The sequence below is a fragment of the Fodinibius saliphilus genome (assembly GCF_005869845.1).
Lineage (GTDB): Bacteria > Bacteroidota > Rhodothermia > Balneolales > Balneolaceae > Fodinibius > Fodinibius saliphilus.
This window is the reverse complement of sequence record NZ_VAWF01000001.1, coordinates 288357-346027: the sequence shown is the minus strand read 5'-3', so window position 1 is coordinate 346027 and position 57671 is coordinate 288357. Positions and strand designations below refer to the sequence as shown.

Genomic DNA, 57671 nt, shown 5'->3' with positions numbered 1-57671 from the left:
GAAAATAACTAAAGAACGTTCGGTGCTTGTCGAAGATAAAGAACAACTTGATGGGCTCAGCGAAGATCGCATTGCCGCAGCCAAAGAAGCCGCTACCGAAGGTGGAAATGATGATCAATACCTGCTCACTATTACAAACACCACACGGGTACCTATTCTTAAAAGCCTAAACAATCGCGCCCTACGTCAGCGTGTTTGGGAAGCATCAGCTTATAGAGGTATAGGAGAAGATGGGGGCATCGATAACCGGCCGCTCATTCTCGAACTTGTAGAATTACGGGCCGAAAGAGCTGAACTGCTTGGCTATGAAAATCACGCTGCCTATAAACTGGACCCACAGACAGCTAAAACTCCTGATGCCGCACTTAGTATGTTAACTGACCTTATTCCACCGGTCATCAATAATACTAAGCAAGAAGCCGCCGCCATTGAAAAAATGATGCGTAAAGATGGCATTGAAGGAGAAGTTAAACCTTGGGACTGGAATTATTATGCAGAAAAAGTTCGTCAGGCCGAATACAATATCGACCAATCAAAAGTACGCCCCTATTTTGAGTTAGATACCGTATTAAAAGACGGGGTATTCTTTACGATGAATAAGTTATTCGGTATTAGCTTTGAAGAGCGAAACGATCTGCCGGTCTATCATCCAGATGTTCGGGTATTTAATGTATATGATGAAGATGGTACCCAGATTGGACTGTTTTATGCTGATTATTTTGCCAGAGATTCTAAACGCGGTGGCGCATGGATGAATGCTTTTGTCTCACAATCACACTTATTGGATAAGAAGCCTGTGATTGTCAATGTTATGAACATCCCCAAACCTGCCGAAGGAGAACCTGCACTTATCAGCTTTGACAATGTTACCACAATGTTCCATGAGATGGGACATGCCGTACACGGCTTGCTATCCGATGTCAAGTATCCCTCTCAGGCCGGTACTTCAGTACCCCGAGACTTTGTTGAGTTCCCATCTACTTTTGAAGAAGATTGGGCAATACAGCCAGAGGTGCTTGAAAACTATGCTGTGCACTATAAAACAGGTGAACAGATTCCCCAAGAACTGCTCGATAAAGTGATTGAAGCCAGTAACTTTAACCAGGGATTTGACACTCAAGAATATCTTGCCGCTACTATGCTGGATATGGAGTGGCACCTACTTGGTACCGATGACATACCTTCAGAGGTTCAAGACTTTGAAAAGAAAGCCTTGGCAAAATACAATCTGGACAGCGAAGCGATTCCCCCTCGTTATAAATCGCCTTACTTTGCACATATTTTTTCCGGGGGATATGCTGCCAACTACTACGCTTATATCTGGAGTGGCGTACTGGCTGCTGATGCTTTTGCATACATGCAGCAACAAGGAGGTCTTAAAAAAGAAAATGGCGATAAATTCAGGCGTTATATCCTTTCTCAAGGAGGCAGCGATGAGGCAATGGAACTATATAAGCAATATCGTGGCCAAGAGCCTGAAGTTAAGCACCTATTGAAACGCAGAGGACTAGACACGGATATCTAAATGTTAAAAATATGCTACACCACTTTATGGGTAGCAATTTATTAGTACAATAGGAAAAGGCCTGCAATTTCACTTGCAGGCCTTTTTCTTTTCAACGCTTCTCAGATCTCTAGACCTGGAAGGTCATTAATTTCGTGATAGCTGAATGGTACCTAGCTCATTTGTTTCATCTATCGTTACCTCTACTCCAGAAGTATCACTCGCCTGATAAGTATCGTTCGTAGGATCTACCGATACCGTATACGTACCTTCTTCAAGACCAATAAGCTTAAATGATCCGTCGGATGTATCTGCCTTCGTAGAAGATAAGGTATCAGAATCTGCAATAGCATACACAAATGGATTGGCATCTACTGGTTCTATCGACCCGGCGATGTTACCGGTTTCTGCCTGGTTACTGGCGCTAATAACCGGCTTGAGCAAATATCTTACTCCAGATTTTTCATTACCCCGTTCAACTACAGAACGAGCAGCATCAAAATCTAGCAACAGTGTATAGGTAATATCGGGCTTAATCTCTGCATTGACTGATAATTTTACACCCGTTTGCGGACCACTGGGAATAAATAAGTCATGCGATTTACCATCAACAACAATAGAACTTTGAGCTTGGGTAACAATCAGTCTTATTTGCTCATAGGTGCCGGCTTCCAGTTCTTTAGAACCTAACACTGTAGTAGCACCATTCGTTAGCTCAAGCAAATCATACTTTTGTTGGGGCTCGTTGATTATAACCCAGCCGGTATCGGTATCAGCATTATTAACCTCTACACTTTTTACAAATATATTCACCTCTTCATAGTTGGCCGGTGCATCATGCATTTGTACTTCCAATATACCTGTTTCACTAGAAACCCCTACCCCTGAATCGGATTCTCCACACCCTACTATAAGAATTGAAAGTGCAAATATAACTGCTATTGGAACAAATGATAACTTTTTTGATAACATAGCTTATACCTTTTTAGGAATAATTGATTAACTGTAATGGTTTATTTAACCGTACGACGACCGAGAAGGTGATTCGTTACAAACTTTATACAGGAAAGGAAATACTGCTTAAAAAATGTTATTAAAACAGGGAGGTCAGAAATTAACCCTGCAATTAATTAATTTTTTTTAATATATTATTTTATAATAATTGCATGGTGGCATTGGGATGTATTAGGAAGTATAGTTTTAAAATTTTAGGGAACAAGCATTTTGCTTATCAAACGGTGACGATTTACTCCAAGACGGAATATTTTACTTATCCTTTAGGAATGTAAAATATTCATCTCCTTGCCTAGTTTCTATAGGTATTTTTCAGCAATGCTATCAACTGTTTTAAGTAAAGTTAAAACAACGGGACATTAGAGTATCTAACATTTAGGGTTTTATCGGTGGTTTATTTAAAAAATTACGACTACGAAAGATGGGTATACATGGTCGTTATATTTTCTTTTTCTTCAATGATGTGTATACTAAACTTTACCGCTTCAGGTGAGTCACTTCCTGACTCGACGCACATTAAAACTGTCTCCGAAGTCTTAGTTGATAAAAATAATGACGGAAAGTTAGATCTGCTGGGAAGCAAAGTAACAGTTAGCGGCCGGGCGAGTGTTTCTTCTTCTGTTCTTCATACCAACTCGATGATTATCTATATACAGGACCAATCGAAGGGAATACTAATGTATTCAGATCGATTTCCAGAAGAAGTGCAAAGAGGAGATAGTTTGGTTATTTCCGGAACCCTTAAACTCTATTATGGGAAGGCAGAGATAGTAGCCGATGAGTATCATACAATAGATGTTGCCCCTCGTACGCCCCCTGCTATTTCAGTTGAGAAAACCTATAACAACCCTGAAAATTATCTTGGGATGTTGATACAAGGCAAAGCTGTTATAGTAAGTAAACAACAAGAAGAAGGATGGAAAAAACTAGAAATCGCCCGTACTACTTCTGCCGAAAATACGCTCTCGGTGTATATAGATGACGACCATGAAAACTTCGCAAGTTTTGATTTCGATATGCTCAGTATCGGAGACCCCATTACTGTTCAGGGTATTATGGATAAGTTTGAGCCTCAAGAATCTAGTACTACTTTCTATCAAATTATTCCTCGTACTTCTCGAGATCTACAGTATATAGGCATCCCTCAAAGTTACTGGCAAATTTTCATCTGGGGAGGCGGTATATTAGCAGTTCTGGTTATCATAGCTATTTTGTTCTTGAGAAAGCAGGTGAAATCCAGAACAGCAGAAATATCCAATGCTTTAGAAAACAACCAAGTATTAATGGAAGAGATTCATCACCGGGTAAAAAATAACCTAGCTGTTATTTCCGGTTTATTACAACTCGAATCAATGAACTGGGATGGTAATCCGCAAATACAGGGTGTGCTTAATGAGAGTATGCTTCGAATCAATTCTATTGCCATGATTCATGAGCAACTCTATCAAACCAAAGATTTTGCTAACCTTTCTTTTGATGATTATGTAGAAGAGCTCGTCGAAAATATCTCTGCTACTATTAATACAGAGGGTAAAAATATCTCTTTAAAAATATTTAGCAACGATATCCAACTTAATGTAAACCAAGCAATCCCCTGCTCTCTTATCATTAATGAACTGGTAACCAATGCTTATAAGCACGGTTTTAATGGGCAAGATAAGGGACAACTAAGAATTGAACTGAAGCAAAATGATAAAGATGTCAATATTGTAATTGACGATAATGGCAAAGGTCTGCCCGAAGATTTCGATATCCAAGATACTAGCTCTTTAGGGTTATCTATGGTACAACAGCTTACCACCCAATTAAATGGTGACCTTAGCATCCAAAATGGAACAGGAGCTCGATTTGAAATCCAGTTTAAAATGGAACGGAATTCAGGTTCAGCCAGCAATTACTTTGTATAGTGAATCGTTTAATTTTCTTTGGGCTCATTTCTTAAACAGCACTAACTAGTTCTCTTTCCTCCTTTTGCTTTTGTTTGCCTCCGGGTCTTTTTTGTTGGGTCACCTTTTTATGTCGTCCCCACCAGATCATAAAACCGGTGATGGGCAAACTGCCTACAATCAGGCTACTCAAGAAAACGATTATCTTGCCCACTATACCACCGATAGCCCCAACATGGATATCGTAGTTCATCCGCAGAACCATGTCGGCAAATGAAGCTTTTTCTAGTTTACTATATACCTGTTCAGTTTTTATCTCTTCCAACGTTCGACGGTCAAAATAACGAAAGTCAGAGTTATAATAGGTCCCTTTGGAGAAATTCACATAGGCATAGATGGTGTAATCTTCGGTGGGTGGATAGTGCATCTCAATGATTTCTGCGTTTGGATATTCCCTGTTCATCTGTTGCCATACCACATCAATAGGTTGTTCCGCTTTTATTGCATCCCCTTTCGTACTCTCGTTTTCAGGAAGAACAAACTCCACCTGTTTCTCTCCCCCGGCCATTGTATGCACGCCTTCTGCAAACCAGTTAAACGCCATCACCAAACCTGTTATTGCCACTATCACAGCCACAGCAGAAGCATAAAAACCAAGAATATTGTGCAGGTCATAATTTTTACGTTTCCAACGTGTTCGATCGGACCATGAAAAGCGCGTCTTTTTTCTGGCTATTTTTTTATTGCGGGGCCACCAAAGTATGAGTCCAGAGATAAGAATTACCAAAAATATGAGTGTACTGTACGAGACGATTTTTTTTCCAATTTCTCCCATCCACAAATAAATATGCCCATCCAAAATGATGTGGAAGAACTCATTATGCATATCCATCACTTTTATAACATCTCCCGAATAGGGATTAATATACGCCAATTGGTAAAACTCAGGCTCTGCCTCATAGAATACAACTTCCAGGGCCTCAGTTTTATCTCCATAAATCACGCTATGTACATGTTTGCCAGGATGAATTTCACCGGCAATATCATGAACCCGGGATGGCGGTATAAAAGCCTGCTCTTGAGCTTCTACATACTTATAATCATCATAAAGGGCCGATATCTCTTCCTGGAAACAATAGATTGATCCAGTAATAGCAACAATAAACACCACCAGCCCGGTTGGTAAACCGAGCCAGAGGTGTATTTTGCCGGCAATTTTTTTTATGGGTCGCTTGCCTAAATTGAACATCAATTACTTCTTATTAAGATTATAGATTCCTTTCAATTCTTTACCCAATATTTCGGCACCCTTCGTAGCAGTAGCAGAAGCAATATCTACCTTATAGACATGGGCACTTTCTGCAGTAGTAACACTCATATATACATTGCCATCATCAACATACCACGGACTTCCATAGAACCCTCCGTGCAGTGGTACGCCGGAAACGTCGGTAGCTGTCTTATTTTCTAAGTCTAATACAACAAGCTTATGAATCTCATTACCTGCAGAATATGAACCCCACAGTTGTGAATCATCTACTACTATATTGGCAAGTGCTTTACCATTTCCTACATATTCTAAGAAATTGATCTTACCACCAGTAGCGGCTTCCACATTAAAGAAATAGTTACTGTCAAATTCTGTTTCCCCATCATTGATACGAAGAATACCAGAAGATTTACCCTGTGTTGTAAATCCATTTGCCAAAGAAGCTGAGGAATATCCATACAGGTTTCCACTTTCATCAGAAACCATACCATTAAACAGACCATATACGCCAATTGGGCCCATTCGAGTATCTGTAATATACTTTTCGAACTTAATTTCAGGATATGAATATACTGCTACATAAGCTGTATCTGTTTTAGGTGTGGTAAAGTCACCACGAGCATGAATCTTGTAGAAGGGTACAAACAGCTTGTTGTTACGAACTTTTAGAGCCGTTGGCCATGCTACGAGAGAATCTTTTTTATTCTCCCAAATTCGCATATTCACTTTTTCTTTAATTGAAACAGCATTCACATCGACTTTGTGGAGTACACGATCTGCAAAATCAACGCGGGGAACTTCCATAGCCAGCATAGTTTCACTGTCTCCTTTACCAACCATATCCAGGGTATTCTCGAAAACGAATCGCCCCTTTTCAACAACATTGCCTTCGTTATCAAGCTCATAGGCTATAGCATTATTATCATCATAATACCCTATGCTGAAAAGTGTATTATGATGTGCAGCCATATAACGCCATCCAGTCTGCTCGATCCCAATCCCTTCTGCTGATAAGGAACCTTCCATGAGGTCTTCTGTATTGAAGATATAGTCAGTAGACTCATTTTCTGATCCCTGAGCTGTAAAAGCAATGGTATAGTTAGCGGGTCCATCATTATTATCATCGGTCCCGGTTATGATATCGCAACCTGTTCCCATCGATACTACGAAAATTAGTAGTAGCAGTAATTCTCTATTTAATTTCATTGGTTTGATTTGTATGTGGTAGTTTTAGTTAAAGAGATATCGAAATTTGATTTGAAAAGCTCTTCCCGGCTTTTGGAGGCGAAAATGATCATACGCCTCGGTATCAGTAATATTGGAACACTCCAGACTGATATTATATGTCCTGTTATCAAGTGAGTATCCCAGCTGTATACTTTGTAAATATTGTTGTGGAATAATGTGCTTTTTGCCCGCTGATCCTAAACTGGGCCATTTAAGATAATACTCCTCTACAAAGTGCCCCCTCCAGGTCAGTGACAGCCGATCACGAGCAACTAAAAAATCATCTACCTTTAGCCCAAGGCTCTGGCTGCTCATTAAATATGGGATATTGGGTATTCTGTCACTATAAACATGACTTTTCCGGCCATTTTCATATTTCGAATTGTTGCGTATATCTTGATACGTCAAATTGAAATCGGCAAATAAAAGTCGTTTATACTCATATCGTATTCCCAGCTCAACACCGGAACTAAGCACTTTCCGTTGGTTCACATACCGGCTGGTTAGACCTGTGGCTTCAATGCGTATAAGATCTTCTGCATCTCGCAAGAAGAGATTTGTTTCAACCATGAGGTGATGGTTGCCAAGATAGTGGTCAAACTGTGCTCCCAAGTTAAAATTATTACTATTTTCAGGCGATAACTGGGGATTTGAAAGCAGCAACAAACCATCACCAAAAACTTCATAGCCATCCGGGAAACGATATGTTTTTTCAAAAGAGGCTTTTAGTTGTACGCCCTCCCACGGATGATAAGTGGTAGCCACTCCATAACCAGGCTTAAAAATATCGGTAGTATACTCAGTAATGGTATCGTCCCAGTCGACTCCTACAACACGGGAATTAAAAAAGTAAAGTTTGGAAAAAACCGTAGCCGCCCATCGGTCGTCAAATAAACTTACCTTATAACTGCCAGAAATTATTTGCTTACCAAGGGTATTGGGATCAGCAAAGGCAACAGGACTTGTACTTATTGGATCACTACCTTCGCGGCTTATATAACTCTGGGTATAGTTTAGAACGGCTTCATGCCTTTCATTAAACTGATATCGTAAATTAATATTACTCTGTAAGGCCTCATCGCTATAAGTAAATAAGGTTTTATCCCAGCTCGATTCGGCTATATTCTGGTTGTTCTTTTGCTCATATTCACCCAGCCAGTTATAAGATACGGCACTGGTATCCACCACGCCCGACTTACCATTTAGGTAAGACCCAAAAACTTTGATATTCAACTTACCAAGCTCTTTACGGTAGGTCAGCGATCCCACTTTGGTATTGCCAGTGGTGTGGACACGTCCAAACACCCGATCCATACTTATTCCGTGCTGTACCTCATCATAACTGTCAGCCATTGAAAAACCGACCAGCAATTTATCAGCAAAAGAAAGATCCCTGAAACCCGTTTCCAGCTTGAGCATTCGCGATTTATAGGCATCATGGAAACGCTCCACTTCTTGTTCTTCACCATATGTTCCCGTCTGAGGATCCGGTATCCGTACATCAATGGTGTAATTGTTATCAGAATAGTTATAAAAACCATTTGCCTTCAGTACAAAACCGGTAGCCGAATCTACATACTGTCCATCTAAAGCCAGTTTATGAGTGTTGAATGAACCTGCAGAATATGAGGCATCCAGATAATGCTGGGGCGACTGTTCCGTTACCAAGTTGACTGCTCCCCCCAAAGCATCACCTCCAAGATATACCGGGACTACCCCTTTATAGACCTCTACTCGTTCAATCAGGTTAACCGGAATATTATTGATACCAAAGGTCCGCCCATAATTTTCTATAGGCAGCCCATCCATAAAAAAGCGTACTTGTCTGCCTGATAATCCATTTAGAGATAAATTAAAATCAGACCCCAGCCCCCCTTTTTTACGAATATGTATACCCGGATTGGTATTCAGTACTTCATCCAGGTTGGAGCTCGTATTTTTAAGTGATTTTGCACTGATAGAAGCAATATTAAAAGCCTCTTCCCGCTTTATTTTTGTCTCTGATTTACCTTGTACCACTACCTCATCCAGCTGCAAGGTATCTTCAGATAATGTAATCTCAATATGTCGGCTTTCCCCTGATTGAAGTGTCAACACACGTTGTTCTGAGATGTACCCGATAGCCGAAGCAACAACAGTATATTTACCCGTTATTAAACCACTAATTTTAAATGTACCCTTTTGGTCTGTCGCGTCACCCTTGGTTGTTCCTTTTATTTGTACCGTAATGCCAGTCAACGGCTCACCATTAGGACTTAAAACCTTCCCTAAAATCTGGGATTCTTGCATTTGAGCATGCAATGCAGTTGCCCCGCACCCAAGAATCACACAACAAATTGATATTGCCCTTTTTAAAAACACTAGCTTTCGCTATTTTTGTTTAGATCATTTCTAAATTGAGAGGTGAAGATAAACTTCGCTCCGCCAAAGTTCAACACTTATTTAGACTAAATATAAATTATTGTCAAAGTAATCTAGGCCTGTAGTCAACCCTTTCAAAAAACCAAGAAGCTTTGCAAAACCCAGCTTGTTACCCTGACTTCAGTCCAGGATCTTAGTTTAAACACCAATAACTGTATATGAGAGTCTGATCCACCGGACGGTAAACAGAATGACAAGATGGAAAATTGTTTTGCTAAGCTCTCTAATTAGTTAAGCTCTTGCCTTTCTAACTAAGTGCAAAACGGATGATTATTTAGTAATTTCCCATTTTACGAAATTTCATTAGTACTATCCTCTCTATGGATTACCAACATATTATTGACAATATTTCAAAAGAAATACTCAGCACATCCTCTCGGGGAGAAGTTGCATCTTATATCCCTGAACTCTCGAATGTATCTCCTGATAAATTCGGTATTCACTTAACAACACTATCCGGAAATGATTTTTCTTATGGTGATAACCTAGATCGATTCTCCATACAAAGCATATCAAAAGTTCTCACACTTACCTTAGCTTTTAAACTTAAAGGTACTAGCATGTGGACACGTCTTGGGGTAGAACCTTCGGGCAATCCCTTTAATTCGTTGGTACAATTGGAATATGAAAATGGAATTCCTCGTAATCCGCTTATCAATTCTGGGGCCCTCGTTATTTCGGATATATTGATTACGGAGCTTGAGAATCCCAAGAAAGATTTCTTAGAATTTGTTCGCTCGATTTCGGGGAATAGTTCAATAAGCTACAATCAAAAAATAGCAGAGTCAGAAAACAAACATGGCCATCGAAATGCTGCTTTAGTAAACCTCATGAAGTCGTTTGAAAACATTAATAATAATGTTGATGAAGTTCTCGATTTCTATTACCACCAGTGTTCTTTGGAGATGAACTGTAAGGAATTAGCTCATATTTTTTTACTCTATGCAAACCGAGGCATCTCCCCCTATACGGGAAAAGAACTTATCTCTGCCAGCAAAGCCAAACGTATTAATGCTATAATGCAGACTTGTGGCTTTTATGACCAATCAGGAGACTTTACTTTTAAAGTGGGGCTGCCCGGTAAAAGTGGAGTTGGCGGAGGTATCGGCGCTGTTAACCCGGGAGTTTATAGTATTGCTGTATGGAGCCCCCCACTAAATAAAAAGGGAAATTCTGTTCGAGGTATTAATTTTTTAGAACAACTAACCACAGACACCCAATCTTCTATATTTTAAGCAAATTAGGTATTTATGTGCCTTACTAAATTATAGGCCGCTACAAAAAATTAAATGCAATATTGCTTTCCCGGCAGCCTTATTCTGCTTAGATTTAAATAGCAGACCAAAACCAAACAGGGGGTTGTCATGAGCACAGGTCACATTGTATCAGGCGAACCAATTAATCTGGAAAACCTAACAGAAAATTTACAAGACGATTCTACTTATGCCCTTGTAAAAACATCTGACATGGAGGTTATTCGAATGTATTTGCCTCATGGAAAATGTATCGAAGAACACAGCGTTCAAGGTGAGATGTCGGTACATTGTCTCAAAGGTGATATTTTCTTTAACGTCGATGGGAAGGGCATGGAATTGACTGAGGATGATTGGTTATACCTAGACAAAGAACAATCATATTCTTACAGCGTAAAATCGGACACAATTCTGCTTGTTACTATATTATTCACCAACAATAAATAAGCAGTAATTATAAAAAAGCATTTCAAGATAGCTTTTATGGTTATCCCCTGCCCTCTCTGTGATTCACCAGCAACCTATTCCCCCTTTTATTAATTATCGAAGATCATGATCTTCAATTTCTGATCCCAATATTTTTCAGTAAGTGGCACTTTACAAGGTAATCGTCTCCCCGATTGGTATGTTTCTTTGTCAACATCCACTACGCCAAAGCTTTATAGACAAAGAAAATTTTGAATAACACAGCTGAGAAAACATATCCTAAAATATTTCGGGATCATGAACCCGATTGTTAAACCAACAGCCTTGTCATCCGAAACTAGTTCCAGGATCTGCTTATAAGAAGTTCACACAACATTAGAAGCACTCTTCTATTTGATTATAATGGTTTTAAATCCTGTAAATACGGTTGGCAATGAACATTAAAATTAATTATAGTTTTTAAATCACTGTTTACTTTCTAACAAATAGTAGTCAATATGAAAACAAAACTTAGTACTCTTCTGCTGATCCTTTTCGCGGTAAGTGCCCTACCAATGGCTGCCCAAGATAATGGATCAATTGTATCAGAAACGAGCTACAATGGATTAAAATTACGTAGCGTTGGTCCCGCCCTTACATCAGGGCGTATTGCCGATATCGCCATACATCCCAATGATGAAAACACATGGTATGTGGCAGTAGGTTCGGGAGGCGTTTGGAAAACGAAAAATTCAGGAACAACCTGGGATTCTATCTTTGATAACCAATCCTCGTATTCTATTGGTTCGGTTACTATAGATCCCAACAATCCAAATACCATTTGGGTAGGTTCCGGCGAAAATGTAGGTGGACGTCATGTTGGCTATGGAGATGGTGTTTATCGAAGCACAGATGGTGGCTCCAGCTGGGAAAATATGGGACTCAAGGATTCCGAACATATTTCTAAGATTGTCGTGCATCCCGAAAATTCAGATATCATCTGGGTAGCTGCCCAGGGACCACTTTGGAGCAAAGGCGGTGAACGTGGCTTATATAAGTCTACTGATGGTGGTAACAACTGGAGAAAGGTATTGGGTGATGATGAATGGGTTGGTGTAACAGATCTGGTTCTGGATCCCCGTAACCCTGACAGAATGTATGCCGCAACCTGGCAACGACATCGTACCGCTGCAGCATATATGGGAGGTGGCCCCGGTACCGGCATATACAAAAGTACCGACGGTGGAGAAAACTGGGATGAGAAAAAAAGCGGGCTCCCCAGTTCTAATATGGGTAAAATTGGGCTGGCAATATCGCCCCAAAAACCGGATATCGTCTATGCGGCAATTACCCTTGACCGAACAACCGGTGGTGTCTATAAATCTGACAATCGCGGTGCCTCTTGGAAAAAGATGTCTAACACGGTAGCAGGTGGTACCGGCCCACATTATTATCAAGAACTGTACGCCTCCCCTCATCATTTTGGAAGGATCTATCTGATGGATGTTAGAATTGAAGTATCTAACGACCACGGAGATAATTTTAGTAATCTCCAAGAAGAGGCTAAGCACTCAGACAGTCATGCCATGGCATTTCGAAAAGATGATCCTGATTACCTGTTAGTAGGATCTGATGGTGGAATTTATGAGAGCTTCGACAATGGCGACAACTGGAACTTCATCAACAATATGCCCATTACCCAGTTCTATAAAGTGGCAGTAGATGATGCAAAACCGTTCTATAATATTTATGGTGGCACCCAGGATAATGGTTCTCAAACCGGGCCATCACGTACCGACAATGAAGATGGAATCCGTAATGCCGACTGGAAAAAAACGCTTTTTGCGGATGGGCATGACACCGCTACTGAACCGGGGAATCCTAACATTTTTTATGCTGAAACTCAGCAAGGAGGCCTACACCGCATCGATAAAACAACCGGTGACCAAGTGTACATTCAGCCACAGGCCGGTGATGGCGAAGAGTCTGAACGCTTTAACTGGGATGCTCCCGTTGAAGTAAGTCCCCACAATCCCAAAAAATTGCTTGTAGCTTCACAACGGGTTTGGATATCTGAAAATCGGGGCAACAGCTGGACTGCCATCTCAGGAGATCTTACTCTGGATCAAAATCGCCTCAAGCTCCCTATCATGGGTAAACAGCGCAGCTGGGATAACCCATGGGATATGAATGCCATGTCGAACTTTAATACTATTACCTCGCTGGCAGAATCTCCTGAAAAAGAAGGGCTGATTTATGCCGGTACCGATGACGGACGTATTCAGGTTACTGAGAATGGCGGTGAAAGTTGGCGTGAAATTGAACTTTCGGATATTGATGGTGTCCCTTCCAAAGCCTTTATCAATGATATTAAAGCAGATCGCTTTGATGTTAATACGGTCTATGTAGCAATGGATGACCATAAGAATGGCGATTTAAATCCATATCTCATTAAAAGTACCGACCGTGGAGAGTCTTGGGAATTAATCAGTGATGACCTTCCTGATCGCCACTTAGTCTGGAGAGTTATCCAAGATCATGAGAACAAGGATCTGCTTTTTGCAGGAACAGAATTTGGAATCTTCTTTACTGTTGACGGAGGCGAAAACTGGCAACAACTAAAGGGGGGAGTTCCAACAATCTCATTCCGCGACTTGGAAATTCAGCGCGACCATAATGACCTTATTGGTGCTTCCTTTGGGCGCAGTTTCTATATTCTTGATGACTATAGCCCGCTCCGCAAAGTCAATGCGCAAACACTCAACCAAGAAGCTAAACTCTTTACTCCGCGTGACACCTACTGGTATATTGAAAATAGTGTCGTAGGATCCATGGGGGCTAATCACTTTAAAGCTGATAATCCACCATTTGGAACAGTCTTCACCTATTATCTCAAAGACAGTTATAACTCACTGGAAACTCAGCGTAAAAAGAAGGAAAAAGACCTTAAAAAAGATGAAGATGTACCTTTTCCCGGCTGGGATAACCTTGAAAAAGAAATGCGGGAACAAAAGCCCAAAGTTGTAATTACAATCAAAAATGACGATGGGAATGTTGTTAACCGTGTTACAGGGCCTGCCAGCAAAGGTTTCCATAGAGTGAATTGGGAACTAAAATATCCATCCAAAGATGTTGTTGAGATGGAAGAATCTTCACAAGGTTACTTTGGTGGAGGCTTTATGGCTACTCCCGGCACCTACACTGCTACACTTTCAAAAGTAGTTCGCGGAGAAGTTACTCAACTTTCTGACCCGGTTACTTTTGAGGTTGTCCCCCTTCGTGACGGTGCGCTGGAAGGAGCATCCAACGAAGAAATTATTGCATTTCGCGAGGAGCTTGAAAAGTTCCAACAAGATCTAACCCGAACCACTAATTCATTGCAGAATGCAATGAATACCGTGGGCGCTTTACAGCGTGCACTGTCCAGGGCAGATCAAGAAGCTCCTGAAGTTTATAAACGTCTTAATGAAAGTCGTTTGCAGCTTAAAGAGCTCAATGAACAGATGAATGGCAGCGAAGCTAAGCAACAAGTGGGTCAGCTAGATGACGAACCTTCGCCACGCTCTCGATTATTTGTTGGGTACCGTTCCCTTCGTACTACGTACGGCCCTACACAAATGCATAAAGAAGCCATTGAAACAGGTAAAGAAGAGCTGGCAACATTTAAGGAAGATCTTAGCAAATTTACTGAAAATGTGATACCTGAACTTAAACAAGCGGTTCAAGAAGCAGGTGCTCCTCCTATAGAAGAGAAATAGCCTAAAAACAGCTTTCCATTTGAAAAGGGGTGCATATGCACCCCTTTATTTATTACTATTCTTGTCAGATACAGTACATACTTCCTTTTTTATTCGGCTTCCACCATCTTATTCTCCAGCTCACTGATAGAATATAATGTTTTAAACATTGAATCTGGAGTAACTGATATTGTATCAATGCCATTGGCTACTAAAAACTCAGCGAAATCAGGGAAATCTGAGGGACCTTGTCCACAGATTCCAACTTTAGTGCCAGTCTTTTTGGCTTTTTCCAGCAGCATTAAAATCATCCGCTTTACCGCATCATTTCTTTCATCATAAACATGAGCCACTAGTGAAGAATCGCGATCCAATCCTAAAGTAAGTTGTGTTAGATCATTAGAACCTATTGAAAATCCATCTATATGTTCTGCAAATTCTTCAGCCATCATAATATTAGAAGGTAATTCAGCCATCAGGTAGACTTCCAAACCGTTTTCTCCACGCTTAAGACCAAACTCTTCCATTGTAGCAAGTACTTTTTTCAGCTCTTCAGGAGTGCGGCAAAATGGAACCATTACTGTAATATTAGTAAGGCCATACAGATCTCGAACCCGTTTAATAGCTTGACATTCCAGGCCAAAAGCTTCTTTGTATTTGTCAGAATAGTATCGTGAAGCTCCCCGCCAGCCAATCATCGGATTCTCTTCTTCTGGCTCAAAATAACTACCTCCAACCAAATTTCGGTACTCATTAGATTTGAAATCAGAAAACCGTACAATAACCCTGTTGGGATAAAAAGCAGCACCTATATGTGCAATCCCATAAGAAAGCTTCTTGATAAAGAACTCAGATTCATTATCATAGCCATATGTAATCTCATCAATTTTTTCCGTGAGCTCCTTATCCCCTAGCTCTCTGTGATGAAGTAATGCCAATGGATGAGCATGGATATAGTTATTGATGATAAATTCTTCGCGGGCCAATCCAACACCGGAATTGGGAACTTTACTAAATTTGAATGCCATATCCGGTGAGGCTACATTCAACATAATAGGTGTTTCTGTTTTAGGAAGACCTGATATCTCATGATTAATCTCTTCAAAATCAATTAACCCTTCATAGATCTTCCCAGAACTACCTTCCGCACAAGACACTGTTACCTCTTGACCATTATTGAGTGCTTGCGTAGCAACTGTTGCCCCTACAATAGCAGGAATACCCAACTCGCGTGCAACAATAGCAGCATGACAGGTTCGTCCCCCTTTATTAGTAACAATGGCCGAGGCTTTTTTCATCAGAGGTTCCCAATCGGGATCGGTCATCTCTGTTACCAATACCTGCCCATCTTCAAAGTCAGCTTCATCGGCAGAGCCATCCCGTCCATCGAGAGTATGGATAACATTTACTGCTCCTTTTCCAATTCGATCTCCCACTGCAATTCCTTCAAAAATAAGCCGTTCATGCCGGTTTCCATCTGCAATTTTAAATTCAGTAAGGCTTCCAACCTTTTGATTGGCATGCACAGTTTCAGGTCGTGCCTGTACAATGAAAAGCTCTTCAGATAATCCATCATAAGCCCATTCCACATCTACCGGTGTCCAGCGCCCATTACGCTTGGTGTAATATTTTTCAATTTCTACTACCCACCTAGCCAACTGTAAAGCTTGTTCATCAGTCAAGCAGAATTGTTTTCGCTGTTCTTCTTCCAGACTTAATTTTCGAGTCAATTCATTAGGTTTATGCCCGTACGCTAATTTATGTGTTTTCTTACCTAGCTTCTTTTCAATAATAGCGTCTTTTCCTTCTGCCAAGGTAGGTTTGAATATGATAAATTCATCCGGTGATATTTCTCCTTGTACCAGCAGTTCTCCAAGCCCAAATGTTCCATTGATTATCACAGCATTTTCAAATCCACTTTCCGGATCTATGGAGAACGACACCCCAGAAGCTCCCAGGTCTGAACGTGCCATCTTTTGGATACAGACAGAGAGTTTTGCAGTCATATGATCAAAACCCGCTGAGGTACGATATGAAATAGCCCTATCTGTAAAAAGAGATGCAAAGCAGGCCTTAATTGAATTAACGACGTTATTATGACCACGAACATTTAAAAAAGAATCTTGTTGCCCGGCAAAAGAAGCATCGGGAAGATCTTCTGTTGTTGCTGACGAACGCACTGCGACATCAGTAGCCGACTTGCCATATTCCAGTGAAAGTTTTTCATATCGGTTTTCAATTGCTTCTTTCAATTCTTCCGGAAAACTCCCATCCATGATATGCTGGCGTATCTGCATACCGGTTTTCCTAAGCTGAACCAAATCGTCAACATCCAACTGGTCTATTAATGTACGAATATGCTCTGTAAGGCCATTAAACTCCATATATTTTTCGTAAGCCGCAACGGTAACTACAAAGCCCTCCGGTACGTTAATACCGCGATCGGCAAGATTGCCAATCATTTCGCCAAGTGAGGCATTCTTTCCCCCTACTTTATCAACCATATCCAGGTTGACATCTGATAATCCCAAAATCATCTCACGTTTGTCCATTTTTCTCTTTTTTCTCTTTTAATATATTACCGGATAATAATCCGTCTTAATGATAACATTTGCAGAAGAAGTGCTGCTTAAATAACGCTCTTGATATTACTTAAAAAAATACGAAGGCTGTGAGACCTTCGCTTTAAGAAAAATGCAACAAAAAAATCTTTTTAACAATACAATATAATCACTATCTCATCAACCAAACCAGGGTATCAATATCATCCGGTTGCCATGATATTTTCGGTGTCTGGGCATTTTCGAGAAGTTCGATATTTGATTCCCATCCAGGTATACTGACCTCCTGATCCGTCACGTAAATACTTTGCATATCATCTTGATACTTCTCTGCACACTGTGCCACCGTCTTTTCATCTCCCTGCACCCAGTAACAGACAAAATCCTGATCCAACTCTATTCCTTCTTCTTGGATCAAAAAATATTCCAGCCAAAGCTGATTACGCTCCACAGCTTCATTATAGGCAACCTGATGTTTTAACCTTGGCGCAGGAGTTTCGTGTTGAGGATTTTCAGACCAAAATGATTTAGTACTTTCGACAAGCTCCTCTTTTACCTCTTCAAGTTCATATGGAGAAACAACAATAGCTACCGACCGGCATCCTTTTCCACCATAACGAAGAATACTGCTTGCTAAATCCTGCATTGATTTAGAATTAACACGATCCAAAAAGGCTATTGAAAAATGAGCGGTACGGATCAGATATCGTGTTTCTTCATTGGCAAGATCGTACTGCTGAATAGCTTCTTTTACTCCCGGTACTGATGATTCAGACCCTGCAAAAATAACCGCATCATGTGCCATACCTTCAAAATCGTTCAAACGATGGGTCCACTGTACATCCATATCTGACCAAAGGCTCATCTGCTTTACCTCATTTAGAAAAGTGGGTAGCAGGTAGGGATCTTTACGTGAAATTTTTCCGGTATATCTTGCCCCGCTTAATAAAGTGGTCAGAGCATCCTGGAATCCTACCAACGGAATGTTCCCAGCATGCAAACATAATACATTCTGTCCTTCAGCACTATTTTCAGAGTCAGAATTAATATGGTCCATCCAATTTGTAAGGGCTTCTCTGCTTATATTTTCTTTAATCGCTTCTATGGCAAACTGTATATCCTCAAAACTAAAGTAGCCCTCCTTTGCAGTGCGGTCAATAGCATCTGCTAAGTGTTCATTGTCCGTATATAACCAGTTGTCAATGGCTTCTAGCAGTGCGTCTACTCGTTCCTGTATCCTGTTCATATATCAAAAACTAATTTAATCTACTTCAATTAGAAAATTACAGCCGCGCAGATTTTTGGGATTCCAGCGTCCCAATATCTTAAAACGTCCTCTGTCATCCATTACTCCTATATCATCGGTTAACAGGAATGAACAGCTATGTACATTTGCCAAGTCCATAACACCTATTAACCCTTCGTCATATGGCATTAACGCCTCGGTAGGATCTTCAGGATTTCGAATACTCAACTGCATCCACGGCACTGTATTAAACCACTGTCCACCGGTAGTATATGCCTGACTAAGTAACTCTGCCATGCCATACTCGGAATGAATACGATTCCCGTTCAATCCAAAGCCCTTGGCCAGGCGCTTATGTAACTCAACACGGGATATTTCTCGTTTATAGGTTTTCATCCCACCCGTCTCAATAATAATACTGTCTGATGGCAAGTGAAGATCTTGTAGTTTAAGCAGGTCCAGCAGCCCAAAAGCCGCACCAAAGATAATCAACTGCTTTCGTTGACGCTTTATTTCTTTAACAGCTCCCGGGTTTATAGGTTCATCGAGTGGCAGAAAACGACTCAAGCCGCTGTTATCCTGATCAATAAGCTGCTGAATCATATAGATCAGTGATGAATCCGGGTTTTCAGCATAGCCGGGGGTGTACCCCCATATAACGGTATCTTCTAAATCATAAAAGTGCTGGAAACCTTTGAGTAGTGACTCTTGATAAAGCGACTCATTTATTACTTTGTGAATACTGCGCTGCATCGCTAAAGTACCACTGCTTCTAAAGGTAAGATCAGGCTCAGCATCAGGCTGGGTAGTAATCTCTGCATCTTTAAATCCTTTTATGGGAAGCAACGGTATCCTGTTAATATCGTACTGTATCCCACCCAAAAGGTCAGAATCAATACCTAACGCCTTGCAAAATCTGCGATAAACTGCATTTTCCTCAAACTGATGCTGATAAACTTGTTTTGCCTTTTCTTCAAAAGCCGTATCCCTATCGAATATAAGTTCAGACCAATCTTCCATCAATAACAAATAAGGGTTAAGAGTTACCAGCTTTAAAAAGACCGGCAACTCTAATAATTAATGTATTTTATTGTAAGCCAACACGCTTGAAAATACGATCTACATTTCGGGTGTGGTGCTTTAGATTAAAGGCTTCATCGATATCTTCGTCAGTGAGATATTCCTGTACCGTTTCGTCTGCTTCAACAAGATCCCGGAACATTGTTTTTTGTTCCCATGCCTGCATCGCCAAAGGCTGAACCGTATCATAAGCCTTCTCGCGCGACATTTCACCTTCATCAATCAGCATATGCAACAATCGTTGCGAGAAAGTAAGGCCATATGTTTTAAAAATATTTTCTTCCATATTATCTTCATAGATCGTCAACTTTTCTACCACACCGGAGAATCGATTGAGCATATAATCCAACAGTATAGTAGCATCCGGCAAGATAATTCGTTCTACCGATGAGTGCGAGATATCCCGTTCGTGCCACAATGGAATATTTTCGTATGCTGACATCATATACCCCCGAAGCACCCTAGAGCAACCCGAAATATTTTCAGAACTTACCGGATTACGCTTATGTGGCATTGAAGAAGAACCTTTTTGTCCTTTACGGAAAAACTCTTCTGCTTCGCGCACTTCACTTCGTTGCAAGTGACGAATTTCAACAGCCATCTTCTCCATTGTTGAACCGATCAATGCTAAGGTAGAAACATAATCTGCATGACGATCACGTTGGAGGGTCTGCGTTGAGATCGGTGCTGGACTGAGCCCCAACTCTTCACATACAGATTCTTCTACCTCTGGCGGAATGTTGGCAAAAGTTCCAACTGAACCACTCATCTTGCCAAACTCAACCGCATCTGCAGCCTTTTCGAAGCGTTCTAAATTTCGCTTCATCTCAGCATACCATAATGCACATTTTAACCCGAAAGTAGTCGGCTCGGCATGCACACCATGGGTACGCCCCATCATGACGGTAAACTTATGTTTCTTAGCCTTCTCCGCTAATACCTCAATAATATGCTCTAAATCTTTCCGAATAATCTCGTTGGCCTGCTTCAGGCGATAACCATTTGCCGTATCAACAACATCTGTTGAGGTAAGCCCATAGTGAACCCATTTCTTTTCATCACCAAGAGATTCCGAGACTGAACGAGTAAAAGCTACGACATCGTGACGGGTTTTCTTTTCGATCTCTTTTATCCGGCCAACATCAAATGTTGCCTTCTCATACAACTTTTCTACATCTTCTTTAGGTATTTTTCCTAATTTACTCCAGGCATTACAGGCAGCCAGCTCAACTTCCAGCCAAGCTTGAAATTGGTTTTCCAATGACCAGATATCGGCCATCTCTTTGCGTGAATATCGCTCAATCATGAAAAATGGGTTCCTCTAAATTTAGGATTTTTGATGCTGCCCCAAAGATATTGGTTTTGAATGAGAAAGACAGACCTAATTATAAGGGCCTAATGTACCTATGTAGATAACTGCTTAGCATACTGATCATACTAATAATTGCCTTTTCTAGCTAACCCAAACTCATTGTTGAGGAATCTTAAGCCAACTCCCCTGCTCTATCGTTTCGTTCAGCTCCACTTGGTTTATGATGGCAATATCCTCTGCTTCTATCTCCATAGGTAATTCTTGTGGTAGGAAAGATGCAAAATCAGCGGTCCGATCAGCTTTCACAGTTTGTAACCGAACCGGTTTAATATTGAGGATCTTCTGATCATTCAGCTCTGCAAAAGAGGTGCTAATATCTTCGAACTTAGCACGATATGCCGCAAATTTATCGGCAAGACTGTAAGCTGTAAACCGATAGATATTGTTATCATATAAGACAGCATAAACATGGAAACGATACTGAGTACTATCTTTAGCAGTTGCAGTTGCAATAGCTTGATATGCCCCCAGTCCATTACTTTCGGTTTCTCCTTGTGATACCAGGGTAAATCCATCCTGGCTCACATAATTTATCACCGAACTTTTTGGATCATCAGCCACACTGTCAATTTTCATGACAGAGACCGCATCCTGATCTTCATTAACAGCGGCAACCAGCGAAGGTCTATTAACGATTTCCCAATTAGCAGGATAATTAAATCTAAAAGCCAATTCAGGATGATAAAAACTGCCCTCTTCTACAAACCCTTCACGGGGATTTTCCCCAAACACCATCCCATCAACTATACTCATATACTCATCAATACCCTCTTTCGTTTGCTTGTATCCCTTTTCTCTCCATTTTTTAGCCAACTCCGGAATTGTATTCGCCCGTTCTGCCGGATCAGGGTGTGTTGACTTCCAATCCGGAATATCCTGACCTGACTGTTTTGAGATACGTTGCAAGGCCCCAAAGAATCCGGCTCCGTCTGCTGCGTCATAGCTTTTCATGGCAGCATACTCTACTCCCAATCGATCCGATTCACGTTCATCATCACGACCATAGCTTAGAAATAAAAACTGTGCTGCCTGACTACCCAACTGCAGAACACTGCCGCCCGGCACTCCAAGTAGCTCTTCGCCTGCTACTGCACCCCCTATAAGCGCTATCTGACCTATCTGTTGCTCAAATGCACGCTGAGAGGCATGGCGTGCTGCCACATGACCGATTTCGTGGCCCAATACGACCGCCAATTGTGCTTCATTTTCCAGGTGTGCTAGCAATCCACGAGTTACATATACATATCCGCCCGGTAGTGCAAAAGCATTAACAACGGGACTATTTAAAACTCGGAAATAGAATTCTGTTTCCCGATATTTTTGCGGTGTGTCTTCACGACGCATATGGCTAACCTCCAGCACGTTGTCGCCAACGGTCTTTACATAGTCTAACAACTGCTCATCCTGGTAAACCCCATATTGCTGTTGAATCTGTTGATCAGCCTGTTTACCGATCTTTTTCTCTTTCTCCCAGCTGTATCCGTATGCTCTTTTTGATCCGGAAACCGGACTCCTTTGAACCACACATGCGGCCATAAAAAGAACTGCAAACACAAATAGAATAGTTCTTTTAAAATGTAATGCTATCATACTGAATAATTTATTTAAACGGTCATTATGGTATGTAAATGTAAGTATTTCTAATAAGTTCCGCTCAAAAATTCACTACTCTCAATCCGTCGTATTTTTCCAGTGTTGATAGATCATAACCATAGCTAACGTATCTAGCTCACAATATTTAAGCAATGCATTTTGATAAGCCTGTAATTGATCTTTGCTATATTCTTTGGCAAGGAGCTTTCCGTAAACTACCATTGCTTCGGTACCCCGACGAATTGGCGAATCCCCTGTTTCTGTTAAAATACTATACGGGTTTCTGGCCCCACCCTCTTCATCATTTTGCCACCACTGTATTCCATTAAAATTGTGGCTGAAATACGGTTCCGAATATTTTTCTCGCAAATATTCACTATGACTCATTATCGATTGCAGTACTCCCTTAATACTCAAAGAGTTATTCATCTCCCTGTTATAGTAGTAATTCTTTACCAGCCTGCTTAAATCAGCGACATAAGGAGGCTGGTGATGAGAAGAATCGTTACGACGAATAATAGCTTCAATCCATTTAATGAGTTTTTCACTGTCATTAACATCAGCCTGCTCATTCATAAGCTCGCGCCGTATCGTTTTCAATGCTGTCCGCTCAAAGTTCGAATATTGTACGATAGTTCCCTCTGAAATATTGGGAATTTCCATTAGGCGACGAATCAATTCATAATTAGGATATATCTTCCGGCTGTTATCAATCCACTGAAAATGCTGCCATTCCCCATCTTCATCTAACGTATGACAGGAATATTGAAATACAATAAGCTGGTATGGTGACCGATTGCGACGAATAGGAACCGTATAATTACCGGCTTCGAAATCCAAAAAATGAAGCGGGTATTGCCAGCGATTGAGTTCTTTTTTGAGCTCAGGGCGTATAATTTCTGCCGGTACAGGCCTATTTTGCGCTTTATATATTTGTAATGCCTGGCGCATTTTATGACTGATCCCCCAATTTCCCTCAACGATGGTATTAATATCAATAATATCGTCTCCAGGAATCTGTTTTTGATCATAAACCCCCTCATTGATCCATTGATTCACACCTGGGCCAATAAGGTCAAAAACATGTTTTTCCGATGGATTCTCATGATCCATCATCGCAGCCCAACAGCTATTAAAACCACTCTCAACACCATCTTCAATACGCTCCTTGCTAATACGAAATTCGCAGTCTTTACATTTCGCACCTACTTTAGGTGCCTCCTTCCTTATATTTAAAAATAAATTTCGGAGGTAATATAAAGTATCTTCAAAATTAGGTTTTGGCAAATACTCTTCAGCAAAGTCAGAATCATTCCAAATCTTTAATATCTCGTCTGACACTTCAATTTTAGCTAACAACTCCTGATTAGCTGATGATACCGGAACCGGTTTTGCTGTTTTATCCAACGGCTTCAGTATAAATGGTAGATTCCCTGTTTGTGCGTGGCCCGTCTTTTCGGGCAATACCAACATGGGTACAACATCAAACTCAGGTAAACTTTTCTGAATCAGGTATAACTGGTAAGCAAAACCAAGTAAATACTTCCTCCACTTGCTATAAATATTACCGGTATTGGCAATAAGATGATCTCTTCTAGAATCAAAAGCTTTAGTTTGAATATGAAATACCGTCAGTGTATTCCCTTTTTTTACCACAATAGGCAAACGGGCCATCATCTGTTTATATTCAAAAATGGCATCAAATATAACCGCGTTCTGATCTTCTAAAAGAGAACGCGTCTCTTTAGCAGCTTCATGAACTGAAGCTTCCTTAATAAAGATACCCTCGGAGTAAACGGATCTCGCAAGTGCCTTCAACAATCTTTTATTGAAAACAGCATGTCGTATAAACGGAATGGCAACTTTACTTTCTGCAAAGTCTTTAGCCTTATAATACAATTTTGTGGGACACTGAATACCTGCCCCAAACAGATGTTTAGTGAAATGAGTAGTCTTCGCAGAAGCCTTTGCCATATTATCTGATAATATTCACTTCGGGGACAAGATCTATATTAAACTGTTCAGATACGGAAGCCTGAATTTCTTTAGCCAGATCCAGTATTTCTTGTCCTGTTGCTCCACCGTGGTTTACTATTACCAATGCCTGTTGCCTGTATGTCCCCGTATTACCTACAACCTTGCCCTTCCAACCGGCTTCTTCAATGAGCCAGCCTGCTGGCACCTTTATCATATCGTCGTCCATTTTATATCCCGGGACTTCGGGGTAATGCTTCTTTATCCGCTCAAAAATATTTTCAGCTACAATGGGGTTTTTAAAAAAGCTTCCGGCATTCCCTGTTTCTTTGGGATTCGGGAGCTTACTATTTCTGATATCAATAACGATATCGCTGATATCTCTAATAGTAGGATCAGAAATACCTCGTTTTTCCAACTCCGATTGAATGGCGCCATAAGAAGTATTGAGCTCGGGATTTTTCGATAATTTAAGCACCACTTCTGTAACAATAACCTTTCCCTTGAGCTCATTTTTAAAAATACTATTACGGTAACCGAAACTACAATCTTCCTTACTAAATTGACGCCTTTCACCGGTGGCGATATCAACAGCTTCCAACTCCTCAAACACATCTTTAAGTTCAACACCATAAGCCCCAATATTCTGTATCGGAGCTGCTCCTGTAGTTCCGGGAATAAGAGATAGATTTTCCACTCCAGCCCAACCTTGAGCTACGCAATAGCGAACTGTTTCATGCCAGTTCTCGCCGGCTCCAATTTTCAACCATACATTCTTTTCCGTCTCTTTTACGACTTCCAGACCTCCGATTTCAACATGTAGAACCAAGCCATCAAAATCATCTGTAAATAAAATATTGCTGCCCCCACCCAATATTAAGAGTTCGTTTTCTTTCGTCTGAGGATGGGCAAGGATATTTTTTAGATGAGTAGTCGTTTTTACAGCCGCAAACTTGTGAGCCATTATTGAAATATTTAATGTATTATATGGCTGTAAATCAACATCGGATTCAACCAATGCATCGTACGGCTTAATCATCAAAATATCAGTTAGCTATTATTGTTGAGTTTGGTGATGTTCTCTGGGAGATTGCGGTCGGTCCTGTACTTTAACACGTAATTTGCGTACCCGATTATTTTGCACAGAATGGATGGTCAATTCCAGATTTTGATAATACACCCGCTCACCTACGTTTGGAATACGTTCTGTAAGATGATAAACCAGCCCCCCTAATGTCTCATACTGATCGTCATCCGAAGTAAGTTCACGATTCAGGATATCTTCCATATCATCTAAATCTATGCGAGCGTCAAAGATATATACCCCACTTTTAAACTTCGTATATAATTTATCTTCATCCTCATCATATTCATCAGCGATATCCCCTACAATTTCCTCAAGAATATCATCAAGAGTAATCAACCCCTCTGTACCGCCATACTCATCAACAACAATAGCGATATGGGTCTTTTCCTGCTGAAAATCCCGAAGCAGATCATCCAGCTTTTTAGTAGAAGGAATAAAAAGTGCCTTACGTGCAATGGTGCGCCAATTTATTGTTGTGCGTTCAATATCAGAATTAATATAGGGTAATACATCCTTAGAGTGTATAACGCCCAAAATATTATCCAAATCGTTTTCATAAATAGGCATTCGCGAAAGCCCTTCTTCTCGAATTACACTTAATACTTCATCCAGTGAGTTTCCGGTAGAAATTGCAACAATATCAACGCGTGAAGTCATAATTTCACGCACTGTAGTACTGCCAAACTCAATAACATTTTCTATAATCTCACGCTCATCACTTTTAATAGAACCCTCCTGCTCGCTAACCTCTGCCATTGTCATAATATCTTCGGAGGTCATTTTACTTGTCAATTTTGGCAGACGTTCCTCCAGGCTTAATGTACTGCTGGCTATAATTTTAGATAATGGTTTAAAAAGAATAAAAAACACATAGATAAACCGACTGATACGGCGGGTCGCCTTCAACGGATTATTAATCGCAATAATCTTGGGAGTGATCTCACTAAGAATCAGTATCATAAATGTTAATACGACCACCTCAATAAAATAGACCAAGAACTCTCCCAACCCATAGTAAGCCATAAGATTACCCGCTACTACGGCAGCCAAAACCGAAGCAATTGTATTGGCAAAAGTATTACCGATAAGGATTGTTGCCAATAAACGACGAGGCTGTTCGAGCATACGTATGATCAATCGATCTGCTGTACCTTCGATATCCCCTTCCGAAAGCAGGTCTTCCTGATTTGAAAGTGAGAAAAATGCAACCTCTGATCCAGAGAAAAGAGCTGAAAAGAATAACCCTAACAAGATACAGGCAACTTGAACAGATATTTCAATAGGATCAATAGTAGGCTCAAAAAGAAAGTTCTCTTTGGCCTGTATTGAAAAGTCAATGATAAAGAGAAAGCTACTAGGGTCGTCCAATTACCTGATTTTATACTTAATTTTGTTTAAAAGCTATATACTGTATTACAGTAGTGCAAGAATAGAAAAAGCGGTAAAGCAAAAAAGCCCTACCGCTTTTAATGTATCCAATTTTCAATTAAAATGGCAGATCATCATCGATATCATCAAAATCTTCGTTCAAATCTACACTACTTGAAACTGGCTGTGTGCTATCGGGTTTGCTTGGCACGTTTCCGCCACCGCCATTATCTCCTTTACTATCCAGCATAGTCATAGTTAAGGCTTTAATCTCGGTAGTGTAGCGCGTTTGACCTTCTTTATCTTCCCATTTACGAGTTTGTATGGGACCTTCAATATATACCTGAGAGCCCTTTTTAAGATATTCTTGGCAGATCTCTGCTAAACGTCCCCAGGCAACCACGCGGTGCCATTCAGTATTCTCTTTCCATTCGCCCATGTTATCTTTATAGCGCTCAGATGTTGCAACAGATAAATTTGCAACAGCCGTATTTGACTGCGTATAACGTACGTCAGGATCTTGTCCCAACCGACCGATTATCATTGCTTTATTGAGTGAACTCATAATGTATTCCTCATTTTATTTTATCGTTTCTGTCTAAAGGTAAGATATATTTCGGAGGAATTCCTTACAGAAAATTTCGCGTTTAACACTGTTACCTATTAAATAATAGGTAAAAAAATTTATTTACGGTTGAAAATGATCCCGCCTATTACTATCTGTTCACATTATAATTATTTCTTTCCCTTTTTAACTGTTGATAAAAAACCGGTTGTACTTTCTATGAAAACACTACGACAACTCTTTTTCTTTGTAATTTCTGTTTTAATATATATTCCCGCAGTGAATGGACAGACTTTTAATTGGACCGTTGCGGACGTTATTAACCAGGAACGCGCATCAAGCCTGCAATTTTCACCGGACGGGAATTTACTGGTCTGGATTAAATCTAAGCCCAACAAAGAAAAAGACCGCAGTGAAAGCGACCTTTACCTCACTCGCTTTGATGTTAAAGAAGATGGGAAGTATAAGACCATTCAATTGACACGCGGGAAAGAATCCGATTTCAGTCCCCTTTTCTCAAAAGATGGAGAGACCATATACTTTCTTTCATCGCGCGAAAAGGGTAAAAAACTTTGGGCGATGAGCGTATATGGTGGGGAACCATACGAAATTCATGAGTTCGAAACGGGGATATCAGATATTCAATGGCTAGAAGACAAAAAGCTCGCTTTTAAATCCAATGAGGGCAAGACCCTTTATGAACAAAAACTAGAAGAGGAAGAGGATAATACGATTGTTGTTGAAGATACAGCCCATTTTAAACCCAGCCGTATCTATTCATTTGATCTCAAAAAGAAAACCATCAGCCGTCTTACCGATAATAAATATCCGGTTGGTGAGTATACCGTCTCAGAAAACGGAAAATGGTTGATTAGCTCACATATTATGAGCCCTGACTACCGTGCCGACGCCAATCCCAAGCCAAACTACTATCTCTGGAATCTTGAACATGAAACTAAAAAAGAAATCCTAAAAATGGGATTTCAAACACCTGGTAACTTTAAATTTACCGACGATAATGAAGGCTTTTACTTTGTATCAGTGAAATCTTCTGATCCTCAATGGAATGGGGCCGGTATTAGTATGTTACATTACTATGATATAAATGAGGAGAAAGCCCAAAAAGTACCTATCGACTGGAATTGGGGCCTGGGTTCTGGTTTTGATGTATTTGGTAATGATGTGATGGTAGGGCTTGCAAATGGAGCTACTACCAAGTTGGCATACCTGCAGAAAGATGGAAATGAATGGGATAAGAAACCTGTAGATGCCGGAAAAATGAATCAACACATTACCATTACTGCAGTGGGGCACGAACATAAAAAATTGGTTTCTGTCTATTCAACAGCCTCTACCCCTCCCCAATACCACCTGAGTGATCTCAACATAAAAAGACGCAAAGTTAGCATTTCGGAAGGAACCGAAGTTATTGCCCTCAATGAATATCTTGACAAGAAGCCCAAAGCCAAGAGTGAAGTCATCAGCTGGACCGGCGCTAAAGGAGATGAAGTAACGGGGATTCTCTTTTATCCTGAAGATTATGAAGAAGGGCGTCAATACCCGCTAATTGTTTCTATTCACGGAGGACCCTCTGGCGTAGATACGGACCGATGGAGTGATTCTTGGGCCTATTTTCCCAACATTTATTCCCAGAAAGGAGCTTTTGTTCTAAATCCGAACTATCATGGATCCTCTAATCATGGACAGGAATTCGTAGAATCTATAAAAGGCCATTACTATGAATTTGAGATTCCTGATATCATTGCCGGCATAGATATGCTGGAAGAAAAAGGAATGATCGATCGCGATTCACTGGGTGTCAAAGGCTGGTCTAATGGTGCCATTCTTACCACAATGCTGACCGTACAACATCCCAATTTATTTAAGGCGGCAGCCCCAGGTGCAGGTGATGTCAACTGGACTTCGGATTATGGAACCTGTGCTTTCGGGGTCTCTTTTGATCAAAGTTATTTTGGCGGTGCACCGTGGGATAATACTAACGGTAAAATTTTTAATGAAACTTATATACAAAAGTCTCCTCTCTTCGAGATGGAAAAGGTAAAAACCCCCACTATTATATTTCACGGGAGTAAAGACCGGGCCGTTCCACGAGATCAAGGCTGGGAGTATTATCGGGCACTCCAGCAAATTGGGAAAGCACCGGTTCGCTTCCTATGGTTTCCGAACCAACCTCATGGTCTGCGAAAAATAACGCATCAGACACGTAAAATGGAAGAAGAAATTCGCTGGTTTGATAAGCACCTTTTTGGCACCTATGAAGGTAAAAATGAGGCTTTCAAAAAAGAAAGTCCCCTTGCAGAGCTTCTCAAAAAGGATAAAGCACAAATTAAAAATGGGCAATATGGAGTCGTCATTAATGACATCTTGATCCCTGAAACTGTTAGTATTAAAGAAGATTCTATTGCTATTGGACGATTTGAGGTTACTAATGCGCAGTATGCTGAATTTGATAAAGATCATAGCTTCCCAAGTGTACGAGCCAACTATCCCGTTGTCGACATAAGCCCGGAAAAAGCCCAACAATACCTTGGTTGGTTGAGCAAGAAAACAGGTGACGCCTATCGTCTCCCCAATAGCAGTGAAGCTGCGACTCTCCATAAAAAGGCAAAAAAAGTAGCAGCCAAAGAAAATACGCTTAACTTCTGGGCCGGCTATAATATCACGATTGATGAGGTCTCAGAATTTCGTAGTAAACTGGAAAACCTAGACCATACCATGCTTAAAGAAGTAGGTACATATCCCGGTGTTTCTATCGGGGAAGCCCATATCTATGACCTCGGTGGTAACGTGGCCGAATGGTATACTGCGGAAACTGATCCTCAAACGTATGGGTACTCTGCCATAAGTTTTGTTGATGATCGTGGTGAAATCTCCTCGGTTCCAAAACAATACTCCGGGTTTAGAGTTATAAAAGAATAGCTTATTCCAATAATGCTTTTTTACTTGACCTTATTAAGTGATTCCATCATTCCATGTGATGGAATCACTAATAGTTTTCCCTTCTTTTCAATATATCATTATCAGTATATTATTTTTGATTAGTTAAACTTCTAGTAAATATACCCCCCTTTCGTAACTTGTTATATATTTTTGCGTAAACGTTGGTTTTATAGAGATTACTAGAAAATCAATAACATTTGATAACGAAACCCTCTGGTTATGTGGCTTAGAGCTCTTCTATTAAGTATTCTTGTGTGCTGTTTGGGATTTGTTAACAGTTATTCCAAGGAATATGAAATCCCTCATATCGAATCAGTAGTTACCATTAATTCTGACGGTACGGTGCAAATTACCGAACATCTTACTTATGAGTTTGATGGGGATTTTTCCTGGGCCGAATATGAACTTCCCAGAAGAGGCTTCACTGACATTACCGATATAAGGATATCAGAAAATGGGCACCATTATATCAATGAAAACTCAGGTGCTCCCGGATCCTTTAGTGTAGACAAAAATGATAAATCTATTATACTCAAATGGTTTTATGATGCTGAAGATGAACAACGTACATTCACCATTTCTTATACCCTAAAAGGAGCTTTAACTGTTGGACCAGAATGGGCACAATTCTTCTGGAATTTTCTCTCTGATGATCGAGATAAATCTACCGATCAGTTAATTGCCAAGATCCTGCTGCCCCAAAAAACTACTTTGGACTCCCTTTACGTTTGGAGCCGCGGACCTAAAGATCAATTAGTGTTACAAAAATCAACAGGTAGTTATAAGGCTACTGCAACCGATGTTGATGACAATGACTTTGCAAAAGTACGTACTGTTTTCCCTACAAAATTGTTAAACAACTCCCTTGTTGAGATTACTGATCAAGAGTTTACTTTGAGTCAGGCACAACAAGAAGAACAGAGATATCAACAGAAACTTATTAAACAAAGAAAACAAGATGCTTACCTTGATGCGCTGTGGGAAAAACTGATCTACCTATTCATTGTTTTAAGTATTGGAAGCTCGTATTACTTTTATAATAGGTATGGCAAAAGGCATTCAACCTCTCACCTCCCTTCTGCCGAAACAATCGTGATACCCGGACGTCTTCGTCCGGCTACTGTAGGATGGTTACTGCACGGGCGTAATATTTCCAGCAGTCTGCTTATGTCCACGGTTCTCGATTTGGCTCGCAGCGGGTATTTTAAGCTACAAGAAGAGGATCCGGAAGATGGTTTTTTATCGGATAACAAACCGACCTTTTCTATCTCAAGAACCGGTAAAACGCTTGATACAACAGTAAAAAAATGGGAAGAACAGCTTGTCAATTTTATTGAAGAGCGAATTCGAAAAGATGACAAGAGAAAATTACACACTATTTTCAAAGGAAGTAATTCGACTGTCTCTTCATGGTTTAACAATTGGGAAAAAAGCTTTAAAACGTACTGTACCAACAAAGGTTGGATTGACCAAGAAAGCTACACCGGCCTATACTGGAATTTATCTATCCAATCTTTATTGATGGGGCTGAGTGTTGCTGCTCTCATATTTACCGGTCCCGAAGCACTGGCAAGCCTTGTCATAACTTTTTTAGCCTTCATATTTTCTTTTGCGATTGTTCGTCGTACTCCAAAAGGAGAAGAGGTATATAAACGATGGAAGAACTATGAAAAGGGTCTTAAAAATGCGAAAGACCATAATATCTCATCAGAAAAATTGGACAAACATTTTATCTATGCCCTCGCCTTTGGCCTGCAAGAAAAACAGCTTAAACCTATTATCACTACTGATTCAGAGGTGGTTCCGGTCTTTGCCTGGATTGTTTTCAGTTCAAACTCAACTTCTGCAGCTGATGTAGCTAGCAGCTTTAGTGCGTTGAGTGCTACTGGGGGGACTGCCTTCCCCGGTGCAGCGGGTGGTGTAGGAGCTTCAACCAGTACTGCCGGTGGTGGTGCCTCAGCCAGTGCCGGTTAAAACGTAGCCTTAGAACTAACTTAATTCGTGTATAGCAAAGGACGGCGGGAAAGATTAGTTACAAGCATCTGCCAAGATATAACATGAAAGCCTCAATAATCCCACCCAATTAATTCTTCTATTTCCTCAACTGGCCGTGGGCTTCGTTGTTCTAAGGTACTGCTTAACAAACGCTTAAAGTAGCTAAGAGCAATATCATAACGCTCAGAAGAACTATCTCTTTTTTCTTGGATCAATAAAGCTACCTGTAAAAGAGTGATCAATTTCTTAAAAAGGGGTTTAGCTGTTGCTTCAATTTGATCCTTACTTTCCATCTCTTCTATAGATTTCCATACGTTTTTTATCTCTGACAGCTGATTACCCAATAGGTCTCCATACACCTTAGAGCTTTTAGCGGCCTCCTTGATGATCTCAAATACAATAGATAAACCCTCTGATTTACGTGCCGCCCGAAGCATATCCAACACAATAATGTTTCCCGACCCCTCCCATATCGGTAATACATTGACATCTCGCAATAATTTCGGCATTACGAAATCTTCAATATATCCATTCCCACCCATAAGCTCCATACACTCACGTACCGCATACACTGCATGCTCGGCCGACCACCACTTAGCCATCGGGGTTAGTATTCGTAAAAGATGTCGTGCCCTCATATTTCCATTTTCAGAAGCATCCATAGCTCGGATACCTTGCCAGACCAACAGAAAGTTAGCCAAATATTGCGAGCCCAACTCATAGAATTTCTCACGGATAAGTGAGTGTTCAATAGCCCGTTTCCCAAAGGTTTTACGATGATTAAGATATTGCCATACCTCAATCAGTGCTCGCCTATTAGCTGCCAACGCAGCAACAGAGTTGTAATTTCGAGATATATTGATCATCTGAGCCATAATCTTAAACCCTTGCCCCTCATCTCCCAACCGCGTCCCCACAGTATCCTGAAAACGGACCTCACCTGTGGCCATCGACCGTACCCCTAATTTATCTTTCAAGCGAATAATCTCCATAGGATTGGGATCTCCGTCAGCTAGCTTTTTTTCTACTAAAAATAATGACAGGCCTCTGGTGCCCGCTCTTATATCTCCGGTCCGTGCCAATGCCATAATTACATCTGCATTAACATTACTGCAAAACCACTTTTCTCCATTCAACAAATACTCTTTTCCATCAATCTGTTCGGCCTCCACTAAATTCGCCCCCACATCAGATCCCCCAGACTTTTCAGTTAGAAACATGGCACCGGTAAACAGGTTATGACCTTCACAAGCTCCTAATTTTCGAAGGAGTCGTTTTTGATCTTCTGAATCTGCATACTGTTCAATTAAATAAGCAGCTCCATCCGTCATACAATGGGGACAATATTGGCCTAGTTCACTCATCGCATACAGTTGCCCCAACGCAAACCCCAGGCTGTGTCGGCTTTCTTTAAAACGTCCTTCTGTTTGGGGATGATATTTCAAGTGAAACATCTCTGATTCTGCAGCAATATCCATTAACTTCCAATAGGCCGGATGGAATGTAACCTTATCAATATCATTGCCTAAGTTATCACGCTTTTTAAGCTTTGGTGATTGCTTGTCGGCAGCCATTGAAAGCTCATCCATTTTTCTTGAAGCTGCCTCTCCCAGGTTCAGCAAATTTGGACTAATATACCGACGGTCGCTTTCTGACAAGTATCTATGCAAATAGGAGTACAATATTTTATCGCTGGTATAAAAATTTTTACTCTTCCGATAATCGTCAGTGAGCACGCTATTCTTGGGAGGGGACATATGATAACTCCTCTTTTAAATTACTAACAGAATTTGTTACCAACTTGCTCAATTTCATTACAAAAGTACAGACTAAAACAATTGTAAGATGGTAGGGACAAAACCTCAGCGATTGGAGAATAGATAAATTTATGTTTTCGCAGAGATATACTCTCTTGTACGTTTTATAGATATTCGGGAAAAGGCTATCCTACAATTGAGATACTTGCCCGAAAACAGTGATAAAAAAACTTAGGCCGTTCAAAAAGTCCAATGAAGGTAAACACTCTTTAAATCACTAAGGCGTGATCAATCTCCCTAAACTTCTCTTCCCAAGTAGAACTTTATAGATGCTCATCCTATGCCCTTAATACCTACTTTCTTTTTGTAATCTTGCGTTCTTCCTTTGAAAATAGCCAGTCCGTCCACTGGGGAAAAGACTGGAAAATTCAGCTCTTACAACTTCTAACGCCTAAATTATTAATGTATCAAAATCATATTATGGCTTTTTAGAAAGCCTCGAGTTTCTTCATTTAAATAGGGCAATAATTATTTATCAGTTAGCGCTACAACACCCGGCAGATCTTTACCTTCCAGAAACATCAGGCTGGCTCCACCTCCCGTTGAAACGTGGGATACTTTATCTTCCAGACCGGCTTGCTTAATGGCAGCAGCAGAGTCACCTCCACCAATAATTGTAGTTGCTCCAATCTCTGTTGCTTCGGCCAGTGATTCTGCTACAGCGTTGGTGCCATCCGCAAAGTTTTCCATCTCAAATACGCCCATCGGCCCATTCCATACCACCGTTTGAGCATTCCTGATAATATTACCAAATGAAATAGCTGACTGCGGTCCAATATCAACGGCCATCCAACCTTCTTCGATACCATTCATACCCACAACTTTATGTTCAGCATCATTTTTAAACTCATCTGCAATCACAGAATCCATCGGCAACACAAACTTCACTCCTTTTTCTTTGGCTTTTTCTATAAGGTTACCAGCCAACTCTACCTTATCATCTTCAACCAGTGAATTACCGATAGGAAGATCTTTTGCCTTATAAAAGGTATAGGTCATACCGCCCCCAACAATAATAGTATCCACTTTATCAAGAAGATTCTCAATGACCCCTATCTTATCTGAGACTTTAGCTCCACCTAGAATAGCCACAAAGGGACGGTCCGGATTGTTGATAGAACCACTTAGATACTTAATCTCTTTTTCAAGCAAAAAACCTGATACCGCAGGCTGTAGATAACGTGTAACCCCTGCTACCGAAGAGTGAGCCCGATGACTGCTACCGAATGCATCATTACAGAATAGGTCTCCATGATCTGCCAATTTCTTACAGAAGTTTTCGTCATTCCCTTTTTCTCCGGGATGGAAACGCACATTCTCTAGCAATACTATTTCTCCATCAGTGACTTCATTAATAACTGAAATTGCTTTATCTCCGATACAACTTTCAGCAAAATACACTTCAGTATCCACCAATGTTTGCAGATGTTCGGCTACCGGTTTGAGGCTTAATGATTTATCAACCTCGCCCCCGGGCCGCCCCAAGTGACTCATAAGGATAAGCTTCCCTCCTTGTTCTATGACATACTCAATAGAGGGTAAGGCTTGCACAATACGATTATCATCTCCAATCTGTCCATCCTCTATAGGCACATTAAAATCCACGCGCATTAATACCTTTTGGCCTTCGATATCTACATCCTTAAGCGTCATCTTATCCATGAGTCAACAAAATTTTGCTCTATTTTTATAAATAATTTAAGTGGTGGAATTTACCAGCTTATTGTAATTCGTCCAAACCTCAGTTTCGAAACTAAACCAAAACCCCCTTACAGTTATACCCTATAAAACGATTTGTTTAGGCCTTTTTTTCTGTTCATTTTTAGATATCTTTGATTGATCAAATTTCGAATCCAAAAAAGAGATATGAAGACCGTTTATTTCGACCACGCTGCAACCACGCCGGTAGATGAGCGTGTACTTGAAGCGATGACCCCTTATTTTACGAACCAATATGGGAATGCGAATTCACCCCATCAGCTAGGCAATAACGCAAAAGTAGCTGTAGAAGATGCACGGGAAACCATTGCAGAAATAATCGGTGCAGAACCTGCTGAAATTATATTTACTAGCGGAGGAACAGAAAGTGATAATACCGCTATCAAAGGTGCTCTTAATGCCACCGCCGGGTCAGAGATCATCACCTCTCACCTTGAACACCATGCAGTGGTACATACGGCTGAAGCAACAAAAAGAGACGGAGGCAAGCCGATATATGTAGAATCTGACTCTAAGGGCTATATCGATCCTGCAAAAATAGAAGAAGCGATTAACGACGATACTGCTCTCGTTTCTTTGATGCATGTAAATAATGAGATTGGCACCATCAATCCAATTAAAGAAATTGGAGAAATTTGTAGTAACCACGACATCCCTTTTCATTCCGATACAGTACAAAGTGTTGGTAAAATTCCTGTGGATGTGGATGAACTGGGATTGGATTTCTTAAGCATAAGCGGTCACAAAATTTACGGGCCAAAAGGTATTGGCGTATTTTATATGCGTCATGCTACTCCTTGGTTGCCATGGATGCACGGCGGATCTCAAGAACGTCGTCGTCGTGGAGGCACCTTAAATGTTCCCGGCATTATTGGACTTGCAAAAGCTATGGAATTAGCCGTTAATGATATGAATGAACACAAGAAGCACTTCCAATCATTGCGTAAGCGTCTTATTGCAGGACTTGATGATATTTTTGGGAATAGATACCAAATAAATGGGGACAAAGAAAATGGCGTTCCTCATATTATCAATATTTCCTTCCTCGATCCCGAAGGTGAAGGGCTTGACGGGGAGATGCTGTTACTCAACCTCGATGTTGAAGGTATTTGTGTATCTAATGGCTCAGCCTGCACCTCAGGGGCAATGGAACCTTCACATGTACTCGATGGGATCGGTCTTGATAATAAAACAGCAAATTCAAGTATTCGCCTCAGTCTTGGCAAAGACAATACTGCAGATGAAATCGACTATTTTCTTGAAAAAATAGAGTTAGTCATTAACCGTATGATGTCAACTGCAGAAGCATGAGTTTAAAAAAGAGAGTGTGCATTTACTGTGGTTCTAAAACCGGTAACAACGGTTCTTTTACCACAAAGACGAAAAAATTGGGCCATATGCTAGCAGCCAACAATATTGGATTGGTATATGGAGGCGGATCGGTGGGCCTCATGAACGAAATTGCCAATGCAACCCTAAACCGAGGTGGACAGGTCCACGGTGTTATACCGCAGCACCTTTATGATATGGAAGTGGCTCACGAACAGCTAACTGCTCTCCATATTACCGACACTATGCATGAACGTAAAGCAATGATGGCAGAACTCTCGGATGCCTTTATTGCCTTACCCGGAGGCTTTGGTACCTTCGAAGAACTTATGGAAGCCATCACCTGGAAACAGCTGGGAATCCAGCACAAAACTGTTATTCTTTTTAATATTGAGGGCTACTACGATAAATTAATTAACTTTATTGATCACTCGGTCGATAATGGCTTTATAACCGAACAAAATAGAGCCTCATTAAAAATAGCTGAAAATGTCGACCAGTGTTTATCGCATTTGCCATTTTTCAACCCATAATGTATTCATTATGGCTATTCTTGGATCGCTTTTAACCATTGGATGTGGGTCACAGTCTCGAGATATCCCCAGTGATATACCACTGGCAGAAAACCCCCTACCAGACTGTCCGGGTTCACCTAACTGTATTCGTACTACTAAGGTTTTTGAGGTTCCTGCTGATAAACTTTTTTCTATTGCAATGGATTCCCTCTGTGAAATGAATCCCAAGAAACTGATCATTCCCCAAGAGAAGTATACCATCAAGAGTGTTTTCAAGGTTATGTTTTTCAATGATGATATGACGATAAAACTCACTCCAAGAGATTCAGCAACAACTTTGGTACACTTGCGCAGTGCCAGTCGGGTGGGACAAAGTGATTTGGGGGTAAACAGGCGAAGGGTGAATACATTTATTAAGAACCTCCAAAACCAGCTTGCAATTCCCAAAGACGAGATAACGAGTCACCTAAACAATGGCCAGTGAGTTAGCCCGGTTTAGCTCAGAGCTGGTTTTAATATCCCCAAAAGAGTACTTGCTATCACAAAAGTATATATTGCTAAAGATATACGATAAGTTTTTATCCACCGATCTTTGACCTCACGGAATAATCTATTTTTCTGGTTCAAGACCGTTTTCAAGGTCATACTTCTCTTAATATCGATAACCAGAAGAATCATAATAATGAAAAGGAACAATTGTTTTACAGCAAGCCAGGGATATAGCTGAATATCAAACCATCCCCATGGCGGTCCCAAATTGGGTGAACTCATTACAATACCCGAAATCAAAATGCTGATGAATGCAATACAATTGCCCGCATTTGATACCAACCGTTCAGAGCGTATCATATTCATTTTGGTAGGGATCTTCTCCTCAACTTTTATTTTGATGCCATAAACCAAACTCCCCACAGAAGTAATTAGCCAGATAACATAAGAAATGATATGCAACCAAAAGAAGAAGTGATACCACATAAACTATATAGTTTCAATCATGCACTAATCTGAAAAAATATCGTCAATGAGATGGCTATACTTATCTTCCACAATACGACGTTTAATCTTTAGTGTGGGGGTTAATTCCCCTGTTTCCACCGTAAATTCATTGCTAATCAAGCGAAAATCTCGAATCTTTTCATGGGAAGCAAGTTCCCGAGCCCTGCTGCGCGTTTCTTTACGATAGATGTTCTGGATCTCTTCTTTTTCCAGAAGTTCTTCCATAGAATCATATTCGATCCCCTCTTCTTCGGCATATTCTTCCAGCAGCTCAAAATCAGGAACAATCAGGGCTGCCATATATGGTTGTCTTTCCCCAACAACAACCAATTGGTCAATCCACTTGCTAGTTTTAAACATATCTTCAATAGGTCCCGGATAGATATTTTTACCTCCGGCATTCAAGATCATATGCTTAATACGATCAGTAATTTTAAGCTTCCCGTCTTCAAATTTGCCCACATCCCCCGTATGCAGATATCCCTCTTCATCGATCATCTCGCGGGTAGCTTCCTCTTTTTTCCAGTACCCTTTCATTACGTTGGGACCCTTGCAAAGAATTTCGCCCTGCTCAGAGCTGTGATTGGTAGGATAATCTTCTCCGCTTAGTTCTGCAATAACCTTACTGTCTTCTAGACGTTGTATAGCTACAGTCACCCCCGGCAGTACTTTTCCTACCGTTCCCATCTTTTCATCTCCATAGGTATTACAACACATTACGGGAGAAGTCTCGGTAAGTCCATATCCTTCAATAATATGGAGCCCGGCAGCCATAAAAAATTGGCCTATTTCGGCCTGTAGTGCTGCACCACCAGAGACAAAAAACCGAATACGTCCGCCGGTACGTTCTTTTAGCTTATCAAATACCAATTTGTCGGCCAACTTTTTTTGAACTGAAACAAAGCCCCGTTTACCATCGGCATACTTTTGACCAACATTCTGAGCCCACTCAAAAATCTTTTTCTTTATTACTGTGCCTTCTTCAATACTTTTGGACACCAGATTATAGATCTTTTCAAACAGTCGAGGCACACTTATAATGATGGTAGGATGTGCTTCCGTCATATTACTTGCAACAGTATCCACACTTTCAGAATAATATATTTCAGCCCCACCGGCCATCATTGCATAATAACCCGCTGTACGTTCAAAAGAATGACACAGGGGTAAAAATGAAAGGCAACGGTCATCCTCGTTAATACCTATACGTTGGTGTGCAGCTTTTATATTACTGACAATATTGCGATGTGTAAGCATCACTCCTTTTGGTTTACCGGTAGTACCTGAGGTATAAATAAGCGTTGCCAAATCTTCGGGAGTAATAGATTTACTGCGATCGTGGATTTCCTCTTCCAGCTTGGGAAAGGCTTTTAGCCCTTCGCTCATCACTTCATCATAAAGCTTTACATAGGGATCATCTAAATAACTCTCGATATTGGGAGTATCAAAAGCAATAACCTGGTTCAAATGTTCACAATTATCAAAAACCTGGCGGGCCTTTTTTAACTGAATACCGGTAGATACAAAGAATATTTTAGCCTCAGAATCTTGCAAAATATACTCACACTGATTAGCCGGTAACGAGGTATACAGTGATACATTTATCCCCCCGATAAGTTGCAGTGCCAAATCGACTACAGCCCACTCATAACGATTCTCACTCAATACTGCTACTCTATCACCAGCCTCAACACCGTGCCGCACAAGATAGGCCGCCATAGTTTGTACATCTTCCGAAACCTGTTCCCAATTTATAGTCTCGTAATCGGAATCGTTAGTTGGCTTACGGGCAAAAGCTGTTTTTTGTGTGCCCTCATATTTCTTCTTTAGGTTTAAAAATAATTCTGTCAACGTTTCGAAAGCTACAACTGTTGGCATAAGTCACCTATTTTACTTTTGATATAGCAAATACCCCTAATTATTTTGAAATCACTGTTCGAATATAACATTCTGAAAGGAAAATTCAGCACTATACTCAAAAGCAAATTCCGATCTTATTTTTTTAGGGATCCCAAATCCTTATATTAAAGAAAAAATTTTTCCTATATGGCGCATCCAGCAAAAGAAGAAACAATTGATCTAGTTAAAGAGATATTCAGCTCGTATCTCAAAGAACATAACCAACGACAAACGCCCGAGCGTTTTATGGTTCTTAAAGAGATCTATCAGGCTGACGGCCATTTCGATGCCGATGATATCTTTTTTAATATGAAAGACGGTGGCACTCGTGTATCTCGAGCTACTGTTTATAATACATTAGATCTGCTGGTTGAGTGTGGTTTGGTTCAACGCCATCAGTTTGGTAAAAATCAGTATTACTATGAACGAGCCTACGCGTACCAACAGCACGACCATATCATCTGTAAAGAATGTGGCGCTGTTATGGAATTTTGTGACCCCCGTATCCAAGAGATCAAGACGATGATGGAGAAGATGCACGACTTCAATATATCGGGGCACTCACTACACTTTTTTGGTGCTTGCAATGACATTGAAAATTGTAGCCGCAAAGAAGAAATCAAAAACAAAAAAGGATCAAGCGTCAAATAGCTCCCTTTTTCAGCTTTGGCAATGTGAATCTTGTATTATGATCCGTCTTGCCCAAACCGAGCATCTTAAAGCGATCAATAATATCTATAACCAAGCGGTTAAAGATGGATTGCGGACTGCTCACACCGACCCTCTTTCTATCGAAGAACGAAAACGTTGGTTTCGTAATCACTCTGCTACCCTTTTCCCTGTTTTTATTTACGAACTGGATAACGATGTTATAGGTTGGTTATCGATTTCGCCCTATCGATCTGACCGTCAGGCTCTGGATGACATCGTAGAAATGAGTTATTATGTTGATTACAACCATCACGGTGAAGGTATTGGCACACAGCTTATGGAGTATGGGCTGGACTTTTGCCGTTCGGCGCCCTATCGAATTGTAGTAGCAATTCTCATCGAGAGTAACAAAGCCAGCATAAAATTATTGGAAAAGTTCGACTTTGTTGAAGGAGGACGAATTCCTGATGCCATTCACTATCAAGGGCAATACCAAGACCATCTCTATTTGTATAAAAAACTCAACCCTGCCACCCAATAAAAAAGGGACCACAAATTACTTTGTGATCCCTACTAATAAAGCTAAGTAAAAAATGTGCTACTCTGCCAGATAGGTTGGTTGAAATCCAAATCCACATTGTAGGCGACTGTGTCCGTGACTCTGGGCATGCCAATCGTAATCGGATGGATAGCCCTGCTGTTCCCACCAAAATGGCATACGATCCTTGTTACGCAACCCAATCTCGTTCATGGTCGCAGCATCGTACAGACGGCCATTTACCATGGTGAGTGTCACATGCTCAGTAGCTCGGATATCCTCCAGAGGATTTCCATCAATCACAATAAGATCGGCAAGTTTCCCTTCTTCAACAGAGCCCAACTCATGATCCATACCCAAGTATTGTGCCCCGTTAATAGTAGCTACCTGTAGAGCTTCCATATTTGTCATATCTCCCTGGTGCATCATCCAAAGCTCCCAATGGGCTCCAAGTCCCTGAAGCTGTCCGTGTGCCCCAAGATTTACATTTACGCCGTTACGGAGGAAATTCTTGGCCATCTCGGCACTTTTAATATGCCCTGCTTCATACTCTTCTTGTGGAATCATCTTGCGATGACGCGACCGTGCATCTACTACACCACGAGGTGTAAAACTCAACAGACGGTCTTTCTCCCACACTTTTGTATTCTGATACCAGTAATATTCACCGGTAACACTTCCATAGTTTACAACCAGCGTAGGTGTATAACCGGTGTTACTTTCACTCCAAAAACGATGCACATCTTTATAAACAGGGAAAATAGGAATATTATGCTCAATACCTGTATGCCCATCCATAATCATACTCATATTGTGTGTAAAGGTCGATCCTCCCTCTGGCATAACCATGACTTCGAGTTCACGTGCTGCTTTTATAACCTGCTGACGCTGGTTTCGACGGGGCTGGTTATAACTCTTCACAGAGAAAGCACCATACGCTTTAGTACGCTCAATAGCAGATTTCGCATCTTCATAACTGTTGATGGGGGCTTTGAATTCGGCATCTGCCCCATACAAAATATGTCCGGTTGAAAAGATGCGTGGACCTACCATATTACCTGCTTTAATTGCTTCAGCCTGAGAAAAGATCATATCTGTATTTGAGGATGGATCATGAGCAGTTGTAACACCATAGGCCAAATTCGCAAAGTATTCCCACTGTTGCTGCGGACTTAGCCCCTGCCGGAAATTACCAATATGAGCATGTACATCTACAATACCCGGCATCACTGTTTTTCCTTTTACATCAATGACCTTAGCATCTGATGAGATATCAATTTCACTGCTTTTGCCAACGGTTTCAATACGGTTACCAGCTACGATCACCGTTCCATTTTTGATTACACTACGATCTTTATCCATCGTAATCACCCGTGCATTGGTAAATGCTAAAACCCCCTCCGGCTTATCCAGGGGAATTTCCAGATCAATATCCAGCCCGTCTTTATAATCCAAAGGTAACTCTGTGTCTGAATTCCCATCCAAAAACGCAAAGGTATCCTGTACCTCTACAGAAAAGTACTCCTGTCCAAGAGTCCAGTGTAACTTTTGTCCATCTGCAGACCAGTGCAGATTCATCCCTGCATCCTCAGCCACATGTGCCACTGGAATAGCTTTTGTATCGGGACCCAACTTAATATCAGTTCCGGCCTTGGGCATCGGGGCAACATACACTTTAAATAGATGATTGAAAGCTATCCATTTATTATCCGGGCTCGGCACAAAGTTGTTGGAATACTTCGATGTGAAATGGACACGCTTATCGTTACCTGTGAGATCTACACTTTCGTAAGAATTATCAAGGTATCCGCCGCCTAGATAAAAGACACGCTCACCGTTAGAACTATAAACAGCATCCGAACCACCTTCAAACAGCAGTTCTCCTTCTCCCCCGTCTGCAGACATAGTATATACGCCCGGGTTCGTGGTATACGCGAATCCCTGGTGATTATTTCCGCTTTCACGTCTATAAATAAGCGTACTGCCATCCGGCGAATAGGATGGGTTTCGGAAGATACCTTTACGAGTCGTCAATTGCTCCGGCTTGGCATCATTATCTTTCCAGTTTAGTGTCTTGATAGCTCCAAGCTTGGTATCACTCCAAGTTACATATACAAGTTTATTGCCATCGGGAGAAAAAGCAGGATCAAACTCAAAATTCTGCTCGGCGGTCAAACGTTCCGGTGTTCCCTTCGGCAGCTCTTTCTTCCATAAATATCCGGCAGCATTAAAAATAAGGTATTCCCCATCAGGAGAAGTTACCGCATGACGAATGGCTTTGGCCTTAAATTCTTCAGGTGCAGGGTTCTGCTTAAAGGTAACTGCCTCATAAATTTCTTGCTTGATATCTGCCTCAAATGGGATTACTTCTGATTCCCGACTCTCCACATCTATTTTTCGGATCTTCCCGTGTGACCAGAAAACCAGCTTTTTGCTGTCGGGCGTCCAATCGATATTCGTATAAGGACCAAAAATAGCCCATGCTTCCTGCTGATCTCTACTCAAATCGTCATAAATCGGTTGCTCAATACCCGACTCCATATCTCGGATATACAGTACACTCTTCGTTCGAACCCGCTTAATAAAAGCCAATTTAGAACCGTCCGGTGAAATAGTCGGGCTAATAGCACCTCCCGGCCCTCCTGTAACACGATCGACCTCACCAGTCTCGCGATCATAGCGTTTAATCACATAAATCTGGCTGTTGGGATCTTTGTTATACTGAAAGTATCCACCGGGATACACACTTTGACTGTAATAGACATAACGTCCGTCAGGCGAAAGGTACGGCTGCCCTAAATCTTGCTGGTCATTAGCTTTCTCTACTAACTGAATACCAGCCCCACCGGACTTATGATACATCCAGAGCTCTCCTGCTCCCAACGATCTTGTTGACGTGTAGTGTTTACGCGCAATCAGGTAATCACCGTCAGACGTCCAAACCGCATTGTTCAATAATCGAAAACTTTCATCAGTCACTTGGTGAGCATCTGAGCCATCCTTATCCATTACCCAAATATTGTCTCCTCCGCCAGCATCACTGGTAAAAGAGATCTTACTACCATCGGGACTAAAGCGTGGCTGAAGTTCATAAGCCAAGTTTTCGCGTAAAACCTTGGCTTCACCACCATCAATAGACATGATGTAGATATCACCTAACATATCAAAAACAATCTGCTCGCCATCCGGACTTACATCGATATTCATCCAAGTACCTTCAGTGGTAGAAAATTCAATCTCCGTATGGGCCCCACCGGGATCATTGACGTCCCAGCCTTTCTCCTCATCTTGCGCATAGGCCGATGAGATTAACAAAAAAACAAACAGTGGTGATAAAAGTTTTCTCATAACTCATTTTTCATGATTCAAAATTATTTGCTCTAAAGTATGAAAAATAAGTTCCATACTGAGATAGTTTTTGAAATTTAAACTGAAAAGATTGAACTTTTCTTTGCCATTCAGTGTCCACCTATTATCTTTGGCTATAATTTCTAAAGTTGAAATATTGCTGTCCCCTATGAAACGTTGTGCATTTCTGTCGATGGATAATCTCGACGACTTTGAGGTCTATGATGAACTACTATATGAACCATTACAAAATAGAGGGTGGAAGGTAGATGAGATTTCTTGGCGGAATAAAAGTGTCGATTGGGACCAATACGAGGCGGTTATAATCCGCAGTCCCTGGGACTACCAAGAAGCTCCCAATGCCTTTATTGAGGTATTAGAAGAGATTGAATCTTCGACTGCTATTCTGGAGAATAGTCTAGATATAGTAAAATGGAATATTAATAAACGATATCTCAGAGATCTTGAAAATGATGGAATTGAGATCGTACCCACTTTGTGGCAAGATGAATTTCATGAGGATCAACTCCCCTCTTTCTTTGATGAGCTAGATTCTGATGAGATCGTTATCAAACCCACCATCAGTGCAGGGGCTGATAACACTTTTTGGGTGAAGGAAACAAATCAACAGGAATATATAAATATACTGACCTCCGTTTTTAAAGATCAACCCTTCCTAGTTCAGCCCTTTATGCAAAATATCGTCAATGAAGGGGAATTTTCAGTCTTCTTTTTTGGAGATACTTATAGCCATACCATCCTCAAAACTCCAAAAGTCAATGACTTTCGCGTGCAAGAAGAACATGGAGGACGTTTGAAAAAAGTTAAACCAGAAAAACAGCTGCTTTCGATTGCTCGCGAATCGCTTGCCAACATTACGCCCCTTCCTTTGTATACACGAGCAGATTATGTGCGCACAGATGATAATAGCTTTGCCCTAATGGAGTTGGAACTCATTGAACCCTCCCTCTACTTTAATATGGATTCTGAATCTCCTGAACGGTTTGCAGAAGTTTTTAACAACCGGATGGAAAAACGATTGGCCAGTATCTCATAGACTTTATGTATTGGAGTAGGAATATTGATCTCGGAAGTAGAACAAAGCATTGCAAGCAGTTACAATATACTAGTCAAATTTATGATTCCTGAAACTTAAGTAAAGACGTCCTTAATTTTGTTAAAGAACCCTTTACCATTATCTTCCTTGTTTTCGGCATCAAAATGCTCTGTTCCTTCAAGTGCTTCAACATGTTTAAGTTCCTCATCCGTAAGGTTTTTAGGGATATAAACATTTATGCGCACATATTGATCCCCAACACCTGACCGGTTCAGCCCGTGTATACCCTTACCACTCATTCGAAGCAGCTTTCCAGGTTGTATGCCTTCCTCAATATTTAATTTAGCTTTTCCTTTAAGTGTAGGCACCTCTACCTCTGTACCTAAGATAGCATCTGGTACACTTAACACAAGGTCATAATAGATATCATTACCATCACGTTCAAAATGCTCATGTTCTTTCTCTTCAATAAGTACCACAAGCGCACCGGCTTCTCCCCCACGCTTACCGGCATTTCCCTTACCTCTCAGGGTAATATAATTACCTTTAGAAACACCTGAAGGAACTTTCACCTTCACTGTTTCCTTACCTCTGTAGCGTCCTTCACCATTACATTTGGAACATTTGTTGCGAATAATACGACCATCCCCATTACAATCCGGACACGGCTGTACATTCACCATCTGTCCCAGCATGGTTTTACGCACTTGTCGTACTTCCCCCATTCCATTACAAGTACCGCAAGTCTCAAAATCCTCTTCTGTTTCGGCACCGGTACCATTACATTCATCACATTTAACCTGCTTCTTAACCTTTAACTTTTTCTCGGTACCAAATGCGATCTCTTCCAGTGAAAGCTCGATACGCAGCTTCATATCAGAACCGGGTTGCCCAGTTGAACGGCGCCCGCGTGAGCGACCTCCTCCTCCGAATTCGCCGCCAAAGATATCACTAAATCTGCTAAAGATATCTTCAAAGCCGATATCCTCAAATCCGGCACCGCGACCGCCAAATCCATTACTACCATTTACACCACGATGACCAAACTGGTCGTAGCGCTGGCGTTTTTCAGAATCACCAAGAACTTCATAGGCTTCAGAAGCCTCTTTAAATTTCTTCTCAGCATTGGGGTCATCCGAATTTCTATCCGGATGGAACTTCATAGCCTTCTTACGATAGGCTTTTTTAATTTCACTTTCTGAGGCATCTTTGCTGACACCAAGTACTTCGTAGTAGTCTCGTTTAGACATGTATTAAGTGTACTTAACCTAAAAATTTATTCGCTTACAATTACTTTTGCATGACGGATGGTACGATCTCCAATGCGATATCCACTTTCCACGACATTAAGGACCACATCACTGCCAATATCATCGTCTTGTGGTTTCTGGCGCATCATAGCATCATGAAGATCTACATTGAAAGGTACTCCTTCTTCATCAATTCGTTCAACACCGTGCTTATCGAGCACCTCTTTGAATTTATTAGCTACCAAAAGTACACCATCCATAAATGTTTCATTAACATCCAGATCTTCCGCTGCAGTTAATGTACGTTGGAGATCATCATTAATATCAAGAAAATCTTCTAGAGCTTTCGCACGGGCCTGCTCATAGACCTGAGAACGTTCCCGCTTAACCCGCTTTCGGTAATTTTCGAGTTCAGCAGCTTTGCGTAGATGCGAGTCTTTTGATTCTTGGAGAGCACTTTCTAATTCTTCAATTTCATTATCTCGAGCAACTAACAAATCACGAAGTTCACCAGCTCCATAATCTTCATATTTCGAAAGCTGTTCTTCTGCCGACTGTTGCTCTTCATCGGTTGTTTGTTCTTCAGTTACTTTTTCGTTCGATTCGCTCATGTATTCTATTTCTATCGTTTTAAATGCTGTCTGTTTCTTTGTGCTGAAAAATGCAAATAACGTGCCACAGCTATCCCACCCTCTATCTGGTGACAAAGTTACGGGAGAATGCAGTTCGTTGTAATAAAAAGTTTCAGAGTGTCAGTTATATTTACTACTAAGACAAAAAAGACACTCTTTTACCGTTACTTCTTATTTTCTTCGTAAAAGAACTCAATCATATTTCCGTCCGGATCTGAAACAAATAAAAAACGCCCACGTTTCCGGTTAGCAGGTCCACTAAGAATAGATATTTCCTGTTCACGGAAATATTCGGCCATCTCGTCCACCTTTTCTTCCGACTCCAGGTAAAAGCCAAAATGGTCTACACGGTAATCGCGTGATGATGGGTCATAGCTGGTTTCGGCCTCAACCAATACCAATGTATCCTCCTCACCTACCTGGTAGACAGCCATACTTTTACCCATCTTTCGAATAAGTTCGAAGCCTAATACTTCTCCATAAAACTCTTCTGCCCGTTCAATTTCATTTACACGAATAGTGATATGATTAAGTCCAGACGGATTAAAATCTACCATAATACTTTAAAAAATTGTTGGTTAATAGCTGTTTAAAACCGAATTAACAATAAATAATAGTGTCATCATTTCATAAAAAATTACAAACATTAGTATAGTCTTTTTAGGCATAAATTTCAGCCTGACGTTTTTAGTCCGGTAGTCGAAATAGTGTATTAGTTTTTGTTACTTTCTGTGGGACTGAAATACAACTATAATAATCATCCGATACCATTGAGTACACTCTACATTGTTGCTACCCCTATTGGAAACCTTCAAGATATATCTGAGCGTGCTCAGACCATTTTAAACAAGGTTACCTACATTGCCTGTGAAGATACCCGAACTTCAGGCGTTTTACTTAATCACTTGGGTATTGATACCCAAACCTTTTCTTTTCATGCTCATAATGAGCATCAAAAAGTAGACCATCTACTCAATATACTTGATGCACGACAAAATATAGCAATAATTTCTGATGCTGGTATGCCAGGAATTTCCGATCCTGGATTTTTGGCCGTAAGAGCAGCATATAAAGCGGGACACACTGTTTCCGTCATTCCGGGTCCGGATGCAGCAACAACGGCACTAGTAGCCAGTGGCCTGCCCTGCGATAAATATGTTTATGAGGGATTTTTGCCCCAAAAAAAGGGGCGCCAAAAGCAGCTAAAGCAATTGGTGGATGAAGAGCGTTCAATTATATTATATGAAAGTCCTTACAGGCTTAAAAAACTACTCGGTGAGCTACGAAAATATATGGGAGACCACCGTATGGCAGCTGTATGTCGTGAACTTACCAAAAAATTTGAGGAGGTCGTCCGTGGATCACTCAAACACCTGTCCGATACTTTTGAGTTAAGAGATGAAATCAAAGGCGAGATTGTAGTCGTCATTGCCCCAAAAAGTTATAGTGAATGAAATCATCGTTAGAATATTTCTGGAATTCGAAATGGAGTTTAATAATATCATCGGGCATCTTGCTGGGACTAAGTTATCCCCCGGTACCTATGCCATTCCTGGTATTTCCGGCCTTCTTACTGATTTTTCGTATTATAGATCTATCTAACTCAGTTCGTTCAGCAGCCTATTGGACCTATCCAGCTTTTCTGATCTGGAATATTATTACCACATACTGGCTAGTAATGGCTACTATAGGGGGTGGCATAGCTGCAATATTGGCCAACAGTGCAGTTATGACTATTCCCGTTATGCTACAGTATAAGGTACAACAAAAGGATATAGCTCCCTGGCTTATCGCCCTGCTTCAAACAGCCTTTTGGCTCAGCTTTGAATACCTGCATCACCAATGGGATTTAGCATGGCCGTGGCTAACAATAGCAAATGTCTGGTCTAACGCTCCTGAACTGGTTCAATACATTTCGGTAACCGGATTCTGGGGTATCTCTTTCTGGGTGATCTTCAGCACGGCTCTTATGTACCAGTTTATCAAAACCGTTGATAATAAAAGCCTAAAAATTGGTATTGTTACTGTTCTTTTTTTTCCACTTTGTTCGCTAGGCTTTTTGCTATTTGAAAAACAAACAGAACCCCAGACAAAACAAGAAGTAGTAGTAGTACAACCTAACTTTGACTCTTATCACCGGTATGGTGGATTTAAAAACTCATTCAAAGCTCACGACCACCTTCTGCAGATGACCGATTCTTTGCGTACCGATAGTACGGCCTTGGTAGTGTGGCCTGAAAATGCTATCCAGTCTGATATTGCCAATATCAGTTCCTACAGCAGACTATCAAATTATACAAAGGGGCAGCTAAAAAAAGCAGCTGATCGTTGGGATGCGACTCTTATCAGTGGAGCAACATTTTATGAATTCTACCAAGAAGACCAAAAACCAGCACTTCCTTATCGTTCAGAATATGGTCCTTTTCTCCCCTTTAATGCGGCCCTTGCTTTCCATCCCGACAGTACCATCGATGTGTACCGCAAACATAATTTAGTACCTATTGTTGAGCGTGTACCTTTTGTTCACTTCCTCAATACAGTAGATATTTTCGGATGGGTAGATTGGGCACAAAATCAGAGCTATGGCAAAGGGTACCGAGCAAATCAGTTCACTGTTGGCGTAACTAAAACCCCCGCTCTTATCTGTTATGATTCTGTATACCCCAGTTGGATCAGGAAGTATGTACAGAAAGGAGCTGGATATTTGACCATCATCACCAATGATGGTTGGTGGGGAAATACCAGTGGCCATGAACAACATTTTGCTTATGCACGTCTGCGAGCCATCGAATTTGACCGGTGGGTTGTACGCAGTGCCAACAACGGTATTTCAGGCATTATTGCCCCCAACGGGTCATTAGAGATAGAAACCCCCTACTGGCAACAAAAAGCCTTTCGATATAAGATACCGGTATTAACATCTCAAACATTTTATACCCGCTTTGGAGATTGGTTACCTTATCTGATGATGGCTCTTTCAGCAATTAGTATTGGAATTATTGTTCTCAATAAAGACTCTTAAGAGCTTTTAAAAACATGCCTGGCTACCAAGGTAAGCTACCTCTGAACTCATACTTTTACTCGAGTGTATTAACACCCTCGAAGTTGTTGCCCAGAATATTTGACCCATTAATTAGAACGAATAGACACCACAATATTAAAACGGATATCGTGGTCGGTACGACCGTAAACTCCGGAAGTTTTGGGTATCAACTTACTATAATTGTATTCAAAGTTGGCTTGTATAGTTTGTGAAAAACGGTATCCAATTACTGCTGCTCCTCTGATTCGTGACTGCCCTCCTGTAACGGTGCCGGAATAATCTGCTCTTCCAGCATCCTTTACAATATCATCAGGGCCTGCTGTTAATGCTTCATCAAGGTCAGAACTGAGCTGATATTTCTTTTCTTCATCTTCTAGATAACTTCCATTTAAGCTGAAATCTACTGCATTGTCGATACGTGGAAAAAATGGGAGTTTAAAGCCTCTAATCGTATAGGATAGGGAAAGCTTTAACCCCTTCGAAATACGTTCCGTAACCGTAGAGTTTGATAATGTCAGGCTTGTCACTTTGCTATGCTCATATTGCAAATTGGTACGCAGGTTAGACTTCCAGGTAATATTTAACCCCACTAAAGGGCTAAACCTTTTTTCAACATTAATGCTATTGGGATCGTACTTAGGACGACGATTAATAACCGAATAGGCACCGATTGAAAGGGGAGGCAGTTGACTTTGATCAGAATTGAATTCCCATCCCAAACGGTACAAACCACTATAGTTATGCGTAAGTGACGCGCGTGACATCAGATTGCCCAAAAAGGGTATAACAGACTCTAATCCCGTTAAGGTGACTCGCCAATTGGGTAAAGGAAATGGGGTAAAATGCTGTTTGCCAATCCCCCCCTTTCCAACACTTAAATAGGCCCTCCGAAAATCTTCTTGCAATGTCATACGACCAAGCACAGAACGGCCATCACTATTCCCCGTCGAATCACTAATAATGGTAGCTCCACTGTTAATATCCTGGAAAGCGGTATTTAATTGTGCTTTGAAAAAAGCTTCATACCCCCCACCAAAAGCCCAAACACTGGAACGGATGGTTCCATTTTGAGAATGGACCGTACTCATATTGTCATTGGGATCAATAGTAATCGTCGTAGTTCTATTCTTTTGCCATTCAGAATTCCAGCTCAAATCAATAGATAAATTTTTAAATGGTTGAAGCCGAGAACCCACGGTCAAGTTATCCGATAAATTACGGTTAGAAGGTAACTGTAAACTCGAATTATCACTAGGGTTATCAATAAGTTGAGCAGTTCCGATATCATCATCAAAACCCGTACGATATGAAAAAGGCGGAGAGTATTGTTGTCCCGAACGCGAGAACATTTGGAAAAACTGTGAATTCCCTGCATACCCACTCTGACGTGAACTTTTAGAAATATCAAAAGAAAGCTCAAACGACTGTATACTTAGCAGTGCTGCCAGACTTTTTTTACCAATGTTAGCCAAGGTTTCACCGAAATCATCTTGTGAATATCCAGCCTTTGAAGTGTCACTTACAGCCGGCTGTTGCGAATTATCACCTCCATTCTGCAGGTTTTTATACCAATCTATTCTATTGAGCAAGCTCTTAATATCAAAGTCAAGCGATTGATTTAATGTCAGATTATTAGAGATATTAGCACCCAGTTTCGAGCCTCTTGAACTATTTCTCCATTGGTATCCCCCTCCATAGTTGGCAGAATAACTCATCCAATTAATGGCCTCAATAGATCGTAGTCGAGGCTGCCAGCCGGCAGTATACCCTTCTTCATAATTCCTCCTACGAGATGATAGCGTATCAAATACAACATCATTAAGTACATCGAATGTCGGTCTAACCGAATATTTCGTAGAATCAGAAAGTGGATTTTCTGAACCGTCACTTTCTATTCCGGCTCTGGATAGATCGAATACAGAACGACTACGAAAAGTGGTTTTTATAGAAGGCGTTAAATTATATCCAAACCCAAATTCGGTGTCATAAGTAAAACTATGTGACTGTTGCGGTGTGGACTCAGTCTCACCTGTCGTTAACCGGCGTAATTGCTCATCGTACTCACGATCGATACCTACCGAAGCGTTAATAGAAGCCGGTGTATACCCTAACCTAAGCCCCGCTAGCGGGTGCAATAGCGGCACCTCGCCCAGAAATCCAAATGGCCGAAATAGCCGAGTATTGGGGAAGTTTACATCATAACGAAGGGAGCTGCTATAATTCCAATTATCTTGAAAAGTGTACTGGGGGTTCCGGCGCTTTGTAGTATTATAAACATAATTGAATGTCGTTTTATCCAATGTATATTGGGCAAAAGTAGATTTTGAACGAGATTTTGAGACATTCGATATATTTATTGAATAGTTTTCTGTTACTGTTTGGCTTTCCTTAATTTTCTGATTTATTAGCTGTTCTTTTTCTTGCTCATCAATATCATCTCTTGAGTTTACCGCATTCTTAAACTCAGAAAGTCGAACATCACCCTCATTAGGTAAATATCGAGGTGTAGAAGATGACTGACGAGTTGAAAGAGATACCGGAATTTTCCAACCAAATCTCTCAGGAATAAATTTATGAATATTGACTGTTGAATTAAGATCATAAGCCAAGACGTCGGAAAGGCGACGCTGCCCCAGCCCTGAGCTCAATGCCCCAAAACCATCTGTTTCGCGATTAAAGTTAGCATTAAAGTCTGCAAAATCAGCAAACTGTATTTGTCCTTTTGCCTTTGCAGCCCATCCTTTTTTATTATCAAAGCCGGATACCCGAAGTTCATTAAACCAAAACTGCCCATCTAACGACGATACCCCGCCCTCCGAGGGATTTTGTGGGTCAAAGGGATTGCGAATCCCCATTCCTATTTCGCCGATGCGATCTAAAGAAGGATTTCCTTTGACAGCGATACTAGCCCCGGGAACTGCCTTTTTCAACAGTTTACTGCAATCATTACAACTAAAGATTTCCCCTGTATCTCCCCCCTGTTGGTCTCGTAATTGCTTGAGTTCATTAAAGGCTCGTAACAAAATATTCATGCTGTTTTTATCGTAGAGCCAAACTTGTTCAGCCTCAAGGTCAAGCTCAGCTTCAGTCAGCTCACCTATAGGTTTTGAACTAAATGGGAAATTTTTATTTGTAGGTGATATAGGCTGGCGGTATTCGTAATAATTATTTGTAAGATCGGTACCAAAACGCATTACCAGCTCAGCATCCTCTCTATTCTCATACCCCTCTCCATGAACAAACATACGCACATTTGAATAATTGATCATATTGAGTCCCCCGGGGTACACTCTCTTCATCATCAACAATTCCCCTGGGGCCAGGTTTTCAGCATCCATTACAATAGATTGTTCGTTTTCAATAGTTTGTCGTTGGCGTCCACGATTTTTTGCACGTATTGCCCCTTCAGGTTGCCTGTAAGGAATAGGTTCGCGCTGGCTATTTTCCTCAATATTTACTGATGATATATTAAATTCGCCCTGCAACGGACCTTGCTCATTACCTACATTTTTAGCTTCTCTCCATTGACTACCTACAAGCTCAAAAGTTGCAAAACGAAGTGTAAATGGTTTCTCATATCCCGAAAGCCAGATACGGATATATGATATATTCTGGAAATTTTGTATCCCCCCAACTTTACGAACCCATTCCTCCAGCGGTATACGAACCTGGTACCACCGATCTTGCTGTTTTGTCCCATCTACTTTGTCAACAATGTAGGTTCCCTCTGTACCTGGCTCAAGCTCAGAAAAATCTGCGGGATTCCAATCGACTTCATACTGGAAATAGGAATCATTTTGTTCAACAATTGAAGAGGTAATTAGACCTTCTGTATCAGGCTTATTGGTTACAGCCCGTTTATCACCTTCACTAGGTGGTGAGTTTCCATCATGGTACCCAAACATGCGATGAAATCGCTCATGAAGCGGCTTGTCATCTACCTTTTTTTGTCCATAATAAACATAATCATCATTGGAAGGGTCCGATACTACCTTATTATATTCTTCGCTTGTTCCTCCATATTGTGACTGAACATTATTAATAAAATCGGAGAAGAGAGTTTTCTCATTCATGTTATCAATGCCTCCGGAATTGGGGGCCCCATCTAGCCCTACATCGGCTTCCTTTTGTGTTTCATTAGCAAACTGGCCCTCTGGAGCTGGTGGGGGCACCGGTATATATGAACGCGAGTCGCCTCCAATATTATCTTGCTGCAGATCATTTGGTTTTCGTACTAATCCATCCTCAGTATTAGTCTTAAAGTTGGGTATTACATCTTCTGATACCACTCCAACATCAATGTATATTTTACCTTCATAATCTTGTAAATCCTGGGGCGTAGGGCTTTTTCCATCAGGCAACACCGACTGAACCCAGAATTCTAAAAACTCAATATTATTTTGGGTAAGATCTTCCTGACCCGAAGGTAGAGTGGTTGTCATCCCCCCCCAGGTACGTTCTGTTTCACTTTCAAAGAGATTTTTTAGATTATTATTGTAGTTATAAGGTCCGCGTTCGGTAGGATCGTAATATACATCCATCGTTCGGATGAAGTTTTCCTCCGTCAACACATCTCTATTTGGAAATACTTCAGTTACATTTACCGGCTCTGATTCAGGCGTATATGAGACGCCCCCCAGAATCTGATCAACGTTTTGTGGAATACTATACCACGCTAGCTGACTGCGTAGATCTGAACGAGCAATTTTATCAGCTAAATTCTTACTTGGATCTCCTTGAGGATTGCCTTCGAAAAATGTTTCATCAGGTCCATATCCCGGTACTGCAGCCGGTGCGGCAGCTAAGTACCAACGCGAAGGATTTTTGAAGCTGAGACCAATATCAGAGCCTTCAAAATCGTCAATAAAAGAGAGACCATTTTCTTCATCCTCAAAAAGCCTGTTGTTATCAATAGCATCACTTACCGCACTAGTCTGAGCAATATCCGGTCGAAGCTGGGCAAATTCACCACTGAAAGACATACTTGATTGTGCCTTGGTCTGTAGTAAAGGAATGCCATCAACCAAACGGGTTAACCAAGGCGTATCAAACTGGGCGTTGGCGTCGACTCCAATAACCGAATTATTAACCGGTTCATCACCAATACGTATTTTATCTTGAAGAGGCTTTTCTTTGAGCTTGAAGAAGGTACTACCCAATGAGATATTATCAGTAAATTCATACTCTGCCCTAATACCAGTAAATGATTTCTGGCCAATCTGTGCAAGCTGATTGTTTTCATATTCAATTTTAATCTCTTGCCCCTGCCGCAAATACTGATCATTCAAAATAGTAATACTTCCAATGGAGTAATCTACGGCATAATCAGTACCTTCTTGGAGTTCACGACCGTTTACAAAAACTTTTACTGATCCTTCAACTAATGAATAACCAAGAGAGTAACTAGCCGAGGTGCTTCCTTTTGATGTTCCTTCAACGACGTAAAAGTTATTTTTCGATTCTTGGTTAGCATTTACTTTTTTTTCAGAATATAGTTCATCAAATGTAAGTGCCTGTATCCTATCATTACCAAGCCCTGCCTCTGTAAGCAACTCTTCTATCCGTTTACCAAAAGGTTCTAGATAGGGAAATATCAATTTACCTGTGCTAGGGTTTAGTACATTCGTACTAAAATCAATTTTATTGTCCGGATTTAATGCCCCCTGTTGATCTACACGGTCTAATCCTAAATCTTGTAATAATATCGTATTTCGGCCGGGAAGCGAACTACTGGGAACATTCTGTTCCGTAAATTTAACATCAATATCCAAGCCGTCAGACGTAATATTAGCAACACCTAATGAGTACACATTTTTCATCATCAAATCCCACAAATCATTGGTTGTTGTCACTGTTTGGGGACGTAGTAATTTCAGATATATGCGACCTCCACCACCTTGACTTACATCACCGATACTTATTGTTTTACCACTCTGGGAATCGCGGTACTTAAAGGATACCGCCAACGCCTGTCGGGCACCTAAATTCCTTTTTAACGAGATATATCCCAGATCCGGTCGTATCTCATAATCAACCCCCTCCTGCATAGGTACAAAATACCCTTCCACGAATTGAGAAGGATCTACGCCAAAATCTGAGGCTGAAACCCCTTCAGCAGGATCTCGATACTGGTTAAGAAGAGCATCAGAAAAATCATCCTCCTCATCATTGGGAGGAGAAAACCCCCCGGACGGTCCCTCATCAACCCCCAATGGACCAAGTGCTATAGCCTGCCGTTCTCCCTCAACCGACTGAGAAGCCTCGCGTAGTGCCCATACATTTATCTCGACGAGCTGCAGTGCCTGACCCGTCTGCTGTGGATTTGACACATTATCCTCAAATTCTTGCCGGGTATAAA

37 protein-coding genes (2 of these 37 cut by a window edge) are annotated in these 57671 nt (G+C 40.9%); 15 read left to right on the top strand and 22 right to left on the bottom strand.

What is annotated here, in order from left to right; translation table 11 throughout:
- On the top strand, positions 1-1525 hold the 3' portion of the coding sequence (locus FCN14_RS01410) for a M3 family metallopeptidase (RefSeq protein ID WP_138429303.1). It extends 602 nt beyond the left edge of the window; the window shows 1525 of its 2127 coding nt (coding positions 603-2127); its start codon lies beyond the left edge, outside the window; the stop codon is at positions 1523-1525.
- A 126-nt stretch (positions 1526-1651) separates the two neighbouring features.
- Here the strand turns inward: FCN14_RS01410 and FCN14_RS01405 are convergent, their stop codons facing one another.
- Positions 1652-2476 carry a DUF4382 domain-containing protein gene (locus FCN14_RS01405; protein ID WP_138429302.1) on the bottom strand — a complete coding sequence of 275 codons (825 nt, stop codon included), beginning with the start codon at positions 2474-2476 and terminating at the stop codon, positions 1652-1654.
- 500 nt (positions 2477-2976) lie between these two features.
- Here FCN14_RS01405 and FCN14_RS01400 point away from each other — a divergent pair, with 500 nt between their 5' ends.
- Complete coding sequence (locus FCN14_RS01400) at positions 2977-4425, top strand: sensor histidine kinase (protein ID WP_171032767.1); 1449 nt, start codon at positions 2977-2979, stop codon at positions 4423-4425.
- A 31-nt stretch (positions 4426-4456) separates the two neighbouring features.
- Here FCN14_RS01400 and FCN14_RS01395 read toward each other — a convergent pair whose 3' ends face one another.
- The 3 genes from FCN14_RS01395 to FCN14_RS01385 are packed head-to-tail and all read right to left on the bottom strand — an operon-like array spanning position 4457 to position 9190.
- Positions 4457-5653, bottom strand: coding sequence for a PepSY-associated TM helix domain-containing protein (locus FCN14_RS01395; RefSeq protein ID WP_138429300.1), 1197 nt, complete (start codon positions 5651-5653; stop codon positions 4457-4459).
- A 3-nt stretch (positions 5654-5656) separates the two neighbouring features.
- Positions 5657-6880, bottom strand: a complete 1224-nt coding sequence (locus tag FCN14_RS01390; RefSeq protein WP_138429299.1) for a DUF4374 domain-containing protein — start codon at positions 6878-6880, stop codon at positions 5657-5659.
- Positions 6881-6904: 24 nt separating this feature from the next.
- The gene (locus tag FCN14_RS01385; RefSeq protein WP_138429298.1) at positions 6905-9190 is read right to left on the bottom strand and encodes a TonB-dependent receptor; all 2286 of its coding nucleotides are present in this window, start codon (positions 9188-9190) and stop codon (positions 6905-6907) included.
- A gap of 452 nt (positions 9191-9642) precedes the next feature.
- Between FCN14_RS01385 and FCN14_RS01380 the strand changes: the two genes are divergently transcribed.
- From FCN14_RS01380 to FCN14_RS01370, 3 genes are all read left to right on the top strand, one after another.
- Positions 9643-10557 (top strand): glutaminase, encoded by a 915-nt coding sequence (locus FCN14_RS01380; RefSeq protein ID WP_138429297.1) that lies wholly within the window; start codon positions 9643-9645, stop codon positions 10555-10557.
- Between the two features lie 129 nt (positions 10558-10686).
- The gene (locus tag FCN14_RS01375) at positions 10687-11022 is read left to right on the top strand and encodes a cupin domain-containing protein (protein WP_138429296.1); all 336 of its coding nucleotides are present in this window, start codon (positions 10687-10689) and stop codon (positions 11020-11022) included.
- A gap of 476 nt (positions 11023-11498) precedes the next feature.
- Entirely contained in the window at positions 11499-14738 is a 3240-nt protein-coding gene (locus tag FCN14_RS01370; RefSeq protein ID WP_138429295.1) for a VPS10 domain-containing protein, read from the top strand.
- 89 nt (positions 14739-14827) lie between these two features.
- On the opposite strand, the gene ppsA is transcribed toward FCN14_RS01370, so the two are convergent.
- The 9 genes from ppsA to FCN14_RS01325 form a co-directional block, all read right to left on the bottom strand.
- Positions 14828-17269 carry a phosphoenolpyruvate synthase gene (ppsA, locus tag FCN14_RS01365; RefSeq protein ID WP_138429294.1) on the bottom strand — a complete coding sequence of 814 codons (2442 nt, stop codon included), beginning with the start codon at positions 17267-17269 and terminating at the stop codon, positions 14828-14830.
- 181 nt (positions 17270-17450) lie between these two features.
- Positions 17451-18524: an acyl-CoA reductase gene (locus FCN14_RS01360; protein ID WP_138429293.1), complete on the bottom strand. Its 1074-nt coding sequence runs from the start codon at positions 18522-18524 to the stop codon at positions 17451-17453.
- A 15-nt stretch (positions 18525-18539) separates the two neighbouring features.
- Positions 18540-19544 carry a LuxE/PaaK family acyltransferase gene (locus FCN14_RS01355; protein WP_138429292.1) on the bottom strand — a complete coding sequence of 335 codons (1005 nt, stop codon included), beginning with the start codon at positions 19542-19544 and terminating at the stop codon, positions 18540-18542.
- Between the two features lie 67 nt (positions 19545-19611).
- Complete coding sequence (purB, locus tag FCN14_RS01350) at positions 19612-20910, bottom strand: adenylosuccinate lyase (RefSeq protein WP_138429291.1); 1299 nt, start codon at positions 20908-20910, stop codon at positions 19612-19614.
- Positions 20911-21072: 162 nt separating this feature from the next.
- Positions 21073-22566 (bottom strand): M48 family metalloprotease, encoded by a 1494-nt coding sequence (locus tag FCN14_RS01345; RefSeq protein WP_246043074.1) that lies wholly within the window; start codon positions 22564-22566, stop codon positions 21073-21075.
- Positions 22567-22647: 81 nt separating this feature from the next.
- Entirely contained in the window at positions 22648-24543 is a 1896-nt protein-coding gene (locus FCN14_RS01340; protein ID WP_138429290.1) for a DUF2779 domain-containing protein, read from the bottom strand.
- A 1-nt stretch (position 24544) separates the two neighbouring features.
- Positions 24545-25582, bottom strand: coding sequence for a UDP-N-acetylmuramate dehydrogenase (murB, locus tag FCN14_RS01335; protein ID WP_138429289.1), 1038 nt, complete (start codon positions 25580-25582; stop codon positions 24545-24547).
- Between the two features lie 18 nt (positions 25583-25600).
- Positions 25601-26998, bottom strand: a complete 1398-nt coding sequence (locus tag FCN14_RS01330; RefSeq protein WP_138429288.1) for a hemolysin family protein — start codon at positions 26996-26998, stop codon at positions 25601-25603.
- Between the two features lie 118 nt (positions 26999-27116).
- A complete protein-coding gene (locus FCN14_RS01325) occupies positions 27117-27563 on the bottom strand; it encodes a single-stranded DNA-binding protein (RefSeq protein ID WP_138429287.1) in 447 nt (148 codons plus the stop codon).
- 219 nt (positions 27564-27782) lie between these two features.
- On the opposite strand from FCN14_RS01325, the gene FCN14_RS01320 reads away from it, so the two are divergent.
- Both FCN14_RS01320 and FCN14_RS01315 read left to right on the top strand, forming a co-directional pair.
- Entirely contained in the window at positions 27783-30503 is a 2721-nt protein-coding gene (locus FCN14_RS01320; protein ID WP_138429286.1) for a S9 family peptidase, read from the top strand.
- A 240-nt stretch (positions 30504-30743) separates the two neighbouring features.
- A complete protein-coding gene (locus tag FCN14_RS01315; protein WP_138429285.1) occupies positions 30744-32498 on the top strand; it encodes a DUF2207 domain-containing protein in 1755 nt (584 codons plus the stop codon).
- Positions 32499-32590: 92 nt separating this feature from the next.
- Here the strand turns inward: FCN14_RS01315 and FCN14_RS01310 are convergent, their stop codons facing one another.
- Both FCN14_RS01310 and FCN14_RS01305 read right to left on the bottom strand, forming a co-directional pair.
- Complete coding sequence (locus FCN14_RS01310; protein WP_138429284.1) at positions 32591-34276, bottom strand: acyl-CoA dehydrogenase family protein; 1686 nt, start codon at positions 34274-34276, stop codon at positions 32591-32593.
- Between the two features lie 528 nt (positions 34277-34804).
- Positions 34805-35998, bottom strand: a complete 1194-nt coding sequence (locus FCN14_RS01305) for a phosphoglycerate kinase (RefSeq protein WP_138429283.1) — start codon at positions 35996-35998, stop codon at positions 34805-34807.
- Between the two features lie 204 nt (positions 35999-36202).
- Between FCN14_RS01305 and FCN14_RS01300 the strand changes: the two genes are divergently transcribed.
- The 3 genes from FCN14_RS01300 to FCN14_RS01290 are packed head-to-tail and all read left to right on the top strand — an operon-like array spanning position 36203 to position 38383.
- Complete coding sequence (locus FCN14_RS01300) at positions 36203-37366, top strand: cysteine desulfurase family protein (protein WP_138429282.1); 1164 nt, start codon at positions 36203-36205, stop codon at positions 37364-37366.
- Complete coding sequence (locus FCN14_RS01295) at positions 37363-37917, top strand: LOG family protein (RefSeq protein WP_138429281.1); 555 nt, start codon at positions 37363-37365, stop codon at positions 37915-37917. Before FCN14_RS01300 ends, FCN14_RS01295 begins: the two co-directional genes overlap by 4 nt.
- Before the next feature lie 10 nt (positions 37918-37927).
- On the top strand, positions 37928-38383 hold the full coding sequence (locus FCN14_RS01290; protein ID WP_171032766.1) for a DUF1499 domain-containing protein: 456 nt from the start codon (positions 37928-37930) through the stop codon (positions 38381-38383).
- Between the two features lie 11 nt (positions 38384-38394).
- Here FCN14_RS01290 and FCN14_RS01285 read toward each other — a convergent pair whose 3' ends face one another.
- Together FCN14_RS01285 and FCN14_RS01280 are read right to left on the bottom strand one after the other, a co-directional pair.
- Positions 38395-38874, bottom strand: coding sequence for a hypothetical protein (locus FCN14_RS01285; RefSeq protein WP_138429279.1), 480 nt, complete (start codon positions 38872-38874; stop codon positions 38395-38397).
- 24 nt (positions 38875-38898) lie between these two features.
- Positions 38899-40773, bottom strand: coding sequence for an AMP-dependent synthetase/ligase (locus FCN14_RS01280; protein ID WP_138429278.1), 1875 nt, complete (start codon positions 40771-40773; stop codon positions 38899-38901).
- 168 nt (positions 40774-40941) lie between these two features.
- Here FCN14_RS01280 and FCN14_RS01275 point away from each other — a divergent pair, with 168 nt between their 5' ends.
- Together FCN14_RS01275 and FCN14_RS01270 are read left to right on the top strand one after the other, a co-directional pair.
- On the top strand, positions 40942-41445 hold the full coding sequence (locus tag FCN14_RS01275) for a Fur family transcriptional regulator (RefSeq protein WP_138429277.1): 504 nt from the start codon (positions 40942-40944) through the stop codon (positions 41443-41445).
- A gap of 37 nt (positions 41446-41482) precedes the next feature.
- Positions 41483-41986 carry a GNAT family N-acetyltransferase gene (locus FCN14_RS01270; RefSeq protein ID WP_212747542.1) on the top strand — a complete coding sequence of 168 codons (504 nt, stop codon included), beginning with the start codon at positions 41483-41485 and terminating at the stop codon, positions 41984-41986.
- 57 nt (positions 41987-42043) lie between these two features.
- Here FCN14_RS01270 and FCN14_RS01265 read toward each other — a convergent pair whose 3' ends face one another.
- Positions 42044-45331: an amidohydrolase family protein gene (locus FCN14_RS01265; RefSeq protein ID WP_138429275.1), complete on the bottom strand. Its 3288-nt coding sequence runs from the start codon at positions 45329-45331 to the stop codon at positions 42044-42046.
- 169 nt (positions 45332-45500) lie between these two features.
- Between FCN14_RS01265 and FCN14_RS01260 the strand changes: the two genes are divergently transcribed.
- On the top strand, positions 45501-46388 hold the full coding sequence (locus FCN14_RS01260; protein ID WP_138429274.1) for an ATP-grasp domain-containing protein: 888 nt from the start codon (positions 45501-45503) through the stop codon (positions 46386-46388).
- Between the two features lie 95 nt (positions 46389-46483).
- Here the strand turns inward: FCN14_RS01260 and dnaJ are convergent, their stop codons facing one another.
- From dnaJ to FCN14_RS01245, 3 genes are all read right to left on the bottom strand, one after another.
- Positions 46484-47638: a molecular chaperone DnaJ gene (dnaJ, locus tag FCN14_RS01255; RefSeq protein WP_138429273.1), complete on the bottom strand. Its 1155-nt coding sequence runs from the start codon at positions 47636-47638 to the stop codon at positions 46484-46486.
- A gap of 26 nt (positions 47639-47664) precedes the next feature.
- A complete protein-coding gene (locus FCN14_RS01250) occupies positions 47665-48345 on the bottom strand; it encodes a nucleotide exchange factor GrpE (RefSeq protein WP_246043073.1) in 681 nt (226 codons plus the stop codon).
- An 89-nt stretch (positions 48346-48434) separates the two neighbouring features.
- A complete protein-coding gene (locus FCN14_RS01245) occupies positions 48435-48827 on the bottom strand; it encodes a VOC family protein (protein WP_138429272.1) in 393 nt (130 codons plus the stop codon).
- 213 nt (positions 48828-49040) lie between these two features.
- Here FCN14_RS01245 and rsmI point away from each other — a divergent pair, with 213 nt between their 5' ends.
- Positions 49041-49724, top strand: a complete 684-nt coding sequence (gene rsmI / locus FCN14_RS01240) for a 16S rRNA (cytidine(1402)-2'-O)-methyltransferase (protein WP_138429271.1) — start codon at positions 49041-49043, stop codon at positions 49722-49724.
- Positions 49721-51292 (top strand): apolipoprotein N-acyltransferase, encoded by a 1572-nt coding sequence (lnt, locus tag FCN14_RS01235; RefSeq protein ID WP_138429270.1) that lies wholly within the window; start codon positions 49721-49723, stop codon positions 51290-51292. Before rsmI ends, lnt begins: the two co-directional genes overlap by 4 nt.
- Before the next feature lie 107 nt (positions 51293-51399).
- Here lnt and sov read toward each other — a convergent pair whose 3' ends face one another.
- Positions 51400-57671: the 3' portion of a T9SS outer membrane translocon Sov/SprA gene (gene sov, locus FCN14_RS01230; protein ID WP_138429269.1), read on the bottom strand. The gene runs 883 nt beyond the window's last position; the window shows 6272 of its 7155 coding nt (coding positions 884-7155); its start codon lies beyond the right edge, outside the window — the gene reads right to left on this strand; the stop codon is at positions 51400-51402.

Coding starts and splice junctions, on each gene's coding strand:
- FCN14_RS01315 (WP_138429285.1), top strand. CDS start 30,744: ATGTGGCTTAGAGCTCTTCTATTAAGTATTCTTGTGTGCTGTTTGGGA.
- FCN14_RS01340 (WP_138429290.1), bottom strand. CDS start 24,543: ATGGCAAAGGCTTCTGCGAAGACTACTCATTTCACTAAACATCTGTTT.
- FCN14_RS01310 (WP_138429284.1), bottom strand. CDS start 34,276: ATGTCCCCTCCCAAGAATAGCGTGCTCACTGACGATTATCGGAAGAGT.
- FCN14_RS01395 (WP_138429300.1), bottom strand. CDS start 5,653: ATGTTCAATTTAGGCAAGCGACCCATAAAAAAAATTGCCGGCAAAATA.
- dnaJ (WP_138429273.1), bottom strand. CDS start 47,638: ATGTCTAAACGAGACTACTACGAAGTACTTGGTGTCAGCAAAGATGCC.
- FCN14_RS01265 (WP_138429275.1), bottom strand. CDS start 45,331: ATGAGAAAACTTTTATCACCACTGTTTGTTTTTTTGTTAATCTCATCG.
- FCN14_RS01360 (WP_138429293.1), bottom strand. CDS start 18,524: ATGAACAGGATACAGGAACGAGTAGACGCACTGCTAGAAGCCATTGAC.
- purB (WP_138429291.1), bottom strand. CDS start 20,910: ATGATTGAGCGATATTCACGCAAAGAGATGGCCGATATCTGGTCATTG.
- murB (WP_138429289.1), bottom strand. CDS start 25,582: ATGATTAAGCCGTACGATGCATTGGTTGAATCCGATGTTGATTTACAG.
- ppsA (WP_138429294.1), bottom strand. CDS start 17,269: ATGGACAAACGTGAGATGATTTTGGGATTATCAGATGTCAACCTGGAT.
- lnt (WP_138429270.1), top strand. CDS start 49,721: ATGAAATCATCGTTAGAATATTTCTGGAATTCGAAATGGAGTTTAATA.
- FCN14_RS01285 (WP_138429279.1), bottom strand. CDS start 38,874: ATGTGGTATCACTTCTTCTTTTGGTTGCATATCATTTCTTATGTTATC.
- FCN14_RS01305 (WP_138429283.1), bottom strand. CDS start 35,998: ATGGATAAGATGACGCTTAAGGATGTAGATATCGAAGGCCAAAAGGTA.
- FCN14_RS01245 (WP_138429272.1), bottom strand. CDS start 48,827: ATGGTAGATTTTAATCCGTCTGGACTTAATCATATCACTATTCGTGTA.
- FCN14_RS01385 (WP_138429298.1), bottom strand. CDS start 9,190: ATGCAAGAATCCCAGATTTTAGGGAAGGTTTTAAGTCCTAATGGTGAG.
- FCN14_RS01355 (WP_138429292.1), bottom strand. CDS start 19,544: ATGGAAGATTGGTCTGAACTTATATTCGATAGGGATACGGCTTTTGAA.
- FCN14_RS01275 (WP_138429277.1), top strand. CDS start 40,942: ATGGCGCATCCAGCAAAAGAAGAAACAATTGATCTAGTTAAAGAGATA.
- FCN14_RS01270 (WP_212747542.1), top strand. CDS start 41,483: ATGATCCGTCTTGCCCAAACCGAGCATCTTAAAGCGATCAATAATATC.
- FCN14_RS01325 (WP_138429287.1), bottom strand. CDS start 27,563: ATGAGTTCACTCAATAAAGCAATGATAATCGGTCGGTTGGGACAAGAT.
- FCN14_RS01400 (WP_171032767.1), top strand. CDS start 2,977: ATGATGTGTATACTAAACTTTACCGCTTCAGGTGAGTCACTTCCTGAC.
- FCN14_RS01300 (WP_138429282.1), top strand. CDS start 36,203: ATGAAGACCGTTTATTTCGACCACGCTGCAACCACGCCGGTAGATGAG.
- FCN14_RS01405 (WP_138429302.1), bottom strand. CDS start 2,476: ATGTTATCAAAAAAGTTATCATTTGTTCCAATAGCAGTTATATTTGCA.
- FCN14_RS01380 (WP_138429297.1), top strand. CDS start 9,643: ATGGATTACCAACATATTATTGACAATATTTCAAAAGAAATACTCAGC.
- FCN14_RS01375 (WP_138429296.1), top strand. CDS start 10,687: ATGAGCACAGGTCACATTGTATCAGGCGAACCAATTAATCTGGAAAAC.
- FCN14_RS01390 (WP_138429299.1), bottom strand. CDS start 6,880: ATGAAATTAAATAGAGAATTACTGCTACTACTAATTTTCGTAGTATCG.
- FCN14_RS01345 (WP_246043074.1), bottom strand. CDS start 22,566: ATGATAGCATTACATTTTAAAAGAACTATTCTATTTGTGTTTGCAGTT.
- FCN14_RS01290 (WP_171032766.1), top strand. CDS start 37,928: ATGGCTATTCTTGGATCGCTTTTAACCATTGGATGTGGGTCACAGTCT.
- FCN14_RS01320 (WP_138429286.1), top strand. CDS start 27,783: ATGAAAACACTACGACAACTCTTTTTCTTTGTAATTTCTGTTTTAATA.
- FCN14_RS01260 (WP_138429274.1), top strand. CDS start 45,501: ATGAAACGTTGTGCATTTCTGTCGATGGATAATCTCGACGACTTTGAG.
- FCN14_RS01295 (WP_138429281.1), top strand. CDS start 37,363: ATGAGTTTAAAAAAGAGAGTGTGCATTTACTGTGGTTCTAAAACCGGT.
- FCN14_RS01280 (WP_138429278.1), bottom strand. CDS start 40,773: ATGCCAACAGTTGTAGCTTTCGAAACGTTGACAGAATTATTTTTAAAC.
- FCN14_RS01370 (WP_138429295.1), top strand. CDS start 11,499: ATGAAAACAAAACTTAGTACTCTTCTGCTGATCCTTTTCGCGGTAAGT.